The sequence below is a fragment of the Kocuria sp. ZOR0020 genome (assembly GCF_000800955.1).
GTDB classification, from domain to species: Bacteria; Actinomycetota; Actinomycetes; order Actinomycetales; family Micrococcaceae; genus Kocuria; species Kocuria subflava.
In genome coordinates, this window is the sequence record NZ_JROX01000031.1 from 1 (window position 1) to 57,671 (window position 57,671).

Here is a 57,671-nt window from a genome sequence, read left to right on the forward strand (position 1 = left end):
CAACGTCTGGAGAGTCAGGCGGGGTTGTGTGCCCGCCCGTTGAGGATCAGCCGACCGGCTGGCCACCCACCTTGGCAGCCATGGCAGCTGCGTACTGGTTGGCATCAGAACCAACCACCAGGTGCCACAGGTTGGAGGAGACCTGAACCGCACCCGGCAAGCCGGCTGACTTCAGGGCATCCTGATCCACCTTGGCCGAGTCCTTGACCTCAACACGCAGTCGCGTTTCCGCAACAGCATCGGTCTGGGTCACGTTCTCCGGCCCGCCCAAGGCGGCCAACCATTGGCTGGCTTTGGCTTGTTCGTCGTCGTTCACGGCGTCCTTGGGGTCCGCAGCATTGGCAGACCCGGCAGCACCAGCAGCACGAGTGGAACCGGTACCAGCGGTGTCCGCAGCGGCAACGCCGGCGGGAGCAGCCCCAGCCACGCCACCGGGCATGGAGGCATCGCCTGCAACGTCCTGACCTTCAGCAGCAGCCTTGGCGGCCTTGGCCTCGGCGCGCTGCTCCGGGGTGCGGTAGTCAAAGATGATGACCAGCAGCATGGCCACCAGGAAGGCGCCACCGATGGACAGTGCGTAAAGGCCGATGCGGTCAAAGGCCGGGATGGTCAGCAGGGAGGTGAACACGAATGCGTTGGTGTGCACCTGGCCACCGCCGAAGCCCTGGACCAGGCCACCCACCAGACAGCCAACCAGCATCAGCGGGTAGATCCGCTTGAAGCGCAGGTGGATGCCGTACAGGGAGGGCTCGGAGATACCACCCAGCAGACCGGCTGCCAGAGCACCCGTTGCCGTCTGACGCATCTGCACTTCCTTGTCCTTCACGGCCAGGAAGAGCACGCCGGCGGTGGCACCGAAGCAGGCGAAGTTCCACGCACCCATGGGGCCCTGGATGTAGTCAAAGCCCAAGGTCTGGATGTTCAACAGCATGATGGCGTTGATCGGCCAGTGCAGACCCAACGGAACCATGAACGGGTAAGCCAGCGGGATGATGATGGCAAAGATGAACGGGGAGAAGTCGTTCACGGACTGCAGCACGTTGGCCAGACCGGCACCGGCGAACACACCGATGGGGCCAATCAGGAAGGCCGTGAGCGGCAGCATGATCAGCATGGACAGGAACGGCACAAAGATCAGCTGCAGGTTGGCGGGGATGATCTTCTTCAGGCCCTTGTAGAGGGGGCCCAGCACGGCTGCCATCAGCAACGGCGGGAACACCTGAGAGCCGTAACCAAAGATGGTCAGCGGAACGCCGAAGATGTCCACCAGCGTCACATCAGTGCCCGCAATGCTGGCCTGATAGGCGTCCGGGTGCTCCGCCATGGCGGAGAAGCCCGGCAGCATGACCAGAGCCATCACGGCAAAACCCACCCACGGGTCCGCACCCAGCTTCTTGGTGGCGTTGTAAGCCACCATCAGCGGCAGGAACACGAACACGGACTGCCACATGAAGTTCACGAACTGCCAGGAGGCCGGCAGGTCCGTACGCGGGTCAGCCCAGTTGCCGATCACTCCCAGGGTGCCCATGAGCGCCATGAAGGTGATGAACAGGGAGGCACCCAGCAGGGCACCCAGGATGGGACGGAACGAATCCGAGAGGAACTCGAAGAAGTTGTCCAACCAGGAGAACTTGCCGCGCGGGCCCTGGGCACGGGCAGCAGCCTTGATGTCCTCCGCAGACTGGCCACCCTTGGCGCCACCTGAGTTGGCACCGGCGTTGGCCATGGCGGGCAGGGCGTTGATCTCGTTGTACACGGACTGAACCGCGCCGCCGATGATCACCTGGTAACGCTCACCGGCCTGTGGGACGGAGCCCATCACGCCGTCGATCGAGTCGACCTTCTTGGCATCCACAACGCTTGCGTCATTGAGCTGGAAACGCAGGCGGGTGGCGCAGTGGGTGAGGCTTGCAATGTTGTCGGGGCCACCAACGGCGTCGACAATCTGCTGTGCTGAATTGCTCATGGAGGGGATCCTTGTCAGTTTTCGCTCAAGCTGAGGAATCAGTACTCGTCCATGGGGACCAGTGAGCGAACCTCTTCAGGGGTGGAGCAGGTCACAGCCTTGGCGGCCAGGTCCTTGCAGTGCTCCAGGGAATGGGCCCGGACGGCTGCCTTAACGGAGGCGACTGCCGGGATGGAACAGCTGAGCTCGTCAACGCCGAGTCCAACCAGGATCGGAACGGCCTGGGGGTCGGAGGCCACGCCACCGCACACCCCGAGCCACTTTCCTTGGGCGTGCAGCGCCGCAGCGGCCTGACCGATCAGGGTCAGCACGGCGGGGTTGCACGGGTCTACCTGTGCGGCCAGCTTGGGGTGGCCGCGGTCCATCGCCAGGGTGTAGCTGGTGAGGTCATTGGTGCCCACGCTGAAGAAGTCACAGCCTTCCTCAGCGGCAAACTGCTGGGCCATCACGGCAACGGAGGGAACCTCCATCATGATGCCGCAGGAAACCTTGGTGGTGATCCCGGAAGCAGCCTTCTCCTCGTCAAAGATCGCCTTGGCAGCACGCCAGTCCTGGATGGTGGCGATCATGGGGAACATGACGTGCAGCTGCGCACCGGCATCAGCTGCCGCAAAGATGGCGCGCAGCTGAGTGCGCAGCACATCCGGCTGTTCCAGACCCACACGCACACCGCGGATGCCCAGGAACGGGTTCTCCTCCTTGGGGATGGGCAGGTAGCTCAGCGGCTTGTCCCCACCCACGTCCAGGGTGCGCAGCACCAGCGGCTGCCCGGGCTTCAACGCACGGGAGCACTCCGCGTACACATCGGCCTGTTCCTGCTCAGTGGGGGCCGTGGGCCGCTCCATGAACACGAACTCGGAACGCAGCAGGCCCACACCTTCGGCACCGTGGGCCACGGCTTCACGGGCATCGGCTGCACTGCCGATGTTGGCAACGACGGCGACCTGGTGGCCATCCGTGGTCACAGCCGGTTCATCCTTGGCTGCATCCTCAACGGCCTTGCGCTCTGCGATCCGGCGCTGACGGTCCTGGATCCCGGAGATCTCATCGTCAGAGAGGTTCAGTTGCAGCTCTCCGGCAGTGCCATCCAGCACCACACGGGACCCTTCCGGGATCTGAAGGGCACGGTTCTCAATGCCGGCGACGGCGGGGATGTCCATGGACCGGGCGATGATGGCCACGTGGGAGGAGGCCCCACCCTGCGTGGTGGCAAAGCCGACCACCTTGGAGCGATCCAGCTGGGCGGTGTCCGAGGGGGTGAGGTCCTCAGCGATCAGGATGGTGCCTTCAGAGAGCTCGGCCTTCTCCTGGTGCTGACCGGTCAGGGTGGCCAGCACGCGCTGACCGACGTCGCGCATGTCTGCGGCGCGCCCTGCCAGCACCTCGTTGTCCAGGCCCTCCAGCTGGGAAGCAAAGCCCGTGTAGGACTCACGCCATGCGAATGCCGCGCTCTTGCCGGAGTCAATGCTCTTCTGCGCGTTGTTGACCAGTTCGGGATCCCGCAGGATCTCCTGGTGGGCGCGGAAGATCTCTGCCTTGTCCGCGGAACCCTCGTTGGTCAGGCGCTGCTCCAACTCACCCAGCTCACCGATGGAGGACTGGATGGCGGAGTCCAGAGCGGCACGTTCCTGGGTGGGATCCGCAGCGGTCTCTTGGACCTCGATCTCTGCCTGGCGCATCTGCACCACGTGCCCGATTCCCAGACCCGGGGAGGCCGTGACACCCAGCAGGATGTTGGGGTCACCGGACTTGGGTTCGTGGGAGACCTCTTCCTCCGGAGCCTTCAGGCCGGCGGTTTCTGCAACCGCCGGGGTGGCCACGGTGTCAGCGGTGCCAGAAGGCATGGTGCCAACTTCTTCGCCTAGACCGTCCTTGATGGCCTGGACCAGGGCATCCACTGCCTCCTGGGCGTCGGAGCCCGTTGCGGTGATGGTCATCTTGTCCCCGTAGGCCAGGGCCATGGCCAGGATGGAGACGATCGACTTGGCACTGCCGGATTCGTCTTCCTTGTCCAACTGGATTTCGGAATCGAACTCCTTGGCCACATTGACCAGGTTGGCGGCGGGCCGGGCGTGCATGCCGGTGGGGTTAGGGATCAGCACCTCGGCAGTGGCGGTGGTGGCGCCACCCTGAGCTGCGTCCTGGGAGTCGGCTCCTTCACCCCAGGGGGTACCGGCAGCAGCGCCTGCAGCTGCACCAGCTCCTGCACCGGCCGCAACCCCAGCGGCGGTGGAACCGGCGGCGGCGTCGTGGTGGGTGGAGGACTTGAGCTCAGCGCGGGCGGCCACGTCCTGACCAGCAGTCACCAGACCGGATTCGGGGGTCAGGGAGGAGAGCAGATCGGAGTTGACGATCACGATCTGGGTGAGCAGGCTCTTGGCGCGCGTGGCCAGGAAATCCAACTCGAAGTCGATCAAGGGCTGGCCCGCGGTGACCTGCGCACCGTGTTCCACCAAGGGGGTGAAGCCCTGGCCCTGCAGACCCACGGTGTCCAGGCCGATGTGCATGAGCACCTCAAGACCCTCCGTGGAGCGAATGGTCACGGCGTGGCCCGACTGCTGAAGGTCCACCACCTCACCGGCGAGAGGCGAAACCAGCTGACCGGCCAAGGGGTCGATCGAGAAACCTTCACCCATCATCTTCTGGGCGAAAACCGGGTCCGGCACCTGTTCGATCGGTACCAAAACACCAGTCAGGGGAGCGATGAAATCGATCCCGGTGGCCGCAGTTGGCTCACTCATTGCGTCCCTCTTCTCTCCGTTGATCAGGGGCGGGCGCCACAGGGCGCAGTTGTACGGTAGCGCTCATTGTTCCGCGTGTGGCACAACACAATCAGCTACGTGACCGACCGTGACCTTACACCCTTGGGCCCGTGGTGAATGACTCCCCGTGGATCCCTGCCTGGAGCAGATTGAGGCGCAGTTGAACAGTAAGCGTTCCACCACCTGACACAGCTCCAGTTGCCCCAGGTTTCTTGTGGGTCTTTGTGGGTACGTTTGCGTTTGGTGGCCCCGCCCGTGAGATCACCGGCAACTGGTGAGATGACACCCCGTTGCCGGTGATCTCATCATCGGGCGGTGATCTCACGGGGAGAGGGACAGCCTGCGGTGCATGCACAAGGCCCCGGAGCGTTAACCCCGGGGCCTTGTGATTGATTCAGTTGTGGAGGCAAGGGGACTCGAACCCCTAACCCTCTGCTTGCAAAGCAGATGCGCTACCAATTGCGCCATGCCCCCGTGACTGCTGGTTCAGAAGAACCAGCACGGTGTTGAGCAGTCTACTCAACCGGGTCGGTTGCTTCACTCCATGCTTGGCGATCCGCTTCCTGTGACTGGATCCGCTGGTTGGCAAATCCTGCCGCAATCGCGCCCGAAACAATGACTGCTGTGGTGAGAAGAACTTTCTTCACGACGCAAATCCTTGCTGTGGACATCGATTCCGTGGGCGTACCAGGAATTGAACCTGGGACCTCTTCGTTATCAGCGAAGCGCTCTAACCGTCTGAGCTATACGCCCGTGGGTCCTTGCCATGCGGCTGGGACCGAGAGAAGACCTTACACGATGCTGCGCCAGCTCTACAAACCGGCGGGCACCGGCAGGATCACGGATCAGTCGTCGGTCAGGGTCAGACCGATGCCGCCGATCAGGCCGGCTGCCAAGTTGTAGAGCACGGAAGCCAGGACGGAGAGCAGGGTCAACAAGATCACGTTGATCACGGAGAACACGGTGGCGATCACGGCCACTTGTCCCAGGGAGACCACATCACGGATGTCCGTGGAGCCTTCCGGACCGGCAAGCATTCCCATGAGCTCGTTGATGCCGTCGAACAGGCCCGTGATGTCCATGAGGATCCACAGCAGAACGGCAGCCACCAGGGTGATGATGCCCAATGCCACGGAGAACAGGAACGCCAGCTTGAGCACTGACCACGGGTCCACCTTGGAGACCACCAGGCGGGCGCGACGCACCTTGGCGCGCGGTGCCGGGCGAACCAGGCCCTTGGTGGAGGGCCGGTTGTTGGTCCTGGTGGACTTTTCGGTTGCCTTGGCCGGTGCGTTGGAACCGGATGCGGCCGAGCCCGCGGCATTGCCGCCGGAGGGTGAAGAACCTGAGGTCTTCTGACCCTTGGCACCCGCAGCCGACTTGGATGTTGTTCGACCGCTCGTGCTCGAACGTGCCTCCGGGCTCATGCGTCACCTCCGTTGATTTCTGGATCCAACGTTACGTCATTGGGATCAACTGATGATGTCACAGGCGTATCCTCTTCACCGTCTGTTGCAGTCGTGGTTTCCGGCACTGAGTTCTCATCAGCATCATTCACCACGTCTTCTTCAATGTGGCGATCTGCATTCCAGGCCACGCCCACAATCGAATCGTTGGTGGCGGGTTTGGCAAAGATCACACCCATGGTGTCGCGTCCCTTGGCGGGAACTTCGGCGACGGCGGAGCGCACCACCTTGCCGGAGGACATCACCACCATCACTTCGTCGTTCTCGCCAACAATCAGGGCACCGGCCAGACGGCCTCGGTCGTCGTCGAGCTTGGCCACCTTGATGCCCAAGCCGCCGCGGCCCTGGACGCGGTACTGGTCCACGATGGTGCGCTTGGCGTAGCCACCCTCCGTCACCACGAACACGAAGGACTCCGTGCCGTCCCGGACCACTTGTGCGGCCAGGAGTTCGTCATCCGCGCGGAACTTCATGCCGGTCACACCGGAGGTGGCCCGGCCCATGGGGCGCAGGGCGTCATCCGTGGCGCTGAAGCGCAAGGACTGGCCGTTGCGGGAGACCAAGAGCATGTCGTCCTCGGTGGAGACCAACTTGGCGGAGACCAATTCATCACCTTCACGCAGGTTGATGGCGATCACCCCGGCAGCGCGGTTGGTGTCGTAATCCTCCAGACGGGTCTTCTTGACCAGACCGCGGCGGGTGGCCAACACCAGGTACGGGGCGTCCTGGTAGCTCTCCAGTTCCATGACCTGGGCAATGTGTTCATCCGGTTGGAAGGCCATGATGTTGGCTACGTGCTGACCCTTGGCGTCGCGCCCGGCTTCCTGCAGCTCATAGGCCTTGGTCCGGTAGACCCTGCCGTAGTTGGTGAAGAACAGGATCCAGCGGTGCGTGGTGGTGGTGAAGAAGTGCTCCACCACATCGTCCCCGCGCAAGGTGGCACCGCGAACACCCTTGCCGCCACGGCGCTGGGCACGGTACTCGTCCGAGCGAGTGCGCTTGACGTAACCGCCGCGGGTGATGGTGACCACCACGTCTTCTTCCGGGATCAGGTCCTCCACGGACATGTCGCCGTCGTAGCCCATGAGGATCTCCGTGCGGCGGTCGTCCCCATAGCGCTGGACGATCTCCTGCAGTTCCTCGGAGATGATCTCCCGCTGACGCTGCTCGGAAGCCAGGATGGATTCGTAATTACGAATCATCTCTTCCAGCTCCGCAAAACGGTCCTGGATCTTCTGACGCTCCAAGGCTGCCAGGCGGCGCAACTGCATGTTGAGGATGGCCTGGGCCTGTTCCTCATCGATCTCCAGCAGCTGCATCAAGCCGGTACGGGCCTCATCCGGGGTGGGCGAACGCCGGATCAGGGCAATGACCTCGTCCAACGCGTCCAGGGCCTTCAGCAGGCCGCGCAGGATGTGGGCTTCCTCCTGGGCCTGGCGCAGACGGTACTGGGTACGGCGGACAATGACTTCAATCTGGTGCTTGACCCAGTGCCGGATGAAGGCATCCAGGGACAGAGTGCGCGGCACACCGTCCACCAGGGCCAGCATGTTGGCGGAGAAGTTCTCCTGCAGCGGGGTGTGCTTGTAGAGGTTGTTGAGCACCACCTTGGGGATGGCATCCCGTTTGAGCACGATCACCAGACGCTGACCGGTTCGCCCGGAGGTTTCATCGCGCATGTCAGCGATGCCCGGGATCTTGCCGTCCTTGACCAGATCGGCAATTTTCACGGCCAGGTTGTCCGGGTTGACCATGTAGGGCAGCTCGGTGACCACCAGGCAGGTGCGCCCCTGGATCTCCTCCACGTTGACCACGGCCCGCATCTTGATGGAGCCGCGCCCGGTGCGGTAGGCGTCCTCAATGCCCTTGTGCCCCAGGATCTGGGCGCCCGTGGGGAAGTCAGGACCCTTGATGCGCTTGAGCAGCGCCTCCAACAACTCTTCACGGGAAGCGTCCGGGTTCTGCAGCGCCCACTGCACACCGTCGGCCAGTTCCCGCAGATTGTGCGGGGGGATGTTGGTTGCCATTCCGACGGCGATGCCGGAGGAACCGTTGGCCAACAAGTTGGGGAAACGCGCGGGAAGAACCACAGGCTCCTGGTTCTTGCCGTCGTAGTTGTCCTGGAAGTCCACGGTTTCCTCGTGGATGTCCCGGACCATCTCCATGGCCAACGGCGCCATCTTGGTCTCGGTGTAACGCGGGGCGGCCGCGCCGTCGTTGCCCGGGGAACCAAAGTTGCCCTGACCCAAGGCCAGCGGGTAGCGCATGACCCACTGCTGGATCAGGCGGACCAGGGCGTCGTAGATCGCGGAGTCACCGTGGGGGTGGTAGTGACCCATGACGTCACCCACCACGCGGGCGCACTTGTTGAAGGAGCGGTCCGGGCGGAAACCGCCGTCGTACATGGTGTAGATCACCCGGCGGTGCACGGGCTTCAAGCCGTCGCGCACATCCGGCAACGCGCGGCCCACGATGACCGCCATGGCGTAGTCCAGGTAGGAGCGCTGCATTTCCGTCTGCAGGTCCACCTGCTCCACGCGCTCGGTGATGATGGCGCCATCCAGGGTGGTGGCCTCCACTTGGGCTGCAGCATCCGTCCCGGGGGTGGGCTCTGCGGGCGTTCCCTGAGTTTCGTCACTCATTGGTGCCTGGTCCGTCCTTGTCTCAAGTCTGGTGCGTTTCCGGTTCTACTTTGCCCGGTCAATGCGACTTTCATCTGCTGATATGTCGCTTGCGGCATGAAGGATCAGATGTCCAGGAAGCGAATGTCCTTGGCGTTCTGCTGGATGAATTCCTTGCGGGACTCGACGTCCTCACCCATCAACACGGAGAACACCTGCTCGGCGGCTGCAGCATCCTCCATGGTCACCTGCAGCAGGGTTCGGGTCTCCGGGTCCATGGTGGTTTCCCACAGCTCCGTGTAGGACATCTCACCAAGACCCTTGTACCGCTGGATCCCGTTGTCCTTGGGCAGACGCTGGTTCTTGGCGTACCCGGCCTTCAGTGCCTCATCCCGTTCAGCATCGGAGAACACGTAGTCGTGCGGGGCGTTGGACCACTTCAGCCGGTACAGCGGAGGCTGGGCCAGGTACACGTACCCGTGATCGATCAACGGCCGCATGAAGCGGAACAGCAAGGTCAGCAGCAGCGTGGTGATGTGCTGGCCGTCCACATCGGCATCGGCCATGAGCACGATCTTGTGGTACCGGGCCTTCTCGATGTCGAAGTCATCACCGATCCCGGAGCCAAAAGCCGTGATCATGGACTGCACCTCAGCATTGGACAGCGCACGGTCCAGGCGGGCCCGCTCCACGTTCAGGATCTTGCCGCGCAGCGGCAGGATGGCCTGGTGTGCGGGATCGCGGCCCTGCACGGCGGAGCCACCTGCGGAGTCACCCTCCACCAGATAGATCTCTGAGCGGGACGGATCCTTGGAGGAGCAGTCCTTGAGCTTGCCGGGCATTCCACCGGATTCCAGCAGCCCCTTGCGGCGGGTGGTTTCACGGGCCTTGCGCGCAGCAAGACGCGCCTGGGAAGCACTGATGGCCTTGCGGATGATGTCCTTGCCGGCCGCCGGGTTGCGTTCCAGCCAGTCACCGAATTCGTCCGTGACCACACGCTGCACAAACGGCTTGGCTTCAGAGTTGCCCAGCTTGGTCTTGGTCTGACCCTCGAACTGCGGTTCCCCGAGCTTCACGGAGATCACCGCGGTCAGACCCTCGCGGACGTCGTCGCCGGTGAGGTTGTCATCCTTGTCCCGCAGCAGTTTGAACTCGCGGGCCTTGCGGTTGATCAGCGTGGTCAGCGCCGCACGGAAGCCTTCTTCGTGGGTGCCGCCCTCGTGAGTGTTGATGGTGTTGGCGTAGGTGTGCACGGACTCGCTGTAGGCGGTGGTCCACTGCATGGCGATTTCCAAGGAGAGCTTGCGCTCGTCGTCTTCGGTCTCAAAGGCAATGACGTCCTCGTGAACGCGCTCGGCCTTCTTGCCGTCGTTGATGAAGGTGACGTAGTCCAGCAGGCCGTCGTCGTACTGGTAGACCACCTTGCGGTGTCCCTCAGCGGTGACCCCCACCTTGTTGAGCACCTCGGCCTCTGCGGTGTCACCGGAACCGTCCGAGCTCTGCCCGTCAGCTGCCGCGATTTCATCGGCAACCGCTTCAGCGGTGATCTCCACGCGCTTCTCACCGGCAACCTCGTCCCCGGAGTCATCCAACGCACGCTGGTCGGTGAGGGTGATCCGCAGGCCCTTGTTCAGGAAGGCCATCTGCTGAAACCGGGCCCGCAGGGTTTCAAAGTCGTACTCGACGGTTTCAAAGATCTCCGGATCGGCCCAGAACGTCTGGGTGGTTCCGGTGGCCTCGGTCTCCTCGCCCTTGACGATTTCCCCCTGGGGGACACCGCCGTTGGCAAAGGTCATCCGCCACGCGTTGCCCTGGCGCCGGACTTCGGTCTCCACGCGCTTGGACAGGGCGTTGACCACGGAGATGCCCACACCGTGCAGACCGCCGGAAACCGCGTATCCACCGCCGCCGAACTTGCCGCCGGCGTGCAGGATGGTCATGACCACCTCAACGGTGGGTTTGCCTTCCGTGGGGTGCATGTCCACCGGGATGCCACGGCCGTTGTCCGTGACGCGAACGCCGCCGTCGGCTTGCAGCGCCACCTCGATGTGGTCGCAGTACCCGGCCAGGGCCTCATCCACGGAGTTGTCGATGACCTCATACACCAGGTGGTGCAGACCACGGGGGCCTGTGGATCCGATGTACATGCCAGGGCGCTTGCGAACCGCTTCCAGGCCTTCCAGGACAGTGATGTCACTGGCGCCGTAACCGCTGTTCGAGCTCTGCTCTTCTGCCACGAGCTTTTGGTTCCTCCTGGAGTTGCACCCGGCTCACCCGGGACAGGCACGACGACGAATCGCGTGCCGGCCCACGGTTTCAGTGATGACCGGGAGGCACAAAAATCGCACGGGATGCCCCTCTGGTTGAGGACCTGTGCCACGTGCGCTTCATGCGGGTTTCTGATCTGGGTTCATCTTACCGGATTCACGCGGATCAGAGCGTCAGATCGAGCATGGAATGGCCCTTAGCGGGCAAAAATCGGGCATTGGAGCGATTTGCCACCGGCCACCTGTGTCCCCAGCCGTTCCCAAGGTTCCCAGGCGGTCTGTCAGCCACGCACGGCTTCAGCGAATCAGAACGAATGGTGGTGCTTCCGGTCCCGGACGGCTCACCCGTAGGTGTCGCGGGGACCGCGTCCACGGACGGTGCGCCGACCGTGCTTCCAACTGGGTGCCACGGGGCCGTGGACCTCAAGACGGGTCACGATTCCACTGCCCAACTCCGATTCGATTTTCTTCAGGATCTGGGACTGCATCATCCGTAGGTTGGTGGCCTGTGCCGTGGATGAGCACCTGACGGTGAGCACGGTGTCCTCAAAAGTCACCGGAGTGCAGTTCTGCGCCACGTAGGAGCCCACGATCTGCGGCCACTTCTCCATCACGGACCACACGTTGATGGGGGTGCGCCATCCGCGTCCGGCCACGAACTTGCTCATCACCGATCCCACGCCCTGCGGGTCACGCCGGGAGGTACCCGAACCGGAGTAGCCACCCAGCTGGCGCGGATCGGTCTGTTCCTCCCCCCGGCGTACGGGTGTGGCGGTACGCGCATCCATGGCTGCCCCGAACTGCCGCAGGTTCGCCTTGGCTGCAGCTCCGTAGAGCCTGCCCTGGCCGCGGGCCTCTGCAGCGTGGCGCATCCGGGTCAACGCAGCAGCAGCCGCATCCACCTCATCCGCAATGTGCACCACGTTCAGCTCGGCCTCATCCGATTCAGCGGCCTGGATGTGGTCCATCACCTCGGATGGTTCAAAAGGATCCGGGTGGGTGGTCATCTCAGTTCCCCAGCCCCCGGATCAGTTTCCACATCAGGTGCACGGCCAACGGCGGCGTCGTGGCCGGGACCGGTCAACACGGCCTGACCCGGGGTCACCCGAACAACGGTCACTGGACGCTGGTCCTCCCGCAATGCCTGCGGGACGTCCGCATCAACGGCTGCGGTCACCAGAACCTGCTCGGCTCCGGCAACGGCCTGGGCCAACCGATCACGACGCCGGGCGTCCAGTTCCGCAAACACGTCATCCAGGATCAGGATGGGGGAGGCACCCTCCGTGCGGTCGTCATCCAGGTGCACGTACCAGGAGCCCAGACGCAGGGCCAAGGCGTAGGACCACATCTCCCCGTGGGAGGCATAGCCACGGGCCGGCAGTTGACCAAGGGTCAGTTCGAGTTCATCCCTGTGGGGCCCCACCAGGGAAGATGCCCGCTCGATCTCCCGGTCCCGCATCTGATCACAGGCCGTGAGCATCAACCCGCGCAGCTGCGCCACACTCAGATGCTCCAGGTTTTCCACCCGGCCCTCCGCCTCCGCCGGCACCACCTGCGATCGGTACTGCAGAGTTGGCAGACGTGGCCCCTCAGCCAACTGGGCGTAGGCACGGTGCACCTCCGGTTCCAATGCCTTGATCAGTTGGATCCGGGCATAGAGGATCTGTGCGCCTGTGGTTGCCAGTTGATCGTTCCAGGCAGCCAGGGTGGCCAGATGCGCCTCCGTGATCCGTCCGGCAGCTCGGGCGGATTTCAACAACGCATTGCGCTGCTTGACGGATTTGTCGTAGTCAGCGCGGACTCCCGCCAGAAACGGGCGCATGGAAGTGGCCAGGTCATCCAGGAAGTTCCTCCGGTGGGAGGGATCCCCCTTGATCAGGGACAGGTCCTCCGGGGAGAACAGCACGGTGTGCACCGTCCCCAGGGCATCACGTGCACGAGTGGGGGCTCCACGGTTGATGGCCACCGTGTTGGCCTTGCCCGATTCCAGGGCGAATTCCAAGGTGGTGCGGTGTGTGGCCCGCCGGACCCCAGCACGGATCACGGCCCGTTGAGCTCCCATGTGGATCATGGGAGCCGTGGTGGAAACCCTGTGAGAACCCAACGTGGCGGCGTAGTCCACGGCCTCCACAATGTTGGTCTTGCCCACTCCGTTGGAACCCAGGAACACTGTGATGCCGGGGGTCAGCTCCAGGTTCAGGGACTCGTAGGTGCGGAAGTCCTGCAGAGCCAGCGACTCAAGATGCACGCTGGGCGATCACGAGTTGGGCAGGCGCACCGGCATCAACAGGTACCGGTAGTCATCCCGGTCCTCACCGTCTGCCTCGGCCTGCGCGGAAAGCACGGCCGGCTTGGGCGGGGCGGTGAAGGAGAACCGCACATAGTCCGAACCAAAGGCGTGCAGACCCTCGGAGAGGTAGGTGGGGTTGAAGGCCACCGTGATGTCCTCGCCCTGCAGGTTGGCCTCGATGATTTCGGATGCCTGAGCATCCTCACCGGTGCCGGCGTCCAAGGCCACCTGACCTTCCGTGAACGTCAGACGTACCGGGGTGTTGCGCTCAGCCACCAGGGACACACGCCGCACGGCTTCCACCAGTTCGGTGGTCTTGACCGAGGCGGTGATGGGGGTGGATTCCGGGAACAGGGACCTGATCTTGGGGTACTCGCCGTCAATCAACAACGACGTCGTACGCCGCCCACCAGATTCAAAGCCCACCAGTTCGGCGGAATCGGACAGCGCGATGTTCAGATCACCGGCAGGACCCAAGGTCTTGGCAATGTCATTGAGGGTCTTGGCCTTGACCAGGGCGGAGGTCTGCATGGAGGAAGACCCCGGGCGCCAGGTGAGCTCACGCATGGCCAGGCGGTAACGGTCCGTGGCCAACAGCGTCATGCGTTCGCCGTCGATCTCCACCCGCACACCGGTGAGGATCGGCAAGGTGTCGTCCTTGGAGGCTGCAATGTTGACCTGCGCCACGGCCTGGGCGAACTCACCACCGTCCACCACACCGGAAACGTCCGGCAGACCGGGCAGTTCCGGGTACTCCTCCACCGGCATGGCTGCCAGGTTGAACCGGGAGGAACGGCAGGTCAAGGTCAGCTTGCCCTCCTCAGCCACCACATCCACGGGAGCTGACGGCAAGGAACGGCAAATGTCTGCTAGCAGGCGGCCGGAGACCAAGGTGGTTCCCTCTTCTTCGATCTGGGCATCGATCGAGACCCGGGAAGAGATCTCGTAGTCAAAACCGGCCAGGGACACCTGACCTGCTTCAGCCTTCAACAACAGCCCGGAGAGCACAGGAACCGGGGGACGGGGAGACAGGGACCGGGCAGTCCAGGTCACGGCCTCGGCCAGGACGTCACGTTCCACAGAGAACTTCACGGGGTGGCAGCCTTTCGTTCGCACCTGTCATGCGTTCTACGACCGCACGCACAACTACAGCATGCTATCGGCGCTGGTGTGTTTGAGCCATCCGGAGTGCATTGGCTGTGGATGTTGCCCTGATGCGTTCACGGCAACAGGGCGCGGCGGATTCGTGTAATTACAGAGCCACGCAGGCAGGAGTCCAAACGTTGTTCGGCGTGAAGAAAAAGTAGGTAGGAGTGTTAATAACCCCTGTGGAAGATGTGGAAAACCGCCTTTGAGTCCGTCCTGGGGCTGATCTGCTTGTGGGTTTCTTGTGGTTCTGCATCCACCGATCGCCACGGTTGCAGTGGAAGAACATCCTTGTCATTACGGCAGTCTCCACATCCACTCCACCGCTGATGACGTGTTGTCCACGGAAGCTTGGGAGTTCTCCACAGAGTTGTCCACAGTTGGTGATTGTGCTCCGTGCACAGGCGGTCCACAGCGCCCCAACTTCTTGTGATTACAAAACTTCCACTGCACGTCGTCGTGAAGATCAGGGTGTGGAAAAGCCCCGGGAGCGGCCTCGTGTGAGTCACTCCCGGGGCTGGATCCGGTCACCCGCGCATCATCCGGTGCGCTGCTGCTGCTTGATCCGGTTGGTCAACTCGGTCACTTGGTTGAAGATCTGGCGCCGCTCAGCCATCAGAGTGCGAATCTTGCGGTCAGCGTGCATGACCGTGGTGTGGTCGCGTCCGCCCAACTCCTGGCCGATCTTGGGCAGGGACATGTCCGTGAGTTCACGCAGCAGGTACATGGCGATCTGGCGTGCCGTCACCAGGGTCCTGGTCCGGGACTTGGACTTCAGCTCGTCCAAGGAGATGTCAAAGTACGCCGCGGTCTGCCCCAGGATGGTGGCAGCCGTGATCTCGCCACCGTCGTCGTCAGTGATCAGGTCCTTGAGAACCAGTTCCGCCAGCGGAAGATCCACCTCCTGCTTGTTCAAGGAGGCAAAGGCGGTCACGCGGATCAACGCGCCCTCCAACTCTCGGATGTTGGTGGAGATGTGGGACGCGATGTACTCCAGGACCTCCGGGGAGGCCTTCATCCCGTCCGCATCAGCCTTCTTGCGCAGAATTGCAATACGGGTCTCCAGCTCCGGGGGCTGGACGTCCGTGATCAGACCCCACTCGAAGCGTGAGCGCATGCGGTCGGCAAAACCCGTGAGCTGCTTGGGCGGCATGTCCGAGGTGATCACGATCTGCTTCTCGTGATTGTGCAAGGAGTTGAAGGTGTGGAAGAACTCCTCCTGGGTGTGCTCCTTGCCGGCCAGGAACTGGATGTCGTCAATCAACAACATGTCCACGTTGCGGTAGATCTCCTTGAAGGAAGACCCCTCGTCATCGCGGATCGAGTTGATGAAGTCATTGGTGAACTCCTCCGAGTTCACATAGCGCACCCGCATCTCCGGATAGAGCCGCTTGCCGTAGTGCCCGATCGCGTGCAGCAGGTGGGTCTTGCCCAAGCCGGAATCCCCGTAGATGAACAGTGGGTTGTAGGCCTTGGCCGGGGTCTCCGCCACGGCAAAGGCTGCGGCGTGGGCGAACCGGTTGGACTGACCGATCACAAAGGTCTCAAAGATGTACTTGGGGTTCAGTCGGGCCGAGGAGTTCCATTTCGCGGTTTCCGCGGTGGCCGTTCCGTGATCCTCGGCATCAGTGCGCGGGGTGGCCTGGCTCGATGGAGCAGCCAGGGTCACGGAGTCGGCCGAGGCCACCGGACTGGCCGAGGCCACAGGCGCGGCCGGAGTCGTGGCGGCCGGTGAAGCAGGCTCGCTGGACTCGGCCTCAGGTCCACCGTGTTCCGGTGCGTGCTGTGCAACGGGGGTCTGCGGTTGAGCAGCCACAGGTTCGGCAGTTCTGAGGGACTGGGCGCTGGAGAGACCGCGCTCCGCCTCCAGTTCCTCAAAAGGAGGCAGGGACGGTGCGGAAGACTCGGTTCGCGTCGGCGCGCTGGTGGGGGTTTCCGCCAACTCCGTGTCCACCACCACGGCCATCAGGGTGTCCGCTCCGAACACTCGGGTCACCGCGCGGTTGACGGCCACGGCAATGGTGGATTGGAAAACTTCACGGGTGAGTTCGTTGGGCACAGCCACCAACAAGGTGGTGCCCATCAGTCCACGTGGCTGAGCAAGACCCAAAAATCCGCGGTGACGTGCGCTGACGTCAGGATCTGCGGTCAGGGCCTCCATGCATTGCGCCCACTGAGTGTCGAGCACGGGGTTTTGCTGAAGACTCACTGCGGTGGGCTCCGGGACTCTCTAGTCGGCGTGCCGGATCTCTCCGGTCGGTGGCATGTGCCCCGATTTCCACAGAGTTGTTCACAGCGGTGGATATCGCGTTGGGGGGCGGGACGCGAACGTCAGCCTAGAGCACCAGCCGAGGGTGCTCCTAGTGAAAAAACAGGGCAGAATGGAACTACACTTTTGTAGTTACACGCTTGCTCCCGCGCCGTCGTTGGGATGCGGGCGGCTGGGGTTATCCACAAGAATTTTTCGCAACCGTGCACAGCTGTGGGCAACCCGGAGAACATCTGGCGACTGCAAGGCGATTTAGCTCACGCGCAGTTGACCGGACCCCTTGTACTCCCTAGACTTGGGCAGTCTTGTGTCTGCATTGCGCCCGTACATTGATCCGCGGTCGCCGGGGACACATCCCACTTGACCACCGCAAAGGTGGACCGGCTCAGCGGATGAGCGGGTGGCTGCGCGCCAGTTCCTTGGATCTTCGGCTGTGTGCCCCAATCACCGCGTTGAACCGTTCACCCTTCCTTTTTCGGGAGTAACACCATGAGCAAGCGCACTTTCCAGCCGAACAACCGTCGTCGTGCCAAGAAGCACGGCTTCCGTGCCCGCATGCGCACCCGCGCCGGCCGCGCCATCCTGGCTGCCCGCCGTTCCAAGGGCCGCGCCTCCCTCTCTGCCTGAGATCGTTCGTCCCTCACCTGAGGGTTCGCCGGTTCCCAGGGAGTCCGGCGATACTGGGGTGAGGTGTTCGACCACAATCCACAAGGGGTGAGCGCGTGCTTCCTTCACAGCACAGGATGCGCACGTCCACGCTCTTCGCAGCGACCACACGTTCCGGGGCCCGCCAGGGTCGCCGGAACGTTGTCGTCTACGTACACCCCACCGCGTCACAGCAACCAGTTCGTGCCGGGTTCGTGGTCTCCAAGGCCGTGGGCAACGCCGTGACCCGCAACAAGGTCAAGCGCCGTCTGCGTTCCCTGGTGGAACAGAGCTTGCAGACCCACCCCGCCGGGTACGACGTCGTGGTCCGTGCCCTGCCGCCATCTGCACACGCCACTTTCAGCCAACTCTCCGGTGACTGGAACTCGGCATGGGCCAAAGCACACACCAAAGCATTTGCAGGTGGCAGCCATGACTGAGCCGCGCCACCACCACGGGGTTGCCGGCCGGCAGCACGAATCCTCCCAAGACTTGTTCGACGCCGCACCCTCGGAATTCGTTCACCCCAACAACGCCTTCCAGATCCTGTGGTTGCTGCCGCAGAACCTGTTGATCGCCGGTCTGAAGGTGTACCGCGCGCTGGTCTCACCGCTGTACGGGGACGTGTGCAAACACTTCCCCACCTGCTCGGCCTACGGCCTGGAGTCCCTGACCCGGCACGGAGCACTGCGTGGACTGGGACTGACAGTGCGCAGACTGCTGCGTTGCCACCCGTGGGCAACCGGCGGAATCGACAGAGTTCCCGACGGCGGGCGGCCGTTCACCTCCGTGGAGCAGCTGCCCAAGATCGTGTTGTTGAACCACCCCACCCCCGAGGACCTAGCACGACTGCTGGCCTCATTCGCCCCGGCTGCATCCTCGAGCCCCGCTGATCACACGACGCGGCAGAGTTCCCCGGCAGAGCCTCAAGTTTCTTGACGGGCTGCCGGATGTGGCCCAAGGAGATGAACCATGAACTTTTTCGATCTGATTCTTTGGCCCTTCAAATGGGCCGTGTCTGCCGTGCTGTGGGTCTTCCACTCGGCCTTCACCGCCATTGGCATGGACCCGGCCAGCGGTTGGACCTGGGTGCTGTCCATTGTGGGCCTGACCTTGGTCATGCGAACCCTGACCATCCCGCTGTTCATGAAGCAGATCCGTTCCATGCGCGGCATGCAGGTCATCCAGCCTGAGATGGCCAAGTTGCAGGCCAAGTACAAGGGCAAGACTGACCAGGTCTCCCGCCAGGCCATGGCCCAGGAGCAGATGGCCCTCTACAAGAAGCACAACGTCAACCCGTTGGCCTCCTGTCTGCCGATCCTGGCTCAGATGCCGATCTTCTTTGGTCTGTTCCAGGTGCTCAACGGCGTGCGCGGTGCCGCCGAGCGCGACGAGGGCATCCTGGTGCTCAACGCCCAGATGATCCATCAGTTCAACGACGGCACCCTGTTCGGCGCCCCGCTGTTCTCCACGCTGCGCGCCCCGGGCGATGGTAACCACACCTCCACGGTGATCATTGCCGTGGTTCTGGTGATCGCCATGACCGTGACCATGTTCATCTCCCAGAAGCAGTTGGCGGGCAAGAACGTGTCCGAGGCGACCAAGCAGTCGCCCATGTACCGCCAGCAGCAGATGATCATCTACATTTTCCCGATCATCTTTGCCATCACGGGCATCAACTTCCCGATCGGTGTGCTGATCTACTGGACCGTGTCCAACCTGTGGTCCATGGGTCAGCAGTACTGGATGATCCGCCGCAACCCCACTCCGGGTTCTCAGGCCGAGCGTGAGCTCAATGAACGTCGCGCCGCCAAGGGCCTGCCGCCCATGGGCAAGACCAAGGAAGAGCACGAGGCCGAGGTCGAGGAAGCTCGTGCCAAGGCGGCTGCCGGTCAGCGTCAGCAGCCCATGAGCAAGAAGCGCCAGAAGGCCCAGGCCAAGAAGGGCCAGGGTCAGCAGAACCAGCCTGCTGCCGGTGAGGTTGTGGATGGCACGGCCGAGGACGTCACGGGCCAGGACCAGCAGGTGGTGGAGACCCCGCAGAACACCTCTGGCAATCCGGCCAACAAACCGCGCAAGCGCGGTGGATCCGGTTCCTCCGCCCTCAAGAAGAAGTAGGTGGTCGCGCGGAGCAAGGCTCCCGCCCTTGACCACATCCCCGTTGGCCTGGGCCACGGGCCACGCACAGTTCACAAGGAGTCCCCATGAGTGAGAACGCCTCAGAAGTTGCCGCCGAAACCACTGACGTGAGTGACGTACAGCCAGGGCAGCACGTGGATGCGGCGGCCGTGGCCGCTGACGTGGAGGTTCCGGCAGAGTCCTCCGCCCAGGACCAGTCGGTCCCTGCTGCCACAGACGCCACCGACGACGACGCCCTGGACCCTCTGGTGGAGGAGGGCGAGGTGGCAGCGGACTACCTGGAAGAGTTGCTGGACCTGGCGGATCTGGACGGGGACATCGACATCGAGGTCCGCAACGGCCGGACCTACCTTTCCGTACTGACCGAGGACGAATCTTCCGAGGACCTCAACATCCTGGTGGGCTCCAACGGTGAAGTCCTGGACTCTCTGCAGGAACTGGTTCGACTTGCAGTGCTGGCCACCACGGAGCACCGCAGCCGCCTGGTGCTGGACATTGCCGGGCACCGGGCACAGCGGGCGGAGAAGCTGAGGGACATGGCCATGAAGGCTGTGGAGGAGGCCCGCTCCACCGGAGAGGGCATCCACCTGGACCCGCTGTCACCGTACGAGCGCAAGATTGTTCACGACGTCGTTGCCGAGGCCGGGCTGCATTCCGAGTCCGAAGGTGAAGGGGCCAACCGCCACATTGTGGTGACTGTTCAGAACTGAGGTTTCCCCCAACAGGAACGCACACAGAGAGCTGAACAGATCATGGACACCATCTCCGATTCACAGCGCCGCGCCCCCGAGCCTCAACAGCCACCGGTTCTTGAGGGAGATGCACTGGCGGCAGCCGAGGAGCTCTTTGTCGACCGACTGCCCTTGGCCAAGCGTTACGTGGCGCACCTGGCGTCGTCGGGAATTGTCCGCGGTCTGATCGGACCGCGGGAGGTACCGCGGCTGTGGGAGCGCCACGTTCTCAACTGCGCCGTGGTGCAGGAACTGATTCCGGATACCGCGCGCATTGCCGACGTCGGATCCGGTGCGGGACTGCCAGGGTTGTGTCTTGCCCTGGCGCGTCCCGACGCTCACTTCACGCTGATCGAACCCTTGGAACGGCGAGTGGTGTGGCTGCAGGAAGTGGTGGATGACCTGCAGCTGAGCAATGTGAGGATCTTGCGTGCGCGTGGGGAGCAGGCCAAGGAACAGGTGGATGAGATCGACGTGGTCACGGCACGGGCGGTCTCCGCACTCTCCGGGCTTGTGGACATCACCCTCCCCCTGCTCAACGGTCACGGGCAGTTGCTGGCTCTGAAGGGACGCAGCGCTGCCGAAGAGATCGACAAGGCCCGCAAATCTCTGAAGCGGTGGAAGGTCCAGGACACGGAGATCCTGACAATGGGGGCGGAACTGTTGACGGAACCCACCACCGTTGTGCGTCTCAGCCTGTGACCGCACGTGCCGGGGACATCCACCAAAACCCAACGGGTAGGGTGGAGCCGGCTGGTCTGAAGATTCAGATCAAAAGTGATCTACGTCACATATGAACCAATGGAGGCTCATTGATGTCAAGGCACCAGCAGCGCGGGGCTGCAGACGTTGGAATGCCACCTGATCCCGCTGGTTCAGCTGAGCCCATGGTTCCCGACCGTGCCAGAACCACGGTGCGCGAACCCAAACCCACCACAGCATCATTGCAGCACACCGCGGGAGACAGCCCGCTCGGGAGGAAGCTCATGGAGGAGAATCAGCGCCGGGAACGGTTGCAGAATCTGAACGTGAGGTCCCCGGAGCGCACCCGGATCTTCACCATCAGCAACCAGAAGGGCGGGGTGGGCAAGACCAGTACGTCCGTGAACCTTGCGGTGGCACTGGCCAAGCATGGTCAGAACGTACTGGTGATCGACAACGATCCACAGGGCAATGCCTCCACCGCACTGGGCGTCCCCCACACCACGGAGGTGGACAGCACCTATGACGTGTTGGTGGACGAGATGCCCTTAAACGACGTGGTGGTGGCCTCCCCAGAGACTGACCGTCTGTTTGTTGCACCGGCCACCATTGACTTGGCAGGTGCGGAGATTGAACTGGTCTCCATGGTGGCCCGCGAACAACGGTTGTCTCGGGCCATTGCGCAATACCAGAAGGACCGTGAAGCTGCCGGCCTGGAGCGCTTGGACTACGTGTTCATCGACTGCCCGCCCAGCTTGGGGCTGCTGACCATCAACGCTTTTGTGGCAGCCACCGAGGTCCTGATTCCCATTCAGTGTGAGTACTACGCACTGGAAGGATTGAGCCAGCTGTTGAACAACATCACCATGATCCAGAAGCACCTCAACCCGGAGCTTGAGGTTTCCACCATCATGATGACTATGTACGACGGCCGCACCAATCTGGCCTCCCAGGTGGCCGAGGAAGTGCGCAGCCACTTCCCTGAAAAGGTCTTGCAGACCATGATTCCGCGTTCCGTCAGGATCTCTGAAGCTCCCAGCTACCAGCAGTCCGTGATCACCTACGATCCCCAGTCCACGGGTGCTTTGGCCTATTTGGAGGCTGCTGCTGAGATTGCTGAACGGGGCGCGTCGTCGTGACAGGATCCGTGATGATCTGAGTACTTGAGCGCCCATCATGGCCCCGTTTCACGTGAAACGGGGCCATTGCTTTCTGTCCGAAGTGAGCAGGTTGTTGGGTCGGATGTTTCACGTGAAACGCACCATTCGAGTGAGCCCTCCAACGTAGAATGATGCAGATTGTCTACTGGACGGGAGCACAAGATGGCAGAGCGACGCAGAGGTTTGGGACGAGGACTGGGGGCACTCATTCCCAGTGCACCGACGGAGACTCCCCGGGAGGTCAGTACAGAAGCTCAGGATCATGGTTCCGAGGCGTCGGAACGGTCCGGGACGCCCGTTTTACGTGAAGCGTCCGTTGCAATCGATGCGTCCAGTGGCTCGCCGGTGAACTCACGTCAGACAGTCAACGCTGAGCCACGCAGTATGGAACGGTCCACCCCTGCTGTAGATGCCGTGGCCAATGAGGCGTCCAACAGTACACCCGGCCCCCAAAGCAGTCGGAAACAGCCGACCACTGGCCCCAAGAAGGGCAAGAAGAAGGCTTCATCCAGTGCTAAAGCGTCAAAGTCGAGTGCCGAGACCGCAGCCAAGGTTTCTCCTGCCGAAACTGAGGACACGGTTTCACGTGAAACACCCAAGTCCAGGAAGCGGACCGTCAGCGCTGAGGCACGGCAAAAGGCCATGAAGGCACGCATGGACATGGGGGTCGCAGCCAGGAACTCTGCCACACAGCGACCATCCGACATGTTCTTCACGCCAGGGCCGAGCGGAACAAACGCTGGCGAACAGGCCGTGACAGAGTCGCCTAAGAATGTTGTCTCTGACTGGTCGGTTGAGACACCGCCTGAGACTGTGGATTCGCGTGGCGTTTCACGTGAAACGGCGACCGCCCCAATGTCCTCTGAGTCGGTCCCTGACCCGAGTGACGTCATTGCAGCGCCTGATGGTGCGTCGGGTGCGGACACCGGCGCCGTTGGGGTTGAACCCGACACTGCTGCTGAGCTGCAGCTCGTGCCCGGGGCCAGTTTTGCGGAATTGAACGTCAAGGACATCCACCCGAACCGCAAACAGCCTAGACAAGTCTTTGACGAAGACGAACTGGCCGAGCTGGCTTATTCCATCGGTGAACTGGGCGTGCTGCAGCCTGTAGTGGTCCGTGTTTCACGTGAAACGGAGGGCCCCAAGTACGAGTTGGTCATGGGTGAGCGGCGTTGGAGGGCCACTCAGCGTGCAGGGCTAGAGACCATCCCAGCCATTGTTCGTGAAACCAGCGACGATGACCTGCTCCGTGACGCACTGTTGGAGAATCTGCATCGTTCTCAGTTGAATCCGCTGGAGGAGGCAGCCGCATACCAGCAGCTCTTGGAAGAATTCGGCGCCTCTCAGGAAGAGCTGTCCCGCAGAATTGGGCGTTCTCGTCCGCAGATCAGCAACACCTTGCGCCTGCTGCGTCTGCCGGCCTTGGTTCAACGCCGAGTGGCTGCCGGTGTGCTCTCTGCTGGGCACGCACGTGCTCTCTTGTCCCTTGAGGATCCTGCGGAGATGGAGCGTCTGGCGCAGCGAATTGTGGCGGAGGGACTTTCAGTTCGCGCCACGGAAGAAGCTGTCACGTTGAACAAAAGCCGAAAGCCTGCGGTTCGCCGCAGTGCCGCTACTCAAGAACGGCATCGGGAGCGTTTGGACTACATTGCCGATGCCTTCTCAGACAAGTTGGACACCACTGTGAAAATCAACCTAGGGGCCAGGAAGGGTCGCATGATGATTGAGTTCGCCTCTGTGGCGGACCTGAACCGCATCATCTCAGTCTTGGATCCGCAAGGATTGCCGGAGACCCAGGACTGATCCCGCTGGCGCACCAGCAAGCAAAACGGCCCGGAACACCATGTGTTCCGGGCCGTTTCACGTGAAACCTGACTAGGTTTACTGCTGGGGTCGACGAGCAAGCTCGCGAGCCAAGTCAACGGCACTCATGGTGCCGGTGGGCAAGTCATCAGCAGCTTGGAGATACATCCGCTGGAGGCCGATCACCACGGCGTTGGCCAGATGGCTGCGGTACTCAGCATTCTCCAGGCGACTCAGTTCAGCCTGATTGGAGATGTAGCCCAAATCCACGGAGAACGTGGGCGCCGTGTTGAGGCGCAGCAATCCCCACTGACGTCCGTGGGCACCCAAGTCAAGTGCTCCGGTACGAGCCACGATCTCCCGCAGTGTCAGCGTGGCTCCACGCTGCCCGATCGGTGACAAGGTGGCACCTCCACGGTCTGCATCGCCCCAATAGAACACGGAAGCCCCGTGGGCAGCCGGAGAGGCATTCCAGTCGCAGTCCAGCACAACAACCACAGCGTCTCGTGTGGAGTCCAAGGCTTCCCTGATGTTGGGCTGAACCTCGATCTGTGTACCGTGCCGGTCCGCAATAGGTTCCTTGGACACCAAGACCGGTGTGGCGCCGACTTCCCGCAGCAACTCGTGGGTGCGTACTGCAACATCCGTGGTGATGCGCTTGGCAGTTTCACGGTAACCATCGGGAGCGCCACTGGGGATCACCGGAGCTTCCGTGTGCATGGCCGGAACCAAAATGATCTTTTGAGAACGGATCGCATCCGAGGATCGCTCAAGCCGGTGATAATCCCGTAAAGAGAACGCCTTGGAATCGGAAATCTTCTTGTTCACCCTTGCCAGAGCGGCAATGGTCTGATGATTCACCACACCGTTGCTTTCCAGCCCCAGGCTCTGCTGAAGTTCCACCACCGCGTGATGTGTTTTCTGGTCAAAGGTCCCGGTCAGGTGCCCGTAGTAGAGACCCAACAGGGAAAGGTTCTCTTGAAGACGTTCGACGTCGTCCCCGCGCATGGGTTCTTGCTGATCCCACTGCAGGTTTCGATCACCCAGGGAGTACTGGGCCTCATTGAGCCGACGTTCCGTTTCCGGGCCCACCACGCCGTCGATCACCAGGCCGTGGGTCTGCTGGAAGGCACGCACGGCGGTGTCGACGTCGTCGTCAAAAGCTGCGGGGGTGGTGACATCACGGGGATCCAGGTGGGCGCCTGCTGCGCCCGTGCGAACGAGTCTTTCGCGCAGTCCAACAACGCGGCGGTCATTCATGCCGTGCAACAACGGCTGGGTGATGTCTTCGGACATGTTGTGTGGTGCCTCGTGATGCGATCAGTGGTCAGACGGTGTTCTCACGGATGTGAGACCGATAGTGGAACTGTACTCTCCCCAAACACTAAGGGTGCTGTTTGTGAGAGTTGGGCTCCTTCAACGGGGGAACCCCGACCCGTAAAGGTACACGGGGCCGGGGTTCCGGGTGCTCACATTGCTTTACTCACAAGTAATCGCAATGCAACTGTTGTGCTCATGCGGGCACTCGGTGAATGGGGTCACTCACTGCCCAGGTAATCAGCGAATTCTTTCTCCAGTGCCGCCTTGGGCTTGGCGCCGATGCTCTGCTTCTGCACCTTGCCGTCATTGAACAGGTACACGGCCGGGATGGAGGTGATGCCGTACTTGGCAGCGATCTCCTGGTTGTCATCCACGTTGACCTTGACCACCTTGACGGAATCAGCGTGTTCATCGGAGATGGCTTCCAGGACCGGGCCCACCATGCGGCAGGGACCGCACCACTCAGCCCAGAAGTCCACGATCACGGGCTTGTCCGAGTTCAGGACTTCGGCCTCGAACTCACTGGTGGTGACGTCAATGGTGCTCATGGGAGCTCCTTTCAATACGGGATGGCTTGGTCAGTGGATGGGTGGCAGGCGCTCAGGCGCCGTGGCCGGCCAGATAGTGCTCGACGTCGATGGCAGCCACACAGCCGGAACCGGCTGCTGTGATGGCCTGGCGGTAGGTGGGATCCAGAACGTCACCGGCGGCAAAAACGCCCGGCAGGGAGGTCTTGGAAGAGCGCCCCTGCACGGCCACCGTGCCGTCCGGGGTGATCTCCACCTGGTCCTTGAACAAAGCCGTCCGTGGGTCCGAACCGATGGCCACGAACAATCCCGTCACGGCCAAGGGGCTGACTTCACCGGTCACGGTGTCCTCAAGGCTCAGTTCCTCCACCTTGGCTTCACCGGAGATGCCGATGACCTGCTTGTTCCACAGGATCTCGATCTTGGGATCGTCAAAGGCACGCTTCTGCATGATCTCGGATGCACGGAATTCATCCCGACGGTGGATCAAGGTCACCTTGTCCGCGAACTTGGTCAAGAACGTGGCCTCCTCGATGGCGGAGTCCCCGCCGCCCACCACGGCAATGTTCTGGCCCTTGAAGAAGAACCCGTCACAGGTGGCGCACCAGGAAACACCGTGGCCGGACAAGCGCTTCTCGTCCTCCAGGCCCAACTCACGGTAGGCCGAGCCAGTGGCCAGGATGACGGCCTTGGCGCGCAGCACCTGGCCACCCTCCACCGTGATCTCCTTGATCTCACCGGCCAGGTCCAGCTTGATGGCGTCCTCGTAACGGATGTCTGCACCAAAGCGCTCGGCCTGGGCCTCCATGGTGCTCATCAGCTCCGGACCCATGATGCCGTCCGTGAACCCGGGGTAGTTCTCCACCTCGGTGGTGTTCATCAGATCCCCGCCAGCCGTGACGGAGCCTGCCAGGACAACCGGGTTCAGGTGGGCTCGGGCCGTGTAGATCGCAGCGGTGTAACCGGCAGGACCTGAGCCCACGATCACGACGTCGTGAATTTCTGACTCTCCCGCTGCCTCAGCAGAGGCGGCTGACTGGGTCTGACCGGGGGGTGTTGCTCCCAGGTCGAGTTTCAGGGCCGGGATGAAATCCGTGCTCACGTTGCGTGGCCTTCTTCCGTGGTTGTCCGAAATTGAGCTTCCATGGGTGCTCAACCCCCAGGGGTTGCCAGGTATTCCACCAAGCTGCCGGCACGCCCACGGGGGGTCATGCGGCGTCACAGGCCCATGTCAGGTGACGTTGATGTCCCCGATGCGCAGACCGTAGTTGTATCCCGCAATGGGCTGGGTCAAGGTGGGCAGCTCGGTCCACTCCACGATCAGGTACTGGTGTTCGCTGTCCCGGGCGGCATCCCCCAGCTCCACGGTGGACTGCTGACCCTGGAAGGTTCCCTGGCCCACCTCCGTGGCGTTGTCCAAAGAGGGTTCATCCGCCACGTACACCGTGAAGGAGCCGCCGGTCCCGGATTCCTGGGTGATGGAAACCTGGTTCATCACAGTGGGCTCCTCAAAGCGCACCGCCAAACTGACCGAGCTCACCAGTTGGCTGAAGTCAGGGCTGCTGAACCCGTAGCTGACCCATGTGGTGGCCGGATCCTGGTCAATGACCTGTTCCAGGGTGCCGTCCTGGTCTGCCATCAAGGTGGGGTTGTCCGGAACCAGGCGCAGCGCAGAGACCGGGGTGGCCGTCACAGTCTGCTCAGTGGCTTGATCGGTGGCTGCCGCCGTGGAGTCCTCCGAGCCCTCGCCACCGGTGAACAAATTGCCCAGGCCGCCGAACACCAGCACGGCACCCAGAGCCAGCACACCCAAAAGCACCAGCAGCAAGGCCAGGAGGCCACCGGCCTTGTTGGACTTGCGTTCGGTGGCACGTGCCGCGGTGGAGCCGGAGCCTGACTGTTCACTGCGGGAGCGCACAGCCTGGCGGTTCAGGGCCTCCGTGGCGCCCCCGCCGGTACCGCGGGCCTTGGCCCCCGAGTTGTACTCGTACTCATAGGAGTCATAGCGGTTGTCGCCGTCGTACGTGGGGTCAATGCGGTGGGTGTCCCGTACGGGAGCCTTGTGGGGGGTGCTTCCGCGACCGGCAGCGGCGCGGTCGAACAGCGTGGCCCGCGTGGAGGACTCGGGTGCGCGCTTGATGCGGCCCAGGTGCTTCTCCATTTCCGGGGCAGCCGGTGCGGAGTCGATGTCATCGTCATCCCACTGGTCAAAGAACTCTTCCGAGGTTTCCTCACCCACGGAGTCGGGTTCGCCGTCGTCCACCACGTAGGTTCCAGCAGTGCCTGCCGAACGGGGGCGGCCAAAGATGTCATCGGAGAGGGTGTCGTCATCCAGGGTGCCGGGCTCGGAGAGCAGCTCCTCCGTGATCACGGACGGCGCGGCAAAGGAGGTCACCAGGTAGGTGGTTGAGCCGGACTGGCCCAGGTCCAGGATGTGCAGGTCCGCATCCACAGCGCCGATCGCCATGGCACGCGCGTTCTCCACCACGCGGGAGGTGTGCCGCTCGGAAGGCACCAGGATGGTGACCTCGCGGCCCAGAATCTGGTCCTGGCCACCCAGGATGTGATCCTGCTCATCAGTTGTGAGGACCTCGTCCAACACCTTGTAGCGACCGCCCAGAACGGTCCCGAGGCTGATCGGCTGGGGCACTTGCTCTCCTGAAGTGTTGAGTGTCCTCGCCAGCCCCGGTGTGGGGTCTCAGCGGGGGGTCAGACTGTGTTGGGGGACGTTGGCAGTGTACCCGGCGGCGTGGTATTCACCCGGGGATCTGGCCGGTGAACTCAGCGCTTGAGCCGGGTGGCCAGACGTGCCGTGAGCGGGCGGGTGAGTTCCGGTAGTTCCTTGAGGCCAAAGACCTTGAGAAGGACCAGGTACAGAACACCCGTGACGATTCCGCAGGCGGCAAGTGTGATCAGTGCGGTGACCAGACTGGTCCACGCCCATCCGTCCGTGCTCCACCCACCCAGTAGATAGAGCACACCGGTTCCCAGACCTGCTGCCACCATGGCCGCCCCCAAAGAGCGGACGTGCGTTTCCAGAACCTGCCCCAGACCGTAGTCACCGATCCTCTTGACCGCCCAGAAATGGTAGATCAGCGTGGAGAGGATGTTCTGGGCGGCGTAGCAAGCGGCAATGGCCATGACCATCCGGTTGGGTTCCACCCAGTGCTGGATGGCAAAGGCCGCCCCCACGGTCAGCGCCGAAATCAGGGTCTGCACCAGGAACGGGGTGCGGGCATCCTCCTGCGCGTAGAACACGCGCCCGAACAGGAAGGCCGTGGTCAAAAACGGCGCACCGATTGCAATCACGACGACGACCTGACCCACCACTGCACCAGATGCTTGAATCCCGCCGGAGAACAGCATGCCCAGGGGACCGGCGTAGGCGATCAAGCAGGCTGTGAAGAACACGTTGGCGATCCCGGAATAGCGCAAGGCCTTGGACAGGGCCGCGTTGATTCCTTGGGTGTTTCTCTCCGCCGCCGCGGCCGCCATGGTGTTGAACAGCACCGTGGCAATGGAGAGCCCAATCACACCGTGCGGCAGCGAGTAGAGCATGGTGGCCTGGTTCAAGGCGTAGTTACCAGCAATGACCTGGGGCGGATCCGCCTCCAGGTAAGAACTCACGTAGGCCTGCGGAATGTTGGCGGTTCGGCTCAGTGCCAGGAAGGCCAGGTTGGCGATCACGCCGGTGGCCAGGGTCCAACCGGAGAGTTTGGCTGCCGTGGAGAGCCCGATACCGCGCCATCCGAACTTGGGGCGCAGATCCAGGCCCAGGCGGCTCAGGGGCCACAGCAGGATCAAGGCCTGGGAGGCAACGCCCACCGTGGAGATCACCACCAACCAGAACGTCTGCGCATTGGTCCAGGTGTCAAGGTCGTGCTGGACGGAGGCGTAACTGCCGAACTGCTGAATGAACACCAGCAGACCTGCAATGGCGATCACGTTGTTCAGGGCCGGTGTCCACATGAACCAGCCGAAGGCACCCTTGGCATTGAGCACCTGGCCCATGACCGTGTAGACGCCGTAGAAAAAGATCTGAGGCAGCGTGAACAAGGCGAAAGTGATGGCCAGGGATCGATGGCCCGCCTCCCACCCCGGAGTCATGATGGTGATGATGGGGACGGTCAGCAGCACCACCACCAACGTGATCACGGCCATACCGATCACGGCCAGGGTCATCAAGCGTGAGATGTAATCGGCGCCGTCGTCGGTGGAGTTCTTGGAGGCCTTGATCACCTGTGGCACCAGGACCGAGTTGAACACACCCGCCGCCACCAGCACGTAGATCAGGTTGGGCAGGTTGATGGCCACGTCAAAGATGTTGGCAATGTTGGACAAGCTGCCGATGGCGACGGCCAGAAGGATGGCCTTGATGAATCCCAGGACGCGGGAGACCAGCGTGCCGGAAGCCATGATGGCGCTGGAAACCGCACCTGAGCGGGCCATGTGCGCTCCTTCGTGTTGCCGTTGAGGGTGGCGGGGGCGGCTCGGCCACGATGTGCGTACCGATGAGTCCCATTGAGTTCGGGGACCAGCCTAGAGCTGATGGATGATGTATTCGCGCGCTATCTCGGCGATGCGCCGCTCATTGGGGAAAGACAACTTGCGCCCCAGGTCATCCATGTTGACCCAGGCCACATCAACGGCCTCGTGATCAGGATCATTCTCCGTGGTCAGGTGACCGCCCGTGGCTTCCAGCAGGAAGTGGTGCACGGTCTTGTGAACCCGGTGACCGGAGACGGAGAACCAGTAGTCGATGCTGCCCAACGGTGACAGGATCTCCCCGGCGATTCCGGTTTCCTCCTCGATCTCACGGACGGCGGCCTGCGCATCCGTTTCCCGCCCCTCGGGATGACCCTTGGGCAGACACCATTCCAGGCGTCCGCCCCGGTTGATCCGGGCGATGATGGCCACGGGGTGACCTGGGGTTTCAAGATCGACGACGACCCCTCCGGCAGAGACCTCTTCCACCGTGGGCAGCGCTGCGGCCGGTGCTGCCGGCCGCTTCTTGGGTGCGCTGGGAACGGGGAAAGTCATGCGAACCAGCCTAGCCGTACTTGCCGCAGGGCTCCTCAAGGTGACCGGCTGCCCGGTCTGGAATGATGGGCTGCGATGACGCAGCTGATCGATACCTCCGCCGTGCCCGATGTGGTCCTGGAAGCCGGGCGCCTTTTTGAGGCAGCCGGTCATGATCTGTCCCTGGTGGGCGGGCCCGTCCGGGACCTTTTTCTGGGGCGGTTGGCCACGGATCTGGACTTCACCACAGATGCCACACCAGATCAGACACTGGCCGTGGTCAAGGGGTGGGCGGATGCGGTCTGGGAGATCGGCAGGGATTTCGGCACCATCGGCATGCGCCGCGGTGACATGCAGCTGGAGATCACCACGTACCGTGCCGAGGCCTACGATCCCACCTCACGCAAACCCACGGTGGCTTTCGGCACGGAGCTGGCGGAGGACCTGGTGCGCCGGGATTTCACGGTCAACGCCATGGCCTTGCGTCTGCCCTCCTTGGAACTGGTGGATCTGCACGGCGGCGTGCGGGATCTTCACGCGAAGATTCTGCGCACCCCCGGGACCCCTGAATCCTCTTTCGACGACGACCCCTTGCGCATGATGCGTGCCGCCCGGTTCGCCTCCCAATTGGGCATGGACGTGGCCCCGGAGGTGCTCACGGCCATGACGGAGATGGCGGCCCGGTTGGAGATCGTCTCCGCGGAGCGTGTCCGGGACGAGCTGGTCAAGTTGATCAACGGGATCGATCCCCGCCGCGGGGTGGAGATCATGGTGGACACCGGCTTGGCACAGATTGTGCTTCCGGAGGTTCCGGCGCTGAAGTTGGAGACGGACTCGGCGCATCACCACAAGGACGTCTACCAGCACTCCTTGACGGTCATGGAACAGGCAGCCGGTCATGAATCTGCGGACGGCCCCGTGCCGGGACCGGATTTCCCGCTGCGGTTTGCCGCCCTGATGCACGACGTCGGCAAGCCTGCCACCCGGAGATTCAACGACGACGGCGGGGTGACCTTCCGCCATCACGACGTTGTGGGTGCCAAGATCACGCGCAAGCGGATGAAGGCCCTGCATTTTGACAACGACACCATCAAGACCGTGACCCGACTGGTGGAACTGCACATGCGGTTCTACGGATACGGGGAGGCCGGCTGGACGGACTCGGCCGTGCGGCGCTACGTGCGTGATGCCGGGGACCAGGTGGAGCGCCTGCACCTGCTCACCCGCTCGGATGTGACCACACGCAACAAACGGAAGTCCCAGCGCCTGGCCCATGCCTACGACGATCTGGAACGCAGGATCGCGGAGTTGGCCGAGCAGGAGGAACTGGCGGCCGTCCGCCCGGATCTGGACGGTCAGCAGATCATGGAAGTCCTGGGCATCGGACCGTCCCGCACCGTGGGACAGGCCTACAACTTCCTGTTGGAACTGCGACTTGATGAAGGATCATTGGGTCAGGAAGAAGCCACCGCGCGGTTGTTGAGCTGGTGGGAAGATCAGCAGCAAGGATCACAGACTGGTGAGTGAAACCCGTTGGGTGCCGCTGGGCACCACTGCCCGCTTCTGGACCTGGGCCCTGGTGGGCTTTGCCACGTGGGCGGTGGCGGCATCCTGGTTGATCCGACTGGCCTGTCACCAGATCACCTGGCGTGGTGATCTGCCCATGGCCGGTGCCTGCTACTCGGACCTCCCGTTCTTGTACAGTGCGCGCGGCATGGCGGAAGGAAACTTCCCGTACGTGTCACCGGATGCGCTGCTGGAGTATCCGGTCCTGCAAACGGTGATTGCCTCTTTGACAGGCATGTTCACCTACTGGATCGGTGGCGACCGATCCGTACATACCGCTCAGAGCATATATTTTGACGTCAATGTGGCAGTGCTTCTGGCGGTGTGGATCGTCACGGTCCTGATTTTGGCCCGCCTGGTGGTCCACCCACGCTTTGCCGTGGTGGTGGCCTTGGCCCCGGCGGTTGCCGCCACTGCCGCCATCAACTGGGACCTGTTCCCGGTGCTCACGGTGGTGGCAGCCATCTGGTTCTTCCGGCGTGAGAGCTGGGTGCTGGGCGGCGTCATGCTGGGGCTGGGCACGGCCTTGAAGCTGTGGCCCTTCCTGTTGCTCGGTGCCTTGATTGTGGTGGGGATCCGTACGCGCACGTTCCGTCCCATGATTGCTGCCGGGTTGGCCGCGGCCGGTACATGGGTGGCCGTCAATCTCCCCTTCTATCTGCTGGATCCCCAGCAGTGGAGCTTCTTCTGGTCCTTCTCCTCAGACCGCGGAGCGGGATTCTCCTCCGTGTACCACGTGTGGAACGTGGCGCTCGCGCCACAGATCGGTGCACCAACCCTGAGCGCGGAGACCATCAACGTACTGGCCTACGGCGGATTCGCCCTGTGCTGCCTGGCGGTTCTGGGAATCGGGTTGTTGGCGCCCAAAACACCCACCATCGAACAGCTGAGCCTGTTGATCGTGGCCGCCTTTGTGCTGACCAACAAGGTCTACTCACCACAGTTTGTGCTGTGGCTGGTTCCTCTGGTGATTCTGGCCCGGCCCAAAATGGCACAGTTCCTGGCGTGGCAGGTGATTGAGGTCTTTCACTGGATCGCCATCTTCAACTGGCTGCACCATGCCACACCGGAATCAGGCCTGGCGCAGTTCTGGACTGCCGTCTACGCGGTGGCTGTGATCCTGCACGTGATCGCCGTCGTCGCCATCTGTGCGGCCACCGTCACGGACGTCATGCGCGGCCGGGCCCCGCGGGATTTGGTGCCACTCAGCGCTACAGTGAACCCGGCCGAAACGGCACCGCAGGGTGCCGGCAGCAGTGCCAGGAAGGAGGGAGTCACCCATGGCTGAAGCCAAAAAGGGCAGGCGCGGAGCCAACGGCTTTGTGGTTTTTGTGATCGGCATTCTGGCCGTCCTGTTCTCCTTCCTGCTGCGCGTGCCCTGCCGAGTCCCCGAATGGGACGTTGCCAATCGCTTCCCGGGTCTGTGCGCCACGGAACTGAATCCCGGGGATCTCAGCGTGACCCCCGGAACCATGTTGCAAGGCTTCTTCACCGGCGGACCCACGGGGGATCAGCCCATTGTGGTGGGCATGTTCACCTCCGTCCTGGGGTGGATGACCACAGGCCTGGCGCAGGCCTTCAACATTGAACTCAACGCCAACACGGTGCTGGATCTGACCGTGGTGCTCACCGCCATGGTCTGGGTGATCATCATTGCCACCGTGGCCGGGCTCTCCGGCAAACAGCCCTCTGATCCCGTGGTCATGGCCTTTGCACCCACCGTCCTGCTGGTGGGCTTCACCGCCTGGGACCTGTGGGCCGTGATGTTCATGATGCTGGCCGTGGCCTCCTACATCCGCGGTTCGCCGGGGATCGCGGGTCTGTGGATCGGTCTGGGATCAACGGTCAACCTTCTGCCGGCCCTGGTGCTGGTGGCCATCCTCTTCATGGCTGCGCGCTACCGCTACATCGGTGACTTCTTCATTGCGCTGCTGTCCTCCGTGATCTTTTTTGCCGCGGTCAACGGGCCGTTCATGGTCACGGAGTTCGACCGCTGGCGTCAGCAGTTCCTGGATTCGTTGAACGCACCCGTGCAGAACAGCACCGTGTGGGATGTCTGGAACTCCGTGATCGCAGGTCCCACGGGCCTGTCCATCACCCCGGAGTCCTTGCAGACCCTGTCCCTGGTGGTGGTGTTGCTCGCCGTCGTCGCCGTGCTTCTGGTGACCCTGATGGCAGGCAAGGATCCCAGCATTGTCCAGGTGCTGCTGTTGCTGTTGATCGTGGCCACCCTGTTCGGGCGGGAATGGTCCCTTCTGCAGTCCGTGTGGATGGTGCCGCTGGTGGTGCTGGCACGGCGTTCCTGGATCGAGTTCTTCATCTGGCAGGCCGTGGAGATCGGGTACTGGGCCACGCTCAACGCCCCGGCCGGCGGATGGGAGACCCAACCGCTGTTCGCCCAGGGCTCCTGGACTCCGCAGGAGATTTTTGCCGTGGCCCGCTTTGTTGCCCTGCTGTGGTTCCTGGTGGTGGTGATCATCGACATCCAGCGTGGCAAGCGGGCCCTGTTGATCGGCATCCACGCCAAGAACATGTGATCCGCGCATGAGCAGCCACCGCAACACCACCGATTACCAGCCTGTTCAGCCTGAACCGCATGAGCCCGACGTCGAACGTCGGCACAAGTGGGATGTTCTGCCCAAACTGGTGGCCCTGGGGGACCGGGACCGGACCCAGAAGGTGCGCCGATCCCTGTGGACCTGGCTGGTGGTGGTGGTGATCGCTGTGTCCGTGATCGGTCTGAGCGTGAACTGGATGCTGGTGGAACGCAAACCCCAGGATCCCGTGGAGAGCTGGCTGCAGTCCATGGTGGATGGCAGCTCCCGGCAAGGACTGGCCACTTTCTCCACCGGATTCGGCTACTCCGGGGCCTCCGCACTGCCCAACCGCGCCTACCGGGCGGCCGAAGGTCGGATTGACCGGTGGGAAATCACGGACGTTCAGACCAACGGGGACAGTGGTGCGGTCAGCGCGAAGGTGTGGTGGGCCGACGGTGAAGTTCCGGAGGGCCACAGCCAGGGTGAGGAGCATACCTGGAGTGTGCTCAAGGAGCACCGCACAGGGCCCTTCAACGACTCCTGGGTGCTGCAGGACCACGAATCCGCAACCCTCAGCGTGATCAGCCCAGGAACTTCTGCGATCACCATCAATGGTGTGAACCAGCGGCTCAGCGCCCGGGACCGTGCTGCCGCCGATGGCAGTGGTGGACTCTGGACCTGGGAGGCCATGCCCGGCCAGTTTGTGGTGGACCTGCCCCAGAACGGCGACTACATCCTGAAAACCCCCCTTGACCCGGTCACTGTGCAATTGGATGACCCCTCATCCCATGAGGTGACCATTGAGCTGGAACCCTCACCCAACCTGTGGGAAGAGGTGGATCAAGCCATAGCGGAGAAAATTGACGACTGCATGTCCCAGAACTCCGTGGCACCCTCCGACTGCCCCAGGTCCCAGCGTTGGGCGGATGGCAACGTCCCCAATGCGCAGGCTCCGGAGAGCCCCATGGCAACCCCCACCACCACGGCCTCCCCCACACCGCTGGAGGCCCCTGCCCTGGGATCCTCCATTGAGAACGTGGAATGGGAACTGGTCTCCCGGCCGTCCCTGTGGCTGGTGCCGGATGAGGACACCGGCAGCCAACTCGACTGGAAGGCCTCTGAGCACTCCGCCGCCCAAGCCCGCCTGACCTACCTGGAAGACGGACGCCGGGTGGAGGAAACCATCAACTTCCCCGTCCACGTGAATGTGACCTCCGACGGATCCAGCGCGGAGATCACTGTCAACCTCGACTGAGCTGTGGCCGTGTAGTAGCGTTGGTAGGTCTGTGTTTTGTGCGTTCCCGGCCTGGGAGCCGCAGATACGGACACGCATTGAACCTCCTGCTGTGGAAATGCCACAGCCGCTTAGCCCGAAGGAGGTGGGTTCTTACATGCGTGAGTACGAGCTGATGGTCATCATCAACCCCGAGGTTGACGACCGCGCGGTCGAGCCGACCCTGAAGAAGTTCCTCGAGGTCGTCACCCGCGAGAACGGCACCCTCGACAACGTCGACATCTGGGGCCGTCGTCGTCTGGCCTACGAAATCCAGAAGAAGTCCGAAGGCATTTACGCCGTTGTGCGCTTCCACTCCGAGCCCGCTACCGCTCAGGAACTCGACCGTGTGCTGAACCTCAACGAGGCCATCATGCGCACCAAGATCATCCGCCCTGAGGAGCAGCGCATCCACCCTCACCACGACGTCAACGGCGAGCCCGTTCCCGCCGAGGCCTGAGGTTTGACCCTGACGCCCATGTGGTGTCGGACCCCGGTGTGATGATGGTCTCTGACTCAGAGCCTTCCCCGCACCAGATACGCGACTCGATCCGGAGGACCCACAATGGCTGGCGACACAGTCATCACCGTTATCGGCAACCTGACCGCAGACCCTGAACTGCGCTTCACACCTTCTGGTGCGGCCGTTGCGAACTTCACGATCGCATCAACCCCGCGCCAGTTCGACCGCCAGTCCAATGAGTGGAAGGACGGGGAAACCCTGTTCCTGCGCTGCTCGGTCTGGCGTGAAGCCGCAGAGAACGTGGCAGAAACCCTGACCAAGGGCACCCGCGTGATCTGTCAGGGCCGCCTGCGCTCGCGTTCCTTTGACACCAAGGAAGGCGAACGCCGCACGGTCATGGAGCTTGAGGTCGAGGAAGTCGGCCCGTCGCTGCGCTTTGCCTCCGCCAAGATCAACCGCAACTCCCGTGGAGGGGGCGGCGGCGGAAACTTTGGTGGCGGCCAGGGCAGCAACTACGACGACGGCGGCTTCGGTGGCAACCGTGGCGGTGGCGGCAACCAGCAGGTTGGCTACAACCAGTCCGGTGGCAATCAGGGTGGCTTTGGTGGGAACCAGGGCGGCCGTGGGCGCCAGCAGGCCGGTCAGCAGAACGACCCCTGGGGCCAGTCCTCCGGTGGCAACTACGACTGGGGAACCGGCCAGGACGACGAACCGCCGTTCTGATCGGTGGCCTGAGTTCAGGCCTTGATCCCACGCCGTGACACGTACCGGCTCGGTGCGTGCAGACCGCGTTTCACGGGACTTCATTCGAAGGTCCCAACAATCCATTCCATCCCGCAGGGCACCTGCGGGCTCCACGCTTCAGAAGGAGCACCACGATGGCGAAGAACGAAATTCGCAAGCCGAAGCCGAAGGCTAACCCCCTCAAGGCTGCAGGCGTGACCGAGATCGACTACAAGGACGTTGCGTTGCTGCGCAAGTTCATTTCCGATCGCGGAAAGATCCGCGCCCGCCGGGTAACCGGCGTGTCCGTCCAGGAGCAGCGCAAGATCGCCCAGGCGATCAAGAACGCCCGTGAGGTCGCTCTGCTTCCCTACGCCGGCTCCGGCCGCTGATCGGAAAGGAACCAGAACTCATGGCAAAGATCATCCTGACTCACGAGGTCTCCGGCCTCGGTTCGGCCGGTGACGTGGTCGAGGTCAAGAACGGCTACGCCCGTAACTTCCTGTTCCCCCGCGGGTTCGCAACCCCGTGGACCAAGGGTGCGGAGAAGCAGATCGAATCGATCAAGGCTGCCCGTGCCGCCCGCGAGCTGGCTTCCCTGGAAGACGCTCAGGAACTGGCCACCAAGCTGAATGGCACCACCGTTCAGGTTGCCGCCAAGACCGGTGCAGAGGGCCGCTTGTTCGGCTCCATCAAGGCCGAGCAGGTTGCTGACGCAGTTGAGGCTGCCGGCCTGGGCTCGATCGACAAGCGCCGCGTGGAGATCCGCGAGCAGATCAAGACTGTTGGCACCTACTCCGCCAACGTGCGTCTGCACGAGGACGTCAACGCGACCGTCCAGTTCGAGGTTGTCCCCGCCTGATGTTCAGGTGAGCAACTGGAAACGCCCCCGACCACTCATGTGGTCTGGGGCGTTTCTGTTTCCTCAACTGCCACCCACCTCCCGCTACTCGCCGGCCGAGAGGTGAGTATTTCCGGTCATCTCCCACTACCTTCCGCTGAGCAGTGAGCTGTGCCGCCCATCAGAGCTGATGGGCGGCACAAGTCGATGCTCGGTGGAGAGAGGGCTCGCATGGACGGAACAACTCACTGTTCAGCAGCCATCTGATTTTCATCTGCCGGCCTTGGTGGGTGGGTTGCCGGAAATTTTGGAGGCCACCCACTAGACTTCTGTGACTTTCAACATATCCGTTCGATCCACGGGGCACGCACCACCTGCTGCGCAGATGTGTTGCCCGGACTGCGAGCCTTCAACAAGCCCACCGACCGGAGGTCCCCCTCATGAACTCCTTGGTTCTCGCCCTGATCGGCATTCTCATGATCTTGGGCGGCTACTTCCTCTACTCACGCTTCCTGGCACAGCACATCTACAACCTGGATGACTCACGCAAGACCCCCGCCGTCCAACTGGAGGACGGCGTGGACTACGTCCCCACCAACAAGTACGTTCTGTGGGGTCACCACTTCACCTCCGTGGCGGGAGCGGCACCGATTGTTGGCCCCGCCGTCGCCGTGATCTGGGGCTGGGGACCGGCGTTTCTGTGGGTCACCATCGGCACCATCTTCTTTGCCGGAATGCACGATCTGGGTGCGCTGTGGGCATCCATCCGCAACCGCGGGCAGTCCATCGGTGCGCTCTCCGGGCGTTACATCGGTGCTCGCGGCCGCAACCTGTTCCTGGTGGTCATCTTCCTGTTGTTGCTGATGGTCAACGCGGCTTTTGCCGTGGTGATCACCAACTTGCTGATCTCCACCCCCACCGCCGTGATCCCCACGTGGGGTGCGTTGTTGGTGGCCCTGCTGGTGGGTCAGGCGATCTACCGCCTCAAGTGGAACCTGCCGATCGTCTCCGTGGTGGGCGTGGTGGCGCTCTACACGCTGATCTGGATCGGCGGCAACGTCCCGCTGGCTCTGCCGGAGACCGTGTTCGGACTGCCGGACCGTGCTGTGTGGATCATCCTGCTCTTCCTCTACGCCGGCATCGCCTCCATGCTGCCGGTCTGGATGCTGTTGCAGCCGCGTGACTACATCAACGGTCTGCAGTTGTTCATTGCTCTGGGCATTCTCTACGGGTCGGTTCTGATTGCCCGTCCGGAGATCGTTGCCCCCGTCTACAACACCAACGTGCCGGACGGGACGCCGTCGTTGGTGCCGCTGCTGTTTGTGACCATTGCCTGTGGTGCCATTTCCGGCTTCCACGGCATGGTGAGTTCCGGAACCTCTTCCAAGCAGTTGGCCAAGGAAACCGACGCCCGATTTGTGGGGTACTTCGGTGCCGTGGGTGAAGGCCTGCTGGCCTTGGGTGCCATCATCGCCACCACCGCCGGTTACGCCACGCTGCAGCAGTGGGAAGCCGTGTACCAGGCGTTCAACGACGGCGGTGTGGCCGCTTTTGTGGAGGGCGGCGGCACCATTGTGGAGAACGGGATCAGGCTGCCGCAGTCCCTGGCTGCCACGGTCATGGCCACCACCGCCATCCTGTTCGCCGCCACCACCATGGACACCGGTGTCCGCCTGCAGCGTTTTGTGGTGCAGGAGATTGGCGAACTGGCCGGGGTTCGACTGGGCAAGTTCCTGGCCACCCTGATCGCTGTGGGTGTGGCACTGGCCCTGACCTTTGGTGCCGGGGCGGATGGTTCCGGCGGCATGCTGATCTGGCCGCTGTTCGGCACCACCAACCAGCTGATGGCGGCCTTGACGTTGTCGATCGTGGCCATCATGCTCATGCGCCGCGGAATCACCCCGTTGCCTGCTTTGATTCCGCTGGTGTTCGTGGCCGCCATGACCGTCTACGCGCTGTTCATCCAGCTGGGCACGTTCTACGCGGACCAGAACTGGTTGTTGCTGGTGCTGGACGTGATCATCCTGGTGGCAGCCCTGTGGGTGATTGTGGAAGCGGTGATCGCCATGAAGGGCGCCCGCAATTACTCCGGTGATGACGACGCCGAACTGGCGGAGATCGCCCAACAAGAGGCAGAGCGAGTCGGCCGACGGTGACCGGCTCCGCCTCCCGGCAGTCCCGTTCACGCCTGTCACGGGTGTGGGCGGGACTGCAGGATTTCTACAGCGGGCCTTACCGGCGGACTTTTGCAAGGGCTCGGCAGGATGAAGACGACCTGTTCATGGTGATCGTGATGTCCGAAGCTCTGGGCGTGCCCAACCCCGCCAGTTACTACACGATCGAACTTTTGTCCTCCGTGTATGACCAGTTCCATGACTGGCACCGTCGGATGGGCCTGGAACGCAGCCCCTTGGAGCACATCTCATGCTGTTAGGAGATCCCACATGAGCGTTCTCAAGGACCTGGTGGCCAACCGCGACGTCGTGTTTGTGGGCGGCAAAGGTGGTGTGGGAAAGACCGCAGTGGCCTCCGCTCTGGGCTTGAAAGCGGCCCGGGCGGGGCGCTGTGTGCTGGTGGTCTCCACTGACCCCGCGCACAACCTGGGGCATCTGTGGCAATGCTCCGTGGGAGACTCCCCGGTGGAGTTGGCACCCCGGCTGCGGGGTCTGGAGATTGATCCGCAACGGACCACGGATGCCCATTTGTCAGCGGTGCGTACCACCATGCAGCGCCTCATGCCAGAACACTTGCAGGGTGAGGTGACCAAGCACCTGGAGCTTGCCCGCGATGCTCCTGGCACCCATGAGGCTGCGGTGCTGGAACGTGTGGCGCAAGTGGTGGAGAACCGGAAACCGGGCGAGCTGGTCATCTTTGACACCGCCCCCTCCGGGCACACCACCCGCCTGATCGCCCTGCCTGAGCTCATGCAGGCCTGGACGGAGGGTCTGCTGCGCCGCCAGGACCGGTCCGCCAAGTTCAGCGCCGCACTGCGCGGCCTGGAACGCGACGATGACGGCGCCGCCGCCGACATCATCGGTTCATCCCGTGAGGGTTCTGGCCGTGACGGGCGTGGCCCCAGCAGGTTGTGGCGATCCGGTGGGGACCGACGATCCCGCCGGGACGTTGAGATCCGCCAGATCCTGGACCACCGACAAGCCCGCTTCCGGATGTTGCGTGAGGTTTTGCAGGATCCGGTACAGACGGCATTCATTGCAGTGTTGGCGGCTGAACGGCTCCCTGTGTTGGAGACCATTGAACTGGAACAGCAGCTGAGCCGATCCGGCATGGCGGTTGCAGCCCTGGTGGTCAACAAGCGCTCGCCGGAGGCTGCGGGGGACTTGTTGGCGGCGCGGCGGCGTCATGAGGAGGTGCACCTGCAGACTCTGCACCAGGCATTGCCGCATCATCCTTGCGTGGAAGTCCCGCTGCTGGGTGAGGACATTCTGGGTGAGCACGGCCTCAGTAACCTGGGGGAATGCCTGTAGCTGGTGGCTTATTTCGGCCACCTCCCGCTGCTCAGGGAATGGGGGCCTCCATGGCCGGTACTACTCACCGTTCGGCAGCCGCTGAAACTGAGCACCACACCCAATGGAGGACGGATGATCTACAAACGGATGGTCGCCAAGAAGATCAGACAGACATTTGATGCCATTAATGCGGGTGATTATCACTTCATGTTGGACGGATTGGCTGACGACTTCACATACCACTTCCACGGGGAGCATGCTCTAGGTGGGGCTCGAAGTACCCGAGCGTCCATGGAGGCGTGGTGGGAACGAGTCGGACGGCTTCTCCCCGGTGCTTGCTTTGATGTCCGCGAGGTATTGATCACCGGTGGGCCGTGGCAGACAAGGGTGGCTGTCAACACCAGGGTCAGTGGCGATCTGCCCGACGGGTCCCAGTACCGCAACGTGGTGCTCCAGCTCTTGACGTTGCGGTGGGGCAAGGTCACCGATGTAGAAACTTTGGAGAACCTGCAAGTTCTGGAGCGCGCATTGCGTGTGGTGGCAGATCATGGTCACCCCGAGGCGCTGGCCGACCCAATCCAGGATCCACACAGAGGCACCACCCACCCGGACACCCACGGTCCGAACGTGAGGTGAGTATTTCCGGTCATCTCCCATTACCTTTCGCTGAGCAGTGAGCTGTGCCGCCCATCAGAGCTGATGGACGGCACGAGGCACTGCTCGGTGGGTGAGGGGGCCTCCATGGCCGGAACAACTCACTGCTCGGGGGATGGGGCCTCCCCGGAGGGTGGGCTCACGGGGTGGGAGCTCAGGAGCCGTCGTGGCCCCGGAGCAAGGTGGTGAAGTCCGTGACCGCCGGCTTCAGCTCCGTACCCGACTGACGGCGTGCACCTCCCACCGACGACGACGCCCCGCCCTGGTCCGCCGGCACGGGCCCTGCACCCAGGCCCTCCTGCATGAACCCGGCAACACCGGTTTGCGTGGAGACCATGGCCGTGGCCAGTTCCCCGGCGGCGCGATTGATCCTGCGCTCCAACTCGGAGCCGTCCGCACCGAAATCCTCCGTGGCCGCAAAGACTCCTGTGGGCAGCACCGTGGCGTGCATGTACGTGAACAGCGGCCGCACCGCGTAGTCCAGGACCAGACTGTGCCTCGGCGTACCGGCGGTCGCCGCGATCAGCACGGGCATGTCCACCAGGGCGTCCTGGTCCAGAGCATCGAAGAAGCTCTTGAACAGCCCCGTGTAGGACGCCTTGAACACCGGTGTGACCGCAATCAGACCATCAGCAGCAGAGACTGTCCGCTTGACCTGGTCCAACACCGGATCCGGCAGGCCGCCGGTGGTCATGGCGTGGGCCAGGTTCACGGCCAGGTCCCGCAGCTCGATGTACTCCACGGACACGCTCTCCCCGCGACCGCCCACCTGGGCCGTCACGGCATCAGCAATGCGCTCGCCCAGCAGGGACGTGGTGGACGGGTTGGACAGACCGGCGGCAATCACCACCAGATGGCGGGTCATCGTGCGACTCCTTGAGTGTGAGCGGCGTCGTCGTTGGTGGAATCCGGGACCACGGCGTTGGTGACCTTGAGGTGCGGGGAATCCGGGCCCTGGGCCACCAGGGAGGCGTGGGTGGGGGGATCGGAGGGGACGTGCGCCGGACGACGACGCTCGAACTCCGTCCGCAGCACCGGCACGATCTCCTTGCCCAGGATTTCGATCTGTTCCAGCACCATCTCCTCCGGCAGGCCCGCGTGATCGGTCAGGAACAGCAGGCGCTGGAAGTCACCCACCTGATCGGCGTAACCCAGGTAGCGCTCGATGATCTGGTCCACGGTGCCCACGGTCAGCGGGGTGGCGCGGGTGAAGTCCTCCATGGAGGGGCCGTGGCCGTAGACCGGGGCGTTGTCAAAGTACGGGCGGAAAATCCGCTTGGCCTCGGCCTCCGTGCTCGCGGCGAACACCTGACCCCCCAGGCCCACAATCGCCTGGTCGGCAGATCCGTGGCCGTAGTGCTCAAAGCGCTGGCGGTACAGGTTCACCATCTGAGCGGTGTGCTCGATGTTCCAGAAGATGTTGTTGTGGAAGAAGCCGTCCCCGTAATAGGCGGCCTGCTCGGCGATCTCCGTGGAGCGGATGGAACCGTGCCACACGAACGGGGGAACTCCGTCCAGGGGCGCTGGTGTGGAGGTGTAGTTCTGCAGCGGGGTGCGGAACTTGCCGGACCAGTTGACCACGGGTTCGCGCCACAGCTTGCGCAGCAGGTGGTAGTTCTCGATGGCCAGGGGAATGCCGTCGCGGATGTCCTTGCCGAACCACGGGTAAACCGGGCCGGTGTTGCCGCGGCCCATGGTCAGGTCAACGCGCCCGCCGGAGATGTGCTGGAGGAACGCGTAGTCCTCGGCGATCTTGACGGGATCGTTGGTGGTGATCAGCGTGGTGGCCGTGGAGAACTTGAGGTTGGTGGTCTGAGCCGCCAGGTAACCCAGGTGCGTGGTGGGGGAGGACGGGACGAACGGCGGGTTGTGGTGCTCGCCGGTGGCAAAGACGTCCAGGCCCACTTCCTCCGCCTTGAGGGCGTACTTGGTCATCGCCTGGATGCGCCGACCCTCCGTGGGGGTGGTGCCGTTGGTCGGGTCAGTGGTGACATCGCCGACGCTGAAGATACCGAACTGCATGGTGTTCACTCCTTGCTCAGATCCCGTGGAGATGCGTCACGTCCGGGGTCTGTCTGGTCTTCGTTATTTACGTGACGTATCACGTATGAGTATGGACGCTTTTAGGTGACATGTCAACTAGTTGCGTTCGTGGTGGGTTGGGGCCTACTCAGGCCTTACCTGACAGGGCGCAACTCTGGCTGTCCAGGTGAGCTGCAATCAGTGCCGTAATGCGCCCCAGTTCCGCGGCATCCTGGTCACTCAGGGCATCGAACAGCACCGATCGCACGGCGTTGACGTGCCCGGGTGCGGCCTTCTCCAGGGCGGCATGACCCTCTGCCGTGAGTTCCACCAGCTGGGCGCGGCCGTCATCCGGGCAGGCGTAGCGCTTGATCAGCCCGCGCTTGTCCATTCGGTTCAAGTGGTGTGACATGCGCGAACGCTCCCACTCCAGCATGGTGGCCAGCTCGGTGATTCGGCAGGAGCCGGCTGAGGCCTCATGGAGGGTCACCAGAACCTCGTAGTCCTGCAGGGACAGCCCAGAGTCCTGTTGCAGCTGATGCCCCAGGCGCGCCGGAACCCGTGAGATGGCGGAGAGCCAGCTGCGCCAGATGTGCTGCTGGTCATCGGTCAACCATGGGGTCTGAGGGGCTGCTGCGGGAGATTCTGCTGCGGACATGCCCTCAATCCTAGTAATCAGGTGACATGTCACTCAAGTCTGGACGAACTGTTGAGCGGTCGCTGGATTCTTGGTCCGAACTGCCAGAGTTCCAGGGATTGGTGACCGCGCCCGCCGCAGGGTGTGCCAGGATGCTGGGCGTGAGCTCCTCCCGATCCAAGTCAGCAACTGCACACAACCACGACGCTGCCCCCCGCCGTCGTGGTTCCGCTGAAAAGAGGCTGTTGCCCATTGCTGTGGGGCTGTGGGTGCTCTCCCTGCTCAGTCTGGTGCTGGCATTCGTGCTGGGGAACACCGGGACCGCAGCCATGATGTCCATCAGCTTCATCGGCGGGTTGTTGCTCGCCACTTTGGCCGACGTTGGTGCGTTCCTGACCGCGCTGGCCAGTGCCGTGACGTACCGGCGACACCGCCCGTGGAACGTGGTGGTGCTGATCGGCACCGTGATGGTCTCCCCGGCCACCCTGTTGATTCTGCTGCAGACCGTCCTGACCATCTGATTGTGTGGATCTTTTCCCCAGATCTAGAACACCCTGTGGGTGGCCTGTGGACAACTGCTGTGGAAAACAGTGTGGGCAGTGTGTTTGCGCTCTATGAGCCAATCTGACTAGGCGTGATAGATCTCTCAACCCTGGGTTGAGCAATTCAGTTGTCCACAGGCATCCACAAGTTGTGCACGCTCAACCCACAATTCCCCCCGGCGATCCCCACACGCATTCCACAAGTTATCCACAAGCTGTGGGGGGTGGGTCCACGTTGTGGGGTGGCACGGTCTCCAGCGCACTCTGCCGGAGCTTGTGACGTCCGAAGCATGGGACACAATGGAGAGACTTTCAGCGGCGTTCGTCGTCGTTGATCCACCAACCCCCTGAAAGGCCGAGCGTGTCCGAAGATCTGGTGCGCACACCCCCGCACGACAACGTTGCCGAGCAGTCCGTGCTGGGTGGCATGATGCTGTCCAAGGACGCCATTGCGGACGTGGTGGAAGTGGTTGTGGGGGCCGACTTCTACAAGCCGGCGCACGAGTCGATCTATGAGGCGATCGTCAGCCTGTACGGCAAGGGTGAGCCCGCGGACGCCATCACGGTGGCTGATGAGCTCACCAAGCGCGGGGACCTGGACCACGTGGGAGGTGCCGCCTACCTGCACTCGCTGATTTCCTCCGTTCCCACGGCAGCCAACGCCGGGTTCTACGCGGAAATTGTTCAGGAGCGCGCGGTGCTGCGGCGCCTGGTGGGCGCCGGCACCAAGATTGTGCAACTGGGCTATGCCCAGGACGGTGAAGTGGAAACCCTGGTCAACGAGGCCCAGGCCGAAATCATGAGCGTGGCCGAGCGCCGCAACTCCGAGGACTACGTGGCCTTGAAAGAGGTTGTGGAGGCCACCGTTGACGAAATCGAACAGGCCGCCGGGAAATCCGGCATGCAGGGTGTGCCCAGTGGATTCGTGGAATTCGACGAACTGACCCACGGTCTGCAAGGCGGTCAAATGATTGTGGTGGCAGCCAGGCCGGCGATGGGGAAGGCGCTTGCACTGGACACACCCATTCCCACGCCAACGGGATGGTCCACCATGGGTGATCTTGAGGTGGGGGATTACGTCTTGGCGGCCGACGGGTCACCCACCCGGATCACTCAAGCGACTGGTGTGATGACAGGCCGGCCGTGTTACCGGGTCACTTTCGACGACGGTGCGGAGATCGTTGCGGATGCGGAGCACCAGTGGTTGACGCTCACCCGCGCTGCGCGGCGTACGCGGCCAATGGCCGCGTACAGCACAGCGGCAGAGGTGAAGGCCTTGCGCTCTGCGGCTCCGGTGGCAGATCTCAGTGGCGCAGAAGTTGTGACCACGGAACACATTCGTCAGACACTGCGCTGCAATACGGCTGAACGCCGTCTCAACCACAGCATCCCGAATGCGCACGCACTGCAGCTACCTGAAGCTCAACTGCCGATTGCGCCATACACCATGGGCATCTGGCTAGGGGATGGTGCCACCAATCAGGCACGAATTACCACAGTTGACCCGGAGGTATTGGCCCGGGTTCAGTGGGACGGCTACACCGTGCGTCCGGTTGGGAAGCATGGCTACGGGATTGCCTTGCCCAAGGAGCAGCGGGATTACCAGCGAAACTGCGTGGTCTGTGGTGCGGCGTTTGTCACCCGGCATCAGACCATCCAAGCCTGCTCGCAGTCCTGCGGGGGACGCGTCCGAGGCTTGGGGAAGCCCAGTCTGCAGCCGACTTGTATTGATTGTGGAGCGCCCTGTTCCGGGGGCTTGCGTTGCTCCCGATGCCATGTCTCCGGCACTTCGATTCAAGGGATCCTGCGCGCAATGGGCCTGCTAGGTAACAAGCACATCCCAAGGTCTTACCTGCGTTCCAGTGAACGGCAGCGGCGCGATCTCCTGGCTGGACTTTTGGACAGCGACGGCACAGTGACGAACGCTGGATGTGTCCAGTTTGCCGTAACGCACCGGCAGCTGGCAGAGGACTTCCGTGAGCTTGTGCATTCGCTGGGTTATCGCTCAGGGATGGGTACCAAGGTGGTCAAGGGGCGCTCGCCGGAGTCCTCCATCCTCTACAAGGTGACATTCTCAGCCACAGACCAGGTGTTTCACCTGACGCGCAAGAGGCAGGCCCATCTGGAGCGTGACGGTCGGCCGACTCCCAAGCGGACACAGCGTTTTGTGACTGCCGTGGAACCAATGGATTCCGTTCCCGTGCGGTGCATTGAAGTGGACAACCCGGATCACCTGTTTCTGGCAGGCCGTCACTTAATTCCGACACACAACTCCACATTCGCCATCGATATTGCCAGGTCGGCTGCCATCAAGCACAACATGGCCACCGCCATCTTCTCCTTGGAAATGGCGCGCAATGAGATTGCTCTGAAGATTCTTTCGGCTGAAGCGACCATCAATCTGCAGGACCTCCGCAAGGGTGGACTGCGGGACGAGCAGTGGCAGAAGATCGCCTCCACCATGGGCAAATTGGACTCTGCGCCGCTGTTCATTGACGACTCTCCGAACATGTCCCTCATGGAGATTCGTGCCAAGTGCAGGCGGCTCAAGCAGAAGCACGACCTCAAATTGGTGGTCCTGGACTACCTGCAGCTGATGAGCTCCGGTAAACGGGTTGAGTCCCGTCAGCAGGAAGTTTCTGAATTCTCCCGTGCTTTGAAGTTGATGGCCAAGGAATTGGAAGTTCCGGTTATCGCGCTGTCCCAGTTGAACCGTGGTTCTGAGCAACGAACGGACAAGCGACCAATGGTTTCTGACTTGAGAGAATCGGGATCAATTGAACAGGATGCGGATATGGTGATCCTTTTGCATCGTGATGATGTTTATGACAAGGAATCGCCGCGAGCCGGTGAGGCTGATGTGATTGTTGCCAAGCACCGTAATGGTCCCACCAAAACCATCGTGGTGGCATTCCAAGGCCACTACTCTCGGTTCGCCAACATGGCGCACGAAGGGTTCTGAGATTTCAATCTAGGCGGTTTCTGCGGAATTATAGTGACTATCTGTATCACGTTTTACCTGCCATAGATCAGTTTTTGCAAACGGCCGCGAACGTGAGTATTGCCGAATTCAGGGTCATGATGCTGCGCCAACCCCCGCACACGCGGAGCCGAGAAACCAGCTGATCGCCGCTGTGGGGTGGAGTGACCCGTTTTGTCTCAGGGACTTTACCAAGGAGCTGCCGGTTCTGGAGGGGTGTTGTGGACTGCACCGTGAGGACTCGCGATGACGGATCCAGCAACCACAGGGTTTTGGTCTCTGCCCTTGGAGGGCGGTGGTCAGACGCGGGTGACCACGATTGCCGTGCCGAGCGTGGACATCAACTTTCGCATGGAGTCGAGCGCAACTTTTCTCTCAGATCCAGCGGTCAGCTCGCCTTGTCAAGACCACAACAGATGCCAGGCGTCTAAAGTTTTGTGGCACCTTGGCGTAAACTTTGTGAGGTGCAAGCCATCCGTTTTCCTCAAGTTGACTTCTCCAGCCAGCTGGTCTCTGACCTGATCGAACTGGAGCGGGTTCGCCTGGACTTCAGGACGGAGGCCCTGGACGACCCGTTCATCCTGGAGCTCCGCAGGTTGTTTCAGGGCCTCACCAGCATGATGTCTGCCCGCATTGAAGGGAATCGCACCACGGTCTCCGACGTCGTTGCTGAGGCTCGGCGAGCCAAAATCACCGGCGACCAAGCCGTGGATGCTGTGCGCGAGATTCTGCAATTGGAGGAGGCGACCGAGTACATCGAACGCCTTGCGGCTCAAGGCAGGCTTGAGCTGTCGCACGTGTTGGTCAGAGACCTTCACAGAATGTCGGTGAACGGTCTGGAGCGCGAAGGCGACCCTCACCCCGGGAGCTATCGACAGGGGAGCGTTGCGATAGCGGGGGCCACCCACTTGCCACCGGGCCCCAACAGTGTCCAGCCGGACATGGATCAACTTTTGGAGTTCGCCAACCGGGAGGTTCAGCCCCAGTACCAGCTGCTTCAAGTTGCACTGGTCCACCATCGGTTTGTGTGGATCCACCCGTTCACCAACGGGAACGGTCGAGTTTCCCGACTGTTGACGTACGCCATGCTCATCAAACGTGGTTACACATCGCGCAGTACTGCACGGCCGTTGAATCCAACGGCCGTGTTCGGGGCAGACCGCCAGGCCTACTACCACCACTTGGCTCAAGCAGATTCGCTGTCGGATGACAGTGCACTCGCCTGGTGTGGTTACGTGATTCGCGGGTTGCGGGATGACTTGGCCAGTGTGACCCACCTGGCTGATCGCTCCTACGTGGTCGACCAAGTCTTTGCGGAGGCCCTCAACACGGCCATTGCGCACGGGACGCTTGCGCAGAGCGATGGAGACGTTTTGTACGAGGTTGCTCGGCGCGGTACCAGCAAGGCGGGGGAGCTCAGCGAGGTGATCCCCGGGACGCTGTCCTCAAGGAGCCAAAAACTGGGCCGATTGGTAAAGTCCGGTTTCCTTCAGAAGGTGGGAAAGCCACAGAAGTATGCGATCAGTCTGTGGCAGAACGATCTGACCATTCACGTGGTGCAGCGCTTGGACGAGTTGGGTATGTTGCCATCAATCTTGCGGGACTGACCAAGGTGTGTGTCGGCAGTTTCAGTCTGTCAGCGTTGGCCCGGACTCACCCCATCACACATCCGCAGCAGCAGCCCGTCCCGCTACGCGACCGGAGAAGATGCACCCTCCCAGGAAGGTGCCTTCCAGTGCGTTGTAGCCCATCATGCCTCCACCGCCGAACCCGCTGACCTCACCGGCGGCGTAGAGCCCCGGCAGGACCTCGCCGGATTCGGTCATGCATCGCGCGGACAGGTCCGTTTCCAGCCCGCCCAAGGTCTTGCGGGTCAGGATGTTCAGCCGCACCGCTATCAACGGACCGTTGCGCGGGTCCAGGAATTTGTGTGGCTTGGCGGTTCGGATCAACCGGTCACCCAGGTACTGCCGAGCCCCGCGCACCGCTGTGACCTGGGCGTCCTTGCTGAACTTGTTGCCGATCTCCAGATCGTGAGTCTCCAGCAACTCGCGCAGATGGTCTTCCGAGATCATGCCCGGCTCACCCACACGGTTCATCCCTGCCACCAGCTCCTCCACGGAGTTGGCCACCACAAAGTCCTGCCCATGCTCCTTGAAGGCCTCCACCGGCCCGGGGGCTCCGGACTTCAACCGCGCCAGCAGCAATCGATGGTCCTTGCCGGTCAGATCGGGATTCTGCTCGGATCCGGAGAGCGCGAATTCCTTCTCGATCACCTTTTGCGTCAGCACGAACCACGAGTAGTCATGCCCAGTCTCGCGCAGGTGTTTCAGCGTGCCCAGGGTGTGGAACCCCGGGTAGAACGGCGCCGGCAGGCGCTGTCCGGCGGCATCCAGCCACAGTGAGGACGGCCCGGGAAGAATCCTGATCCCGTGATTGGCCCAAATGGGATCCCAGTTGCGCACACCCTCCACGTACGCCCACAGCCGGTCCGGATTGATCACCCGCGCGCCACCGGCCTGGCTGATGGCCAGCATGCGCCCATCCACATGGGCAGGCACCCCGGAGACCATGGTCTCTGGCGGTGTGCCCAGCCGCTTCGGCCACACCTTCCGCACCAGATCGTGATCCCCGCCAATACCCCCGGAGGTCACGACGACGGCCTGCCCTCTGATCTGGAAAGCCCCCGTCTGGGTGCGGCTGGACGCGGTGCCGCGGGGCGCCGTCGTTGGCTCAAGGACCGCACCCTGAACACCGACGACGCAACCCGCCTCCACCAGCAACCCATCCACTTGGTGGCGGAAGGCAAAGCGCAGGCGGCCGGATTCTTCATGTTCCCGGACCCGCCGGATGAACGGGGCCAGGACCCCGGGGCCGGTGCCCCAGGTGATGTGGAAGCGAGGCACGGAGTTGCCGTGGCCGTTGGCCCGACCGTCCCCGCGTTCCGCCCAACCGACCACGGGGAACAGGCGTAAACCCATCTGGTGCAGCCATGAGCGTTTCTCCCCGGCGGCAAAGTCCAGGTAGGCCTGGGCCCAGCGGCGGGGCCAGTAGTCCTCGGGCCGATCGAACTGGGCGCTGCCCATCCAGTCCCGTGTGGCCAGTTCCAGTGAGTCGCGAACGCCCAGTCGCCGCTGTTCGGGAGAGTCCACCAGGAACAGGCCACCCAAGCTCCAATGGGCCTGGCCACCCAGGTTTTGCTCGCCTTCCTGGTCCACCACAACCACGGATCGGCCGCGGTCGGCAGCCTCCGCCGCGGCAACCAAGCCCGCCAAACCGGCACCAACCACCACAACATCTGCGTCCATGGGTCAAGTGTAAGGAGGCTTACAGGAGGGCGCTGCTGCCTTCCATGGTCGAGCGCGCCACCGATGTGGACGAGTTGTGGACCGCACAAGGATCATTGGCTCTCGAGTGGCAAGTCGACAACGAGCACCGAGCGAAGCGGCATCAGAGAGCGCCACCGGGACGGCAAGGCGTTGTAGTGCTGCAATGTGAGGCGAGTGACCTCGGCGCCGTCGAACAAACGGAGATTCTGGCGCTCACGCTCCAGAGCAATCCCATCTTTGCTGTAAGTGCCCAGCGTGATGAACAGACCCACCTCCCCGTGCGACAACGTTCCGATCAGGCGCTGAAGATCCGGCCTGCTTTGGGGTGCCACGGTGTGTTTGCACTGCACCTTGATGAGCGGTGGTTCGACACCCAGGATGTCCTTGTGGGCCAGGACATCCACACCGCCGTCGTTGCTATAAGGAGTGACGCGGGCTTGATACCCCATGGCGCGCAGCAGATCCGCGATGAAGTGTTCGAATTCCTCATGGGAGAGATCGCGCAGCAGTGTTTTTGCGATGAAGTCTTGTGTGTGTTGTTCGATCCTGTCGGCATTTGGATCATCCGAGACGTCTTGGACCATCTGATCCTCGTCTTGATCACTGCCTCTCGGTCTCTCTTGTTGAGGTGCGATGTTCCCGTCCGTCGTGGGGTTCTCCAAATAGGCTCGAAAATCAGAATCGTGCTTTCGGATCTGAAACAAGGTCAGAGCCGATCCCACCTCGTAGAGGGCGGCTTGATCGAACACATTGCGAGGAATGCCCGTCTGCAACCACCGAACGCGCCGTCGGTGTGGGTGCTGAGCTTGATCTGGGAGGAATTCGTACTCACCTTCGATGCGCCCAATGTTCAGTGTTGAGTCGGGTTTGTAGGTGGCAACCACCAAGTCACCCGGTTGCATGGTGACGGCGAACCGATGCAGCATGCCAGCCCATACAGGAATGGCCCCCGGTTTGGCATGGGGGAATGTGCGTGTCACGGCAGTCTTGATTTGTTCACGGTCTCCGCCGAACTGCCGGACATCTCCGATGCCTTCCCACCCCACTGAAATGAAGCCCTCGTCAAAGGGCTGCGATCCCAAGGTGTCGTTGTGAATTCCCCACATGCGTGTCACAGGGGCCTCCTTCTTTCGTTTCGGGTCATGCCTGCGGGCCACTCCTTCAGATCCCTCAGCCCTCTACAGCTCCGAGTCGAATGCCTCAGCCCCGGTGGCCTGGGCCGAATCTGCGGGTCCCGGCCATCTCAGCAAACACGCGTGCGGCGTTGATGGAATCCACATCACCCGTGACCGGGTTCGGTTTGTGGCTGGCGCGGCGTGCGGCGTAGAGGGAGAACAGGTTGACAGCCACGGCCCGTCGGTTACGTTTGCCGATCAGCTTGGCCACGTGGACGGTCATCCACGCCAACCACCCAGCCGTACCTGTGATGTTGGTGCCGTTGGGGAGGGACACGACGGCGTCGCGCCGCCCGATGGTGGCAGCCTCACCCAGGTTCCGGTAGTTGAAGGCGGTGTGTGGCTTGCCCTGCAGGTCCGCCAGAATCATGCGGGCTGCGTGGACACCTGTCTGGATGGCAGGTTGGGCCTGTTGAGGGACTTGCTGGACCTGACCAGCTATGTCACCTGCGGCATATACATCAGTCAAACCCTTGACTTGCAGCGATTCATCCACCTCCACCAAACCGTGTTCGGTCAACGGCAGATTCCAGCCCTTGATCTGGTCATCTGCGCCCACGCCGGCAGCCCAGATGGTGATGTCTGATTCCAGCTGGGTTCCATCGGCCAGGGTCACCCAGTCGTAACCGACCTCGTGCACGCCCTGCCCCATGGTCAGCTCCACCTGGCGCTCGCGCAGTTCGGAGGCTGCGTAGTCACGGATCTCCTGATCCAAGTGCTTGAGCAGATCGGTCCCGCGCTGGACCACCCGGATGTGGAGCACTTCCTCGGACATCTCCGGGTACATGACCGTGAGGTCATCACGGCGGAAGTCCGCCAGGGCACCTGCGATTTCCACGCCGGTGGCACCGCCGCCCACCACGGAGATCACCAGGTGGTCATCGTGATCCGAACGGTTGGTGCGCTCCAACTCCGCAAAGATCCGGTCCCTGATGGCAGTGGCGTGCTGCCGCGTGTACATCGGCATGGCGTGCTCCTGCGCGCCGGTGGTGCCGAAAAAGTTGGTGGTGAGCCCATTGGCAATGATCAGGTAGTCGTAATCCAGCGTGGCCGGCTGGTCCTCACCTTGTTCGACGGTGATGGTCTTGGTGCGGGGGTCCACACCCAGGACTTCACCCTGGCGCACCCGTAGATTCGGGATCTCCCGCACCAGGCTGCGCAAGAACAAGGTGACGTCCCCCGGGTTCAAGCCGCCCGTGGCCACTTGGTACAGCAGGGGCTGGAAGGTCTTGAACACGTTGCGATCCACCAGCGTGATGCGCACATCCGCGTTCTTCAGCGCCCGTGCCGCGTTGGTCCCTGCAAAACCTCCGCCAACAATCACCACATGGGGCGACGTGGCGTAGTCCTGCGGTGTGGTGGTTGATGTGCGGCGTGTTCCGAACACGGTGCTGCCTCCTGACTGGACCCCCGCGTGATCCGGGGTCGATCACAGCCAGAATAGGACTTCCGTGGACGCGGCACTGCACGGTCAGTGATTCAATGTTCCGCATGAGCATCACCGTGGACGCCCTGGGCTTGGCCGCGGTCAAGGGGCTGTCCTGGTCCTCAGCCCCTGAGGTTCACCTGATTCACGACGGCGTGGTGGGGGATCGCCACTGGTCTCCCGTCACCCCTGACCTGACGTGCATCAGGGCCACGGATCATCCCGCCATGGTGGGGGTGTCCGCAGGTTCAGTTGATCTGCCGGGTGCCGAGCACGTCCTCTTTGACGGCCGACCGCAGACCGTTCGCTACTACTCGCGGCCCGTGACTGCGCGGATTTTCGATGGGCCTTTGGCCCACCGTGTGTCAGTAGCCGCGGGGCAGCGCCTGTACTTGGCGTGCGCGGAAGGCCCCGGTCACTTCCTGTGGTCCTCACCCGTCAGCGTGTTGCTGCGCTCGGAATTGGAGGATCTTCCCCACGACGTCGCCCGCTACCGAGCCAATGTTGTCCTGGATGATCGGGGGCAACCCCTGTCCATGGGCGTAGGAACCCGGCTGGTCATGGGTGAGGCGGTGCTGGAAGTGGAGCGTGAGCTGGAGCGATGCGTGATCATCAACCACCACGCCAGGACCGGGAATCGGGATGCATCCCTGTTGGGCCGGCTCCGCCCGGGCTTGTTGCTGGGATATGGATGCGCGGTTGTTGGCCCGGGCGGGGTGAACGTGGGGGATTCGGTTCGAGTCTTGCCGGGGAGTCTCGGGCTGGGGTCAGACCGTTAGACCGTTGAGTGGCCGATCTACTGGCCCATCAGCGCTGATGAACCAGTAGAGCGACCACTCAAACGTCATGGACCGGAATCAGTCACAGTCAGGGCAGGGCAACAGTGGTGGGGCCGCCTTGGGCGTCGTCGTCGTTCTTGTTGCGGATGGCGCCAATGGTCTTGACCGCGGTGCCGATCAGGGACTCGCCGCCCCAGTAGGTCGCGGTGTCCCCGTTGACCTTGAGGACCACGTTGTCCTGGTTCTCCGGACCGCCCTCCATGAACGCGTCCGCGCCCTTGGACCAGAGTTCCTTGACCAGTTCGCGGTCGTTGACCACAGTGGCCGTGCCGGAAACCGAAACCCAGGCCTTGTTGGAGGCGTAAGCCACGTTGACCTCGCCGTTCGCGCGGACGTCCGCGGCCACGGAGCTGGAGGAGCGGACCAGGAACAGGATGTCCCCGTCCTCAGCCACCTGGGTGGACAGGGGGCGGCTGACAAGGCGCGAGCTGCGGGATTCGGAGTCGGTGGTGGTCAGCATGGCGATGTCCACGCTCTCCATGAGGTCGTGAACCTTCTTGACCTCAGCGGGATCGGTGGTGACGGACGGGGTGCTCTCAGAAGTAGTCATGGTGCTTACTGTAGGTGTGTTCGGGAGTCCGGGGCGAGGCTTCTGGGCGGGTTCACAGGCATGTGGCCTCATCAGAACGACGACGAAGGAGGAGTCATGAGCGGAGCAGTTCAACCCCAGTTGCGGGCGATTGTGTTGGACACCGAGGACGCCAAAGGGCTGGCCGAGTTCTACCACCAGCTTTTCGGGTGGGAGTATCTGACCGACCTGACCAGCGATGATGCAGCAGATTGGTGCACGCTGCAGGGGCCTGCGGGTGTTCGGTTGTCATTCGAGCGCGTGGATCACCTGGAGCGCGCACAGTGGCCTGATCCCAAGCGACCACAGCAGGCGCACCTGGATTTTGTGGTGTCATCCGGTGAGGAATTGGAGGCCTTTCACCGGAAGGTCGTTGGTATGGGCGCTGAGGTTTTGGCCACCGAGACCGATGACCCGGACGAGCAGATCTACATCTACGCGGACCCGTCCGGCCACCCGTTCTGCGTGTTCGTACCGATGGAGGAGAACCCGGACTTGTCGGAGAGCGGGCGGGCTTAGGTGCGCGTCCTCAGTTGGTGCCGACGGTCTGGAGGTGAGGTCCGATGTAGCCCACGTAAATGCACCCGGACGCGTTGCTGTCGTCAAAGTAGTGCATTCTCGGTGACACCATGCCGATCTTTGCCAGTTTGAAGTGGGCTTCCATGAAGGTCTTCCCATCATCACGGACAGCAGTGGGGACAGGGAAGATGCGTTCTCCCCGAAACTGATTTCGAGTGCTTTCGCTTTCCAAAGCCGCGTGTTTTCCGACGGGGAATGATCTGTATCCGGAGGGACTTGTTTTCAAGTAGTCATGCAGGCTGCCCTGGAAGTCACCCTGTGATTTGCATCTCAGATAGTCGACGCAGGCTTGAAGTGCCTCCCACGTCGTCCGGACAACGGCGCCCGCGTGGTCCTGAGCTGCGAGATCTTCCGTGGTCCGGGTGCTTCCCGTGAAGAAGACTCCATGCTCTTCGAGCTCTCCCAGGCGATCCACCAGGTCTTCCATGTTGTCGGGAACGTCCTGCTCAGGCGGAATGGTGAATTCGTCATACACCTCAGCGGCATTTTCGTACTTCGCCAACTGACTCTGCAAGAACAGCACTTGTTCACGCAGTTTGTATTCAAGTTGGCCGGACACGGCTGCCTCATTTTCCGCAAGTTCAGTCAGCTCTTTGTAGAGCTCTCTGTCCGTTCGCAGGCGTGAGTTCTCCGTCTCCAATAATTCCAGTCGTTTGGCGATTCGATCGGTGGCGTCTTGGGTTTGGTTGGACGATTCCCAGACTGCGGCAATTTCCAGGAGCTTTTCTTCCTCGAACGCTGGTACGCCGAAGAGATCGAGAACCATGGCGAGCTGCTCCTCCGTCTCGGTGATGGAGGGCTGGGTCCCCCCGTCCTCCGAACTCCGGCGGCGCAGTTTCTCAGTGTCGCGAGGTTCCTCACGTGTTTGACGGGTGCGCAGTGAATCGAGAAGTTGCCGATTGGATTCCTGGTCCAGACGGTGCAGTGCGTCCAGGACTGCTGGTGGTGCAGGCATGGTGGATGCCACGGACCGTGCCACATGGCCCAAGAGTGAGGCAACCCTGTCGGGCCTGTCCTCCACCAGTCGCTTGGCGCCCACGAATCGGTGGCGCGTCGAACGGGAGGGGTCATCCAGGTCAAGATCCGGAAGAAACGTCCGCAGGCTCCAGGGGCTCAGGTGGAAGTTCCGCTGGACGGTCTTGTTGAATTCTTGTGTTGCAGCCGGGTCCAGCAGGGCAACACCACCCATGCCGAACACTTGCCGGCCCCAGTACTGC

The 57,671-nt window shown here is 62.5% G+C and carries 50 protein-coding genes and 2 tRNA genes (1 of these 52 running past the window's edge); 25 read left to right on the forward strand and 27 right to left on the reverse strand.

Translation table 11 applies throughout. The annotated features are described in order from the left end of the window. Nucleotides 1-46 precede the first annotated feature (46 nt). From L979_RS01925 to dnaA, 12 genes are all read right to left on the reverse strand, one after another. Nucleotides 47-1,966, reverse strand: a complete 1,920-nt coding sequence (locus L979_RS01925; RefSeq protein ID WP_047688556.1) for a PTS transporter subunit EIIB — start codon at nucleotides 1,964-1,966, stop codon at nucleotides 47-49. A gap of 38 nt (nucleotides 1,967-2,004) precedes the next feature. Further along, nucleotides 2,005-4,707: a phosphoenolpyruvate--protein phosphotransferase gene (ptsP, locus tag L979_RS01930; RefSeq protein WP_047688558.1), complete on the reverse strand. Its 2,703-nt coding sequence runs from the start codon at nucleotides 4,705-4,707 to the stop codon at nucleotides 2,005-2,007. A gap of 422 nt (nucleotides 4,708-5,129) precedes the next feature. Further along, nucleotides 5,130-5,202: transfer RNA gene (locus L979_RS01935), tRNA-Ala, on the reverse strand. Between the two features lie 41 nt (nucleotides 5,203-5,243). Continuing rightward, nucleotides 5,244-5,375 carry a DLW-39 family protein gene (locus L979_RS16610; protein WP_209436494.1) on the reverse strand — a complete coding sequence of 44 codons (132 nt, stop codon included), beginning with the start codon at nucleotides 5,373-5,375 and terminating at the stop codon, nucleotides 5,244-5,246. Nucleotides 5,376-5,407: 32 nt separating this feature from the next. Then, nucleotides 5,408-5,481, reverse strand: a tRNA-Ile gene (locus tag L979_RS01940). A 92-nt stretch (nucleotides 5,482-5,573) separates the two neighbouring features. Continuing rightward, nucleotides 5,574-6,155, reverse strand: coding sequence for a DUF3566 domain-containing protein (locus L979_RS01945; protein ID WP_047688561.1), 582 nt, complete (start codon nucleotides 6,153-6,155; stop codon nucleotides 5,574-5,576). Then, the gene (gene gyrA, locus L979_RS01950; protein ID WP_047688563.1) at nucleotides 6,152-8,836 is read right to left on the reverse strand and encodes a DNA gyrase subunit A; all 2,685 of its coding nucleotides are present in this window, start codon (nucleotides 8,834-8,836) and stop codon (nucleotides 6,152-6,154) included. The genes L979_RS01945 and gyrA overlap by 4 nt, the downstream gene beginning before the upstream one ends. A gap of 104 nt (nucleotides 8,837-8,940) precedes the next feature. Next, the gene (gyrB, locus tag L979_RS01955; RefSeq protein WP_047688565.1) at nucleotides 8,941-11,052 is read right to left on the reverse strand and encodes a DNA topoisomerase (ATP-hydrolyzing) subunit B; all 2,112 of its coding nucleotides are present in this window, start codon (nucleotides 11,050-11,052) and stop codon (nucleotides 8,941-8,943) included. A gap of 371 nt (nucleotides 11,053-11,423) precedes the next feature. Further along, nucleotides 11,424-12,089, reverse strand: coding sequence for a DciA family protein (locus L979_RS01960; RefSeq protein WP_081993590.1), 666 nt, complete (start codon nucleotides 12,087-12,089; stop codon nucleotides 11,424-11,426). Then, nucleotides 12,086-13,330 (reverse strand): DNA replication/repair protein RecF, encoded by a 1,245-nt coding sequence (gene recF, locus L979_RS01965; RefSeq protein ID WP_081993591.1) that lies wholly within the window; start codon nucleotides 13,328-13,330, stop codon nucleotides 12,086-12,088. The genes L979_RS01960 and recF overlap by 4 nt, the downstream gene beginning before the upstream one ends. 9 nt (nucleotides 13,331-13,339) lie before the next feature. Further along, nucleotides 13,340-14,464 (reverse strand): DNA polymerase III subunit beta, encoded by a 1,125-nt coding sequence (dnaN, locus tag L979_RS01970; RefSeq protein ID WP_047688568.1) that lies wholly within the window; start codon nucleotides 14,462-14,464, stop codon nucleotides 13,340-13,342. A gap of 592 nt (nucleotides 14,465-15,056) precedes the next feature. After that, complete coding sequence (gene dnaA / locus L979_RS01980) at nucleotides 15,057-16,679, reverse strand: chromosomal replication initiator protein DnaA (RefSeq protein WP_052209346.1); 1,623 nt, start codon at nucleotides 16,677-16,679, stop codon at nucleotides 15,057-15,059. A gap of 597 nt (nucleotides 16,680-17,276) precedes the next feature. On the opposite strand from dnaA, the gene rpmH reads away from it, so the two are divergent. The 7 genes from rpmH to L979_RS02015 all read left to right on the forward strand — a co-directional run bounded on the left by rpmH (nucleotide 17,277) and on the right by L979_RS02015 (nucleotide 22,143). After that, complete coding sequence (rpmH, locus tag L979_RS01985; protein WP_047688574.1) at nucleotides 17,277-17,414, forward strand: 50S ribosomal protein L34; 138 nt, start codon at nucleotides 17,277-17,279, stop codon at nucleotides 17,412-17,414. 95 nt (nucleotides 17,415-17,509) lie between these two features. Beyond that, nucleotides 17,510-17,872, forward strand: a complete 363-nt coding sequence (gene rnpA, locus L979_RS01990) for a ribonuclease P protein component (RefSeq protein ID WP_047688576.1) — start codon at nucleotides 17,510-17,512, stop codon at nucleotides 17,870-17,872. After that, a complete protein-coding gene (yidD, locus tag L979_RS14900) occupies nucleotides 17,865-18,371 on the forward strand; it encodes a membrane protein insertion efficiency factor YidD (protein ID WP_081993593.1) in 507 nt (168 codons plus the stop codon). The genes rnpA and yidD overlap by 8 nt, the downstream gene beginning before the upstream one ends. Nucleotides 18,372-18,404: 33 nt before the next feature. Then, nucleotides 18,405-19,550, forward strand: a complete 1,146-nt coding sequence (yidC, locus tag L979_RS02000) for a membrane protein insertase YidC (protein ID WP_081993595.1) — start codon at nucleotides 18,405-18,407, stop codon at nucleotides 19,548-19,550. An 86-nt stretch (nucleotides 19,551-19,636) separates the two neighbouring features. Next, nucleotides 19,637-20,281: a R3H domain-containing nucleic acid-binding protein gene (locus L979_RS02005; protein WP_081993598.1), complete on the forward strand. Its 645-nt coding sequence runs from the start codon at nucleotides 19,637-19,639 to the stop codon at nucleotides 20,279-20,281. Between the two features lie 42 nt (nucleotides 20,282-20,323). Then, nucleotides 20,324-21,004: a 16S rRNA (guanine(527)-N(7))-methyltransferase RsmG gene (rsmG, locus tag L979_RS02010; protein WP_081993600.1), complete on the forward strand. Its 681-nt coding sequence runs from the start codon at nucleotides 20,324-20,326 to the stop codon at nucleotides 21,002-21,004. 284 nt (nucleotides 21,005-21,288) lie between these two features. After that, nucleotides 21,289-22,143: a ParA family protein gene (locus L979_RS02015; protein ID WP_047688578.1), complete on the forward strand. Its 855-nt coding sequence runs from the start codon at nucleotides 21,289-21,291 to the stop codon at nucleotides 22,141-22,143. Between the two features lie 377 nt (nucleotides 22,144-22,520). Here L979_RS02015 and L979_RS02020 read toward each other — a convergent pair whose 3' ends face one another. Continuing rightward, entirely contained in the window at nucleotides 22,521-22,880 is a 360-nt protein-coding gene (locus L979_RS02020) for a hypothetical protein (RefSeq protein WP_157980516.1), read from the reverse strand. Between L979_RS02020 and L979_RS02025 the strand changes: the two genes are divergently transcribed. Further along, complete coding sequence (locus L979_RS02025; protein WP_369792958.1) at nucleotides 22,807-23,967, forward strand: ParB/RepB/Spo0J family partition protein; 1,161 nt, start codon at nucleotides 22,807-22,809, stop codon at nucleotides 23,965-23,967. The two genes, L979_RS02020 and L979_RS02025, sit on opposite strands and share 74 nt — an antisense overlap. 78 nt (nucleotides 23,968-24,045) lie before the next feature. On the opposite strand, the gene L979_RS02030 is transcribed toward L979_RS02025, so the two are convergent. The 6 genes from L979_RS02030 to L979_RS02055 all read right to left on the reverse strand — a co-directional run bounded on the left by L979_RS02030 (nucleotide 24,046) and on the right by L979_RS02055 (nucleotide 30,854). Further along, the gene (locus L979_RS02030; RefSeq protein WP_047688582.1) at nucleotides 24,046-25,263 is read right to left on the reverse strand and encodes a peptidoglycan-binding protein; all 1,218 of its coding nucleotides are present in this window, start codon (nucleotides 25,261-25,263) and stop codon (nucleotides 24,046-24,048) included. A 242-nt stretch (nucleotides 25,264-25,505) separates the two neighbouring features. Continuing rightward, nucleotides 25,506-25,835: a thioredoxin gene (gene trxA, locus L979_RS02035; protein ID WP_047688584.1), complete on the reverse strand. Its 330-nt coding sequence runs from the start codon at nucleotides 25,833-25,835 to the stop codon at nucleotides 25,506-25,508. Nucleotides 25,836-25,887: 52 nt separating this feature from the next. Beyond that, nucleotides 25,888-26,916, reverse strand: coding sequence for a thioredoxin-disulfide reductase (trxB, locus tag L979_RS02040; RefSeq protein ID WP_081993604.1), 1,029 nt, complete (start codon nucleotides 26,914-26,916; stop codon nucleotides 25,888-25,890). A gap of 129 nt (nucleotides 26,917-27,045) precedes the next feature. After that, nucleotides 27,046-28,464, reverse strand: coding sequence for a hypothetical protein (locus L979_RS02045; RefSeq protein WP_047688586.1), 1,419 nt, complete (start codon nucleotides 28,462-28,464; stop codon nucleotides 27,046-27,048). Nucleotides 28,465-28,595: 131 nt separating this feature from the next. Beyond that, nucleotides 28,596-30,263, reverse strand: a complete 1,668-nt coding sequence (gene murJ / locus L979_RS02050; RefSeq protein ID WP_047688589.1) for a murein biosynthesis integral membrane protein MurJ — start codon at nucleotides 30,261-30,263, stop codon at nucleotides 28,596-28,598. A 90-nt stretch (nucleotides 30,264-30,353) separates the two neighbouring features. Next, nucleotides 30,354-30,854 (reverse strand): NUDIX hydrolase, encoded by a 501-nt coding sequence (locus tag L979_RS02055; RefSeq protein ID WP_047688590.1) that lies wholly within the window; start codon nucleotides 30,852-30,854, stop codon nucleotides 30,354-30,356. A 75-nt stretch (nucleotides 30,855-30,929) separates the two neighbouring features. Here L979_RS02055 and L979_RS02060 point away from each other — a divergent pair, with 75 nt between their 5' ends. The 12 genes from L979_RS02060 to L979_RS02115 all read left to right on the forward strand — a co-directional run bounded on the left by L979_RS02060 (nucleotide 30,930) and on the right by L979_RS02115 (nucleotide 42,339). Then, on the forward strand, nucleotides 30,930-32,360 hold the full coding sequence (locus L979_RS02060) for a CCA tRNA nucleotidyltransferase (RefSeq protein ID WP_052209347.1): 1,431 nt from the start codon (nucleotides 30,930-30,932) through the stop codon (nucleotides 32,358-32,360). After that, entirely contained in the window at nucleotides 32,353-33,687 is a 1,335-nt protein-coding gene (locus L979_RS02065) for a glycosyltransferase family 87 protein (RefSeq protein ID WP_052209348.1), read from the forward strand. The genes L979_RS02060 and L979_RS02065 overlap by 8 nt, the downstream gene beginning before the upstream one ends. Beyond that, nucleotides 33,680-34,936: a glycosyltransferase 87 family protein gene (locus L979_RS02070; RefSeq protein ID WP_231559353.1), complete on the forward strand. Its 1,257-nt coding sequence runs from the start codon at nucleotides 33,680-33,682 to the stop codon at nucleotides 34,934-34,936. Before L979_RS02065 ends, L979_RS02070 begins: the two co-directional genes overlap by 8 nt. A 7-nt stretch (nucleotides 34,937-34,943) precedes the next feature. Continuing rightward, nucleotides 34,944-36,191 (forward strand): hypothetical protein, encoded by a 1,248-nt coding sequence (locus L979_RS02075; RefSeq protein WP_047688592.1) that lies wholly within the window; start codon nucleotides 34,944-34,946, stop codon nucleotides 36,189-36,191. A gap of 136 nt (nucleotides 36,192-36,327) precedes the next feature. Beyond that, nucleotides 36,328-36,669: a 30S ribosomal protein S6 gene (gene rpsF / locus L979_RS02080; RefSeq protein WP_047688594.1), complete on the forward strand. Its 342-nt coding sequence runs from the start codon at nucleotides 36,328-36,330 to the stop codon at nucleotides 36,667-36,669. 105 nt (nucleotides 36,670-36,774) lie between these two features. Beyond that, on the forward strand, nucleotides 36,775-37,395 hold the full coding sequence (locus L979_RS02085) for a single-stranded DNA-binding protein (protein WP_047688596.1): 621 nt from the start codon (nucleotides 36,775-36,777) through the stop codon (nucleotides 37,393-37,395). Nucleotides 37,396-37,550: 155 nt separating this feature from the next. After that, complete coding sequence (rpsR, locus tag L979_RS02090; RefSeq protein WP_047688597.1) at nucleotides 37,551-37,787, forward strand: 30S ribosomal protein S18; 237 nt, start codon at nucleotides 37,551-37,553, stop codon at nucleotides 37,785-37,787. A 20-nt stretch (nucleotides 37,788-37,807) separates the two neighbouring features. After that, a complete protein-coding gene (gene rplI / locus L979_RS02095; protein ID WP_047688600.1) occupies nucleotides 37,808-38,257 on the forward strand; it encodes a 50S ribosomal protein L9 in 450 nt (149 codons plus the stop codon). A gap of 419 nt (nucleotides 38,258-38,676) precedes the next feature. Next, nucleotides 38,677-40,392 (forward strand): carbon starvation protein A, encoded by a 1,716-nt coding sequence (locus tag L979_RS02100; protein WP_047688602.1) that lies wholly within the window; start codon nucleotides 38,677-38,679, stop codon nucleotides 40,390-40,392. Beyond that, entirely contained in the window at nucleotides 40,389-40,670 is a 282-nt protein-coding gene (locus L979_RS02105) for a cory-CC-star protein (protein ID WP_047688604.1), read from the forward strand. The genes L979_RS02100 and L979_RS02105 overlap by 4 nt, the downstream gene beginning before the upstream one ends. Nucleotides 40,671-40,680: 10 nt before the next feature. After that, on the forward strand, nucleotides 40,681-41,721 hold the full coding sequence (locus tag L979_RS02110; RefSeq protein WP_047688606.1) for an ArsA family ATPase: 1,041 nt from the start codon (nucleotides 40,681-40,683) through the stop codon (nucleotides 41,719-41,721). Between the two features lie 129 nt (nucleotides 41,722-41,850). After that, nucleotides 41,851-42,339 carry a nuclear transport factor 2 family protein gene (locus L979_RS02115; RefSeq protein ID WP_255349587.1) on the forward strand — a complete coding sequence of 163 codons (489 nt, stop codon included), beginning with the start codon at nucleotides 41,851-41,853 and terminating at the stop codon, nucleotides 42,337-42,339. 172 nt (nucleotides 42,340-42,511) lie between these two features. On the opposite strand, the gene L979_RS02120 is transcribed toward L979_RS02115, so the two are convergent. The 3 genes from L979_RS02120 to L979_RS02130 all read right to left on the reverse strand — a co-directional run bounded on the left by L979_RS02120 (nucleotide 42,512) and on the right by L979_RS02130 (nucleotide 45,037). Beyond that, on the reverse strand, nucleotides 42,512-43,222 hold the full coding sequence (locus L979_RS02120) for an FMN reductase (RefSeq protein ID WP_047688608.1): 711 nt from the start codon (nucleotides 43,220-43,222) through the stop codon (nucleotides 42,512-42,514). Beyond that, nucleotides 43,219-44,379: an LLM class flavin-dependent oxidoreductase gene (locus L979_RS02125; protein WP_047688610.1), complete on the reverse strand. Its 1,161-nt coding sequence runs from the start codon at nucleotides 44,377-44,379 to the stop codon at nucleotides 43,219-43,221. Before L979_RS02125 ends, L979_RS02120 begins: the two co-directional genes overlap by 4 nt. 148 nt (nucleotides 44,380-44,527) lie before the next feature. Further along, on the reverse strand, nucleotides 44,528-45,037 hold the full coding sequence (locus L979_RS02130; protein ID WP_052209350.1) for a MarR family winged helix-turn-helix transcriptional regulator: 510 nt from the start codon (nucleotides 45,035-45,037) through the stop codon (nucleotides 44,528-44,530). A 140-nt stretch (nucleotides 45,038-45,177) separates the two neighbouring features. On the opposite strand from L979_RS02130, the gene L979_RS02135 reads away from it, so the two are divergent. The 3 genes from L979_RS02135 (at nucleotide 45,178) to L979_RS02145 (ending at nucleotide 50,145) form a co-directional block, all read left to right on the forward strand. Further along, nucleotides 45,178-45,537 carry a hypothetical protein gene (locus L979_RS02135; protein ID WP_156125305.1) on the forward strand — a complete coding sequence of 120 codons (360 nt, stop codon included), beginning with the start codon at nucleotides 45,178-45,180 and terminating at the stop codon, nucleotides 45,535-45,537. Nucleotides 45,538-45,919: 382 nt separating this feature from the next. Next, nucleotides 45,920-48,520: a replicative DNA helicase gene (gene dnaB, locus L979_RS02140; RefSeq protein WP_047688614.1), complete on the forward strand. Its 2,601-nt coding sequence runs from the start codon at nucleotides 45,920-45,922 to the stop codon at nucleotides 48,518-48,520. A gap of 482 nt (nucleotides 48,521-49,002) precedes the next feature. Beyond that, nucleotides 49,003-50,145, forward strand: a complete 1,143-nt coding sequence (locus L979_RS02145) for a Fic family protein (protein WP_047688617.1) — start codon at nucleotides 49,003-49,005, stop codon at nucleotides 50,143-50,145. 54 nt (nucleotides 50,146-50,199) lie between these two features. On the opposite strand, the gene L979_RS02150 is transcribed toward L979_RS02145, so the two are convergent. The 3 genes from L979_RS02150 to L979_RS02160 form a co-directional block, all read right to left on the reverse strand. Then, entirely contained in the window at nucleotides 50,200-51,846 is a 1,647-nt protein-coding gene (locus tag L979_RS02150; protein WP_047688619.1) for an FAD-binding dehydrogenase, read from the reverse strand. 92 nt (nucleotides 51,847-51,938) lie between these two features. Continuing rightward, complete coding sequence (locus L979_RS02155) at nucleotides 51,939-52,973, reverse strand: restriction endonuclease (RefSeq protein ID WP_047688666.1); 1,035 nt, start codon at nucleotides 52,971-52,973, stop codon at nucleotides 51,939-51,941. Between the two features lie 94 nt (nucleotides 52,974-53,067). Beyond that, the gene (locus L979_RS02160; protein WP_052209351.1) at nucleotides 53,068-54,429 is read right to left on the reverse strand and encodes an NAD(P)/FAD-dependent oxidoreductase; all 1,362 of its coding nucleotides are present in this window, start codon (nucleotides 54,427-54,429) and stop codon (nucleotides 53,068-53,070) included. Between the two features lie 104 nt (nucleotides 54,430-54,533). Here L979_RS02160 and L979_RS02165 point away from each other — a divergent pair, with 104 nt between their 5' ends. After that, nucleotides 54,534-55,247, forward strand: a complete 714-nt coding sequence (locus L979_RS02165) for an MOSC domain-containing protein (protein WP_156125307.1) — start codon at nucleotides 54,534-54,536, stop codon at nucleotides 55,245-55,247. 88 nt (nucleotides 55,248-55,335) lie between these two features. Here L979_RS02165 and L979_RS02170 read toward each other — a convergent pair whose 3' ends face one another. Then, nucleotides 55,336-55,857 carry a pyridoxamine 5'-phosphate oxidase family protein gene (locus tag L979_RS02170; protein ID WP_052209352.1) on the reverse strand — a complete coding sequence of 174 codons (522 nt, stop codon included), beginning with the start codon at nucleotides 55,855-55,857 and terminating at the stop codon, nucleotides 55,336-55,338. 96 nt (nucleotides 55,858-55,953) lie between these two features. Here L979_RS02170 and L979_RS02175 point away from each other — a divergent pair, with 96 nt between their 5' ends. After that, nucleotides 55,954-56,394, forward strand: a complete 441-nt coding sequence (locus L979_RS02175; RefSeq protein WP_047688623.1) for a VOC family protein — start codon at nucleotides 55,954-55,956, stop codon at nucleotides 56,392-56,394. A 10-nt stretch (nucleotides 56,395-56,404) separates the two neighbouring features. Here the strand turns inward: L979_RS02175 and L979_RS02180 are convergent, their stop codons facing one another. After that, a protein-coding gene (locus L979_RS02180; protein WP_047688626.1) for a hypothetical protein crosses the window boundary here: on the reverse strand, nucleotides 56,405-57,671 show its 3' portion. It continues 530 nt past the right edge of the window; 1,267 of the gene's 1,797 nt are visible here — the last part of the coding sequence; the start codon falls outside the window, past its right edge; its stop codon occupies nucleotides 56,405-56,407.

What these genes read in the sequence shown, in the direction of transcription:
- L979_RS01925 (WP_047688556.1), bottom strand. Translation starts at nt 1,966, where the DNA reads ATGAGCAATTCAGCACAGCAGATTGTCGACGCCGTTGGTGGCCCCGAC.
- ptsP (WP_047688558.1), bottom strand. Translation starts at nt 4,707, where the DNA reads ATGAGTGAGCCAACTGCGGCCACCGGGATCGATTTCATCGCTCCCCTG.
- L979_RS01945 (WP_047688561.1), bottom strand. Translation starts at nt 6,155, where the DNA reads ATGAGCCCGGAGGCACGTTCGAGCACGAGCGGTCGAACAACATCCAAG.
- gyrA (WP_047688563.1), bottom strand. Translation starts at nt 8,836, where the DNA reads ATGAGTGACGAAACTCAGGGAACGCCCGCAGAGCCCACCCCCGGGACG.
- L979_RS01960 (WP_081993590.1), bottom strand. Translation starts at nt 12,089, where the DNA reads ATGACCACCCACCCGGATCCTTTTGAACCATCCGAGGTGATGGACCAC.
- dnaA (WP_052209346.1), bottom strand. Translation starts at nt 16,679, where the DNA reads ATGGAGGCCCTGACCGCAGATCCTGACGTCAGCGCACGTCACCGCGGA.
- rpmH (WP_047688574.1), top strand. Translation starts at nt 17,277, where the DNA reads ATGAGCAAGCGCACTTTCCAGCCGAACAACCGTCGTCGTGCCAAGAAG.
- yidD (WP_081993593.1), top strand. Translation starts at nt 17,865, where the DNA reads ATGACTGAGCCGCGCCACCACCACGGGGTTGCCGGCCGGCAGCACGAA.
- yidC (WP_081993595.1), top strand. Translation starts at nt 18,405, where the DNA reads ATGAACTTTTTCGATCTGATTCTTTGGCCCTTCAAATGGGCCGTGTCT.
- L979_RS02005 (WP_081993598.1), top strand. Translation starts at nt 19,637, where the DNA reads ATGAGTGAGAACGCCTCAGAAGTTGCCGCCGAAACCACTGACGTGAGT.
- rsmG (WP_081993600.1), top strand. Translation starts at nt 20,324, where the DNA reads ATGGACACCATCTCCGATTCACAGCGCCGCGCCCCCGAGCCTCAACAG.
- L979_RS02015 (WP_047688578.1), top strand. Translation starts at nt 21,289, where the DNA reads ATGGAGGAGAATCAGCGCCGGGAACGGTTGCAGAATCTGAACGTGAGG.
- L979_RS02025 (WP_369792958.1), top strand. Translation starts at nt 22,807, where the DNA reads ATGAAGGCACGCATGGACATGGGGGTCGCAGCCAGGAACTCTGCCACA.
- L979_RS02030 (WP_047688582.1), bottom strand. Translation starts at nt 25,263, where the DNA reads ATGTCCGAAGACATCACCCAGCCGTTGTTGCACGGCATGAATGACCGC.
- trxA (WP_047688584.1), bottom strand. Translation starts at nt 25,835, where the DNA reads ATGAGCACCATTGACGTCACCACCAGTGAGTTCGAGGCCGAAGTCCTG.
- murJ (WP_047688589.1), bottom strand. Translation starts at nt 30,263, where the DNA reads ATGGCCCGCTCAGGTGCGGTTTCCAGCGCCATCATGGCTTCCGGCACG.
- L979_RS02055 (WP_047688590.1), bottom strand. Translation starts at nt 30,854, where the DNA reads ATGACTTTCCCCGTTCCCAGCGCACCCAAGAAGCGGCCGGCAGCACCG.
- L979_RS02060 (WP_052209347.1), top strand. Translation starts at nt 30,930, where the DNA reads ATGACGCAGCTGATCGATACCTCCGCCGTGCCCGATGTGGTCCTGGAA.
- L979_RS02070 (WP_231559353.1), top strand. Translation starts at nt 33,680, where the DNA reads ATGGCTGAAGCCAAAAAGGGCAGGCGCGGAGCCAACGGCTTTGTGGTT.
- L979_RS02075 (WP_047688592.1), top strand. Translation starts at nt 34,944, where the DNA reads ATGAGCAGCCACCGCAACACCACCGATTACCAGCCTGTTCAGCCTGAA.
- rpsF (WP_047688594.1), top strand. Translation starts at nt 36,328, where the DNA reads ATGCGTGAGTACGAGCTGATGGTCATCATCAACCCCGAGGTTGACGAC.
- L979_RS02085 (WP_047688596.1), top strand. Translation starts at nt 36,775, where the DNA reads ATGGCTGGCGACACAGTCATCACCGTTATCGGCAACCTGACCGCAGAC.
- rpsR (WP_047688597.1), top strand. Translation starts at nt 37,551, where the DNA reads ATGGCGAAGAACGAAATTCGCAAGCCGAAGCCGAAGGCTAACCCCCTC.
- rplI (WP_047688600.1), top strand. Translation starts at nt 37,808, where the DNA reads ATGGCAAAGATCATCCTGACTCACGAGGTCTCCGGCCTCGGTTCGGCC.
- L979_RS02100 (WP_047688602.1), top strand. Translation starts at nt 38,677, where the DNA reads ATGAACTCCTTGGTTCTCGCCCTGATCGGCATTCTCATGATCTTGGGC.
- L979_RS02110 (WP_047688606.1), top strand. Translation starts at nt 40,681, where the DNA reads ATGAGCGTTCTCAAGGACCTGGTGGCCAACCGCGACGTCGTGTTTGTG.
- L979_RS02115 (WP_255349587.1), top strand. Translation starts at nt 41,851, where the DNA reads ATGGTCGCCAAGAAGATCAGACAGACATTTGATGCCATTAATGCGGGT.
- L979_RS02120 (WP_047688608.1), bottom strand. Translation starts at nt 43,222, where the DNA reads ATGACCCGCCATCTGGTGGTGATTGCCGCCGGTCTGTCCAACCCGTCC.
- L979_RS02125 (WP_047688610.1), bottom strand. Translation starts at nt 44,379, where the DNA reads ATGCAGTTCGGTATCTTCAGCGTCGGCGATGTCACCACTGACCCGACC.
- L979_RS02130 (WP_052209350.1), bottom strand. Translation starts at nt 45,037, where the DNA reads ATGTCCGCAGCAGAATCTCCCGCAGCAGCCCCTCAGACCCCATGGTTG.
- L979_RS02150 (WP_047688619.1), bottom strand. Translation starts at nt 51,846, where the DNA reads ATGGACGCAGATGTTGTGGTGGTTGGTGCCGGTTTGGCGGGCTTGGTT.
- L979_RS02155 (WP_047688666.1), bottom strand. Translation starts at nt 52,973, where the DNA reads ATGTGGGGAATTCACAACGACACCTTGGGATCGCAGCCCTTTGACGAG.
- L979_RS02165 (WP_156125307.1), top strand. Translation starts at nt 54,534, where the DNA reads ATGAGCATCACCGTGGACGCCCTGGGCTTGGCCGCGGTCAAGGGGCTG.
- L979_RS02170 (WP_052209352.1), bottom strand. Translation starts at nt 55,857, where the DNA reads ATGACTACTTCTGAGAGCACCCCGTCCGTCACCACCGATCCCGCTGAG.
- L979_RS02175 (WP_047688623.1), top strand. Translation starts at nt 55,954, where the DNA reads ATGAGCGGAGCAGTTCAACCCCAGTTGCGGGCGATTGTGTTGGACACC.